We start from the raw sequence: 56,322 nt of genomic DNA, 5'->3' as shown, positions 1-56,322 counted from the left end.
TTGAATCGCTTGGCCAGCCAGTTCGTGCCGAAGATCAGAACGATGCCCACCACGGATTTGAACAGGCCCACCGCGGTTGAGTAGCTGTAGGCGCCCTGGGTGATGCCCACGAAGTAGACGTAGGTATCGAAAACGTCGGCCACGTCGCGGTTCAGGGCGTTGGTCATCAGGTAGATCTGCTCGAACCCGGTGTTGAGCATCTGCCCGATGGCCAGGATCAGCATCACGATGATGGTGGACCGGATCCCGGGGAGGGTGATGTGCCAGACCCGCCGGAACCGGCCGGCGCCGTCGATAATCGCCGCCTCGTACTGGTCCTGGTCCACCGTGGCCAGTGCCGCGAGGAAGATGATGGTGCCCCAGCCGGTGTTCTTCCAGATTTCCTGCAGCACGATCAGTGGCCGGAACCAGGCGGGGTCGGACAGAAAGTCGATGTGGGTTCCCATCACGCCGTTCAGGAATTGGAACAGCGGGCCGATGTCCAGGGCGAACATCAGGAAGCTCAGCGACGCCACGATGGTCCAGGACAAGAAGTGCGGGATGTACACGAGCGTCTGGACGGTGCGCTTGAGGACGGACAAGCGGACCTCGTTGAGCAGCAGCGCCAGGATGATGGTCAGCGGAAAGGCGATGCCCAGGTTCAGGAATGCAAGGATCAGGGTGTTGCCCAGCAGCCGGGGGAAGTCCGGGTTGGAGAAGAAGTCCTGGAAGTTCTGGAAACCCACCCAGGGGCTGCCGTTCACTCCGAGGAACGGGACGTAGTCCTTGAACGCAATGGTGACGCCGTACATCGGGGCGTAGCGGAACACCGCGAAGTACACCACACCCGGCAACAGCAGCAGGTACAGCCACTTGTAGTGCGCGAAGTGGACGGAGAACTTGCCCCGGTTCCGGGGAGCAGGCGCGCCCCTGCGAACCTGCTCCCCGGCACGGGCCTCAATGACAGGGGCTGCCATTTATTTGTTGTCCTGCCACAGCTTGTTGATCTCTTCCTTGACCTTTTCGCCGCCGCTGGTGTTCCAGAGCCGGATGGCGTCCTTGAGGCCCTGCTCGTCGATCTGGCCCGCGAGGTACTTGATCCGGGCGTCGGCCACGATGTTGTCCAGTTGCGCACCCTTGGCAACGTAGGTTTCGGACACGTAGGGGGCGGCGGGGTTGTAGACGGCACTCTTGAGGTCTTCGGCCATCACCGTGGTGCGCTTATCGAAGACCTGCTGCTCGTACTCCGTGGGCTGCTTGACCGGGTAGAAGTTGTTTCCGGCCACGTTCATGCCCAGCTGTGCGTAGCTCTTGATGTCGGTGCTGACCGCCTTGCCTTCCGCGGTTTCGGGCTTGATGGTGGCGGCCTTGCCGTCCTGCACCGTGAAGTTGACGTTTTCGATGCCGTTGTTCAGCAGGACTGCGACGTCCTTGCCGTTCATGGTGTCCAGGAATTGCAGCACCTTGTCCAGCTCAGCTTCGGTGCGGACGCTGGACTTGGGGATGGCCAGGAAGCCGGAGTAGCCGTCGGTGGGGTGGGCGTGCAGTTCGCCGTCAGGCCCCTCGAGGTTGCCCACGAAGCCCACCTTGTTCTGGAAGTTGTTCGGGTCCGCCTGCTTGAACAGGTTGATCAGGACGCTCACGCGGGAATCGACGTCGACAATGATGCCGCCTTTGCCATTGAGGAACGGCTCGTTCCACTTGGTGGGGTCGAACGTGGCGAAGTCCGGGTTGATCAGTTTCTCGTCCACCATCTTCTTGACGAAGCGGTTGGCTTCCAGGAACTCGTCCGTTTCGAAGCTTGGGACGAGCTTTCCGTCCTTCTCGGTCCACCGGTTCCCCGTGCCGTACCACTCCTCGATGAGGTCGTAGGGGCTGTTGGTGCCCAGGGCCCCCCACTTGGGAATGGTGATGCCCCAGGTGTCGTTCTGGCCGTTGCCGTCCGGGTCCTGCTCGGTGAAGGCCTTGGCCACCTTGTAGAGGTCCTCCGTGGTCTTGGGCGGCTGAAGGCCCAGCTTGTCGAGCCAGTCCTGCCGGAACATCACGGCAGCACGCATCGGAGAGCGGCCGCGGAACACCCCGTACACCTTGCCGTTGACGCTGGCGTTCTGCTGGATGTCCGGGAACGTGGTCTTGAGGTTGGGGTACTTGTCCAGCTTGCCGGTCAGGTCCCAGAAGGCACCGGCCCTGGCGTTCTTGACGAAGCCGGGGCTCTTGCCCTGGATGACCATGATCTGCGGGATGTCCGACCCCGCCAGGGTGATATTGGTCTTGTCCTCGTAGGAGGCGTTCGGTGCCCAGGTGATGTTGACGTCCTTGCCGGTGAGCTCCTCCAGCTTCTTCTGGACGGCGCCGTCGGCGCTGGGCGGCTGCGCCTCCAGGAAGGGCGCCATGATGGACACGGAGGTAAGCTCCGCGGCCGGCGCTTCCCCACTGCTGCAGGCCGTGAGGGACAGGGCTGCAGCGGTGACGACGGCGGCGGCCAGGGTGAGGTTCCTGCGGGTCATGGTTGTTCCTTTTCCACTTCGTTGGGGTTCAGAAGGGCCCCAGGCCCTCCTTTTTGATACGTTTCACACACATTGGGGCAGCATCGTCCCCACGCAGGGCGGGTCGGGCTGCGATGGTCAGGCGGCAGAGGCCCCGCGCAGCACGGGTTGCCGGTCCAGCACTTCAGGATCCAGCCCCGCGGCCGCAGCGACGGATTCGTCATTTGCCGTGAAGAAGCGGTCGCAAAGCCAGCCCGTGAGGAAGAGCCAGGCGCCAACACTGAAGAACGGGATGAGCCCCGGGAGAACGCTGCTGGCATACAACACTGCGCCGGAAACAAACAGCAGGATAACGGTCCCCGCGAGGTGGCGCACGGCAAAGCGCGGGGACATCAGCAGGTACCGGGCCAGCGGCAGCTCGTACCGGGCGTACATGGGAAACAGGTAGCAGGCGGCCCCGGCCAGGAAGATCGCCGATACAAAGATCCCCGCCGCCAGCAGCTGCGGCAACACGCCCGCACCGGCCGAAAAGTAATTCCAGTTCAGGACAAGCACCGCGGCCACCGCCAACACCGGCAGGGCCAGGATGTTGGCCCTGCCGAAGTTCCGGAAGTACGCGGCGGCGAAACTCCGCAGCAGGGGCGCGGCCTCTCCGGAGGCGCGTTTCCGCACCAGGATCTGCGCCGCGGCCGTGGCGGGTCCTGCACCCAGGACACCCACGCCCAGGAGGGTGAAGGCGATCCACAGCAGGTTCAGGCAGGCAATCCAGGCCAGGGTGTCAAAGAACGAATAGGCGCGGGCGCTCAAGGTTCCGGACAGCATGCACGGCTCCCTTCTCTTCTCCATCGTTGCAGAGGCGAAGCGGAAAGCGGTCCGCATCACGCTGGTAATCGGTTTCTCGAAAATCTAGCGCCAAGCCGACAGTGGGTCAAGGCATTTTTTGAATCGTTACACTTCTGGACTTCGCCGCGCTTCATGCCGCACACTGAATGATGGAAAGCGTTTGCCGCCGCCTTTGCGGCGGCGCATCCGCGAGGCCGCCGGCGCCTGCCGGACAGACTGGAGGACCATGGGAACCGCAACTGAAGCTACCAGCGCAGCGGGCGCTTCGAGCAGCACCGCATCGCGGGTGGCACTCGTGGGGGTGCACGGCTTCGGCGCCCACCACCTGCGGAACCTTGAGCGCCTCCAGGCTGCCGCCGCCGTCGAACTCGTGGCGGTGGCCGACCCCACCCCACCGGCGCCCGGCTCGCTGCCGCCGTCGTCAGCCGTTTTCCCGGGCCTTGCCGAACTGCTCGCCGGGACGGACCAGCTGGATCTGGTCATCGTGGCCACGCCCATCCAGTCCCACGCGCCGCTGGCGCTGGCGGCACTTGCCGCGGACGCCGACCTCTACCTGGAAAAGCCTCCCGTGGCGTCCCTGGCCGACTTCCGCCGCCTGTGCGATGCCGCCGCGGCCTCAGGCCGGAGCGTGCAGATCGGCTTCCAAAGCCTGGGCTCGCATGCGCTTAGGGCCATCGAGGACCTCCTCGCGGCCGGCACCATCGGAACGCTGCAGGGCATTTCCGCCACCGGCCGGTGGGTTCGGGACAAGGCCTACTACAAGCGGTCCCGCTGGGCCGGGAAGCGCAGCATCGACGGCGTGGACGTGGTGGACGGTGTTGCCACCAACCCGCTGGCGCACGCCGTGGCCACGGCTTTGCGCATCGCGGGCGCGCGCACCACGGCGGACCTGGCGTCCGTGGAGACGGAACTGTACCGGGCCAACGACATCGAATCGGACGATACATCAGTGATCCGCATCCGGACCGCCGCCGGCCTGCCCATCACCTGCGCCCTGACCGTCTGCGCCGCTGAGTCGGTGGAGCCGTACATCACCCTGCAGGGCTCCACCGGGACCGCTGTCTTCCACTACACGGAGGACCGGCTCAGCGTCGAGACGCCGTCAGGCCGCTCCGAGCAGGCGTACGGCCGCGACGACCTCACCGAAAACCTGCTCGCGCACCGGAACGGCGGTGAGCCGCTCATCAGCCCGCTCGTGGACAGCGGCGCTTTCATGCTGGTGCTCGAAGCCATTCGCACGGCGCCGCCACCCACGCCCATCGATCCCGCCGCCATCCGGTGGGAAGGCGAAGGCGGGACCGCGCACGCCGTCGTCATCGACATCGAAGCGGCCCTGGAGCGTGCGGGCCGGGAGCACGCCACCTTCAGCGAGCTGGGACTGTCCTGGGCCGTGGCTGGGCCGGAAGCCTTCGAATTGCCCGCTTCCTGAGGGGTGCGGGCCGGCCGGCCCTCACGCCTGCCTGGCTGCTTCCTGCCGGCGCCGGCCATGCCACCACAGCAGCACCCCGATGACGGCCGCGGAGAGCATGCCCAGGCTCCCCGTCACCACCAGGCCGGTCCGCACGCCGAACTGCTCCGTGAGCCAGCCCGCCAGCAGCCCGCCAAACGCATGGCCGCCCAGCAGGAGCGGCAGGTACAGCGCCATGACCCTGCCGCGGATAGCCGGACCGGCCTCCAACTGCACCACGGTGGCCGCGCTGGTCAGGAACAGAAGCGTCATAATTCCCACTACTGCCAGCATGGCCACGAACAGCACCAGGGTGGGCATGACGGCGGCCACCAGCTGGGACAGTCCAAAGAGACCTGCGGCCGCCACGATGCCCTTGCGGCCCATCCTGCCCAGCCGCGCCGCCAGGAGCGCTCCGGCCAGCGCGCCCAGGGCGCTGACCGTGTTGAACAGGCCGAAGCCTTCCACCCCGTTGTGCCACACGCGCTCCGCGAAGGCGGCGAGAACCACCGGACCGTTCATGCCAAAGGCCCCGAGGAGTCCGGCCAGGAGGATGAGCAGCAGCAGGCGGGGTCTTTCCCTGACGTACCGGAAGCCGGCCAGTACCTGCCCGCGCCCCCGCTCCGCAGGCGTGCTTGGATGGAGTTCGCGGGCCCGGATGGCACCGATCAGCCCCAGGACGAGAATGCCGATCACCGCGTTGGCGGCAAAAGCTGCCGGCGGGCCGGCATGCGCAATCAGGACACCTCCCAGCGCCGGACCGGCCATGGCCCCCAGCTGGGACAAGGCATTGTTGAGTCCGATGGCGGGACGGAGGGCGGCGTCGCCCACCACTTCATTCACGAAGACCTGCCGGGTGGGCTGGTCAACGGCAGCGGTGACGCCCAGCGCGACGCAGCTGGCGTAGACCACCGCCACGGTAATGGTGCCGCTGGCAGCCCAGGCCGCCAGGCCCACGCCCAGCAGCACAATGACGGACTGGCACACCATCATGATCCGGCGCTTGGGAAACACGTCCACCACCAGCCCGGCGAGCGGGCCCACGACGAGCATGGGAAGGAACTGCAGGGCCACGGCCACTCCCACGGCAGCGGGGCTTCCGGACAGCTGCAGCACCAGCCAGTCCTGTGCCAGCCGCTGCATCCATACACCCAGGCTGCCTGCCAGCTGCAGGCCGAGGAAAAGCCGGTAGTTGTGCTGGGTCAGCGGGTGGTACCACCGGGGCGGGGTTTCGGTAGGGCGGAGGGACAGGCCGGAGCGCGCGGGGTCGGCAGGCACGGTCAGCCTTGGCGGCTGGAGCGTATTTTGACTGCGGCGGCAGCGAGGAGCAGGGTTCCCGGCACCACGACAAACAACGCTGCGAGCATCCAAACGAACACCACCGCGCAGAACAGGGCGGCGGCCAGCAGCAGGGAGCCGGTCCAGTCGCGCAGGGAGACGGACTTGCCGGCATCCAGGGCGGCCCGCCAGGTGTCCTTGCCTCCGCTCCCGGAGCCGGTGGCGTCGGACCAGGCGGCCGCGGTGCGCAGCAGCAGGATGGCGCCGGCCGCGGCGAGGATGAGGGTGGCGGGCAGCACAACCTGGCTGCCGGGAAGTTGCCCAACCCATGCGAGCAGAAGGTTAAGGACAATCACGACGCCGGCTGCCGCCGTCGTGATTCCGAGTTTCCAGCTGCCCGGCAGGGCAGCCTTGAAGAGGTTCCACAGGCCCCGGACGGAGTCGTCCCGGCCGGCGAGGTGCCGCTCCAGGTGGGCGGTTCCGGCCGCGTAGGCGGCGGGAATGGTGACGAGCGGGATGGACAGCACCAGCACCAGCACCCCCGCCAGGAGGGTTTCGGAGAACAGGGCGAACCGGTTCACCGGGATGGGCTCGTGGCCGGGGGTGGGTGTGGTGCTGTCCATGACGCTCATTTTCATTTTTCCCTAGCCCTTGAGTCCCTGGGTGGAGACGCCTTCGACGATGTAGCGCTGGAAAATCAGGAAGAAGAGCAGCACGGGGAGCAGGGCCAGGACGGACATGGCGATCATCGCGCCGTAGTCCGAGGACTGGGTCTGGTCCACGAAGAGGCGCAGGGCCAGCGGCAGCGGGTACTTGTCCGGGGTGTTCAGGTACAGCAGCGGGCCCAGGAAGTCGTTCCAGCTCCAGATGAAGGAGAAGATCGAGGTGGAGATCAGTGCCGGCTTCATCAGCGGCAGCATGATCGAGCCGAAGATCCGGGCATGCCCGGCGCCGTCGATCCTTGCCGCCTCGTCCAGTTCCGCCGGCAGGCCACGCATGAACTGGACCATGAGGAACACGAAGAACGCGTCGGCCGCCAGGAACTTGCCGATCAGCAGCGGCACGTACGTGTCCACCAGGCCCAGCTGCTGGAACACGATGTACTGCGGAATGATCACCACGTGGAAGGGCAGCAGCAAGGTGGCGATCATCATGCCGAAGAACAGGCTGCGGCCGGGGAAGTTGATCCGGGCGAACGCGTAGGCCGACACACTCGCGGACAGGATGGTTCCGACGACGGCGCCGAGGGCCAGGATCAGCGAGTTGGTGAAGAACTGCAGGGTGGACACCCCGCCGATCCCTTCCATCGCCGTGACGAAATTGTCGAAGCTGAAGTTGTTGGACCACAGCGACGTGTTCTGCCCGCCGATTTCCGCGTTCGGTTTGAAGGACGAGGCGATCATCCACAGGCCCGGATACAGCACGATGGCGGTAAGGACCAGGGCCGCGGCGTGGAAGATGATGCTCTTGGCCCGCTTCGCGCCGGCGGACTCCGATTTGGGGTTATAGTCGGGGGCTTTGGCGCCCGCGGAATGGGTGGGGGTTGCCATCGTTGTCATCGTGAATCACCGCTGTAGTGGACCCAGGACTTGGACGTGCGGAAGAAGATCAGCGTGATGATGCCGACCACGATGACCAGCAGCCATGCCATGGCCGAGGCGTAGCCCATCCGGAAATCGCTGAAACCCCGCAGGTACAGGTAGAGGGTGTAGAAGAGGGTGGATCCGGCCGGGCCGCCTTCACCGTTGGAAATGATGTAGGCCGACGCAAAGATCTGGAACGCGTGGATGGTCTCCATCAGCAGGTTGAAGAAGATGACCGGGGAAAGCATGGGCCAGGTGATGTTGAAGAACTTCCGCACCGGCCCGGCGCCGTCCATGGACGCCGCCTCGTACAGTTCGTTCGGGATCTGCTTGAGCCCGGCCAGGAAGATCACCATCGGGGCGCCGAACTGCCACACGGTCAGCAGGATGAACATCGGCATGGTCATCGCGGGGTTGCCCACCCAGCCGCCGAGGTTGATCCCGAAGAAGGACAGGCCCTGGTCCACGGGGCCTGAATCGCCGAACATCGCCTTCCATACGATCGCGATCGACACGGACGCGCCAATCAGGGACGGGGCGTAGAACGCGGACCGGTAGAAGCCTTGGCCGCGGCGCTTGCTGTTCAGCAGCATCGCCACCGCCAATGCGGCGGCCAGTTTCAGCGGGGTTCCGAAGACCACATAGCCAAGGGTCACGCCCACGGACTGCAGGAAGCGTTCGTCCTGGAAGAGGGTGGTGTAGTTGTCCAGGCCGATCCACTTGGGCGGTTCGAACAGGTTGTAGTTGGTGAATGACAGGTACAGCGAGGAAATCATCGGCCCTACGGTGAGGGCGATAAATCCCAGCAGCCAGGGCAGCAGGAAGGTGTAGCCGGCACGGGCGTCCGCCCCGTTGCGCTTCGACCTGCGAAGCTGTGCGGGGGCGGGCGCCGTGGAGCGCCTGCTCAGGGTTGGGCTTTGAGTCACGAGTTCATTCCGTCAGTCGAGCCTGGATCGGGCATTGATGCTTGCTCAGGCGTTCTGCTTGATGAGGTCTTCGGCTTCCTTGAACCAGGCATCGGTTGCACCGTCGACGGTGAGCTTGCCGTAGTTCAGGTCCGAGGCGATGCGCTTGAAGGAGGCTTCCAGCGTGCCGAAGCCGACGATCGGCGGCTCGGGGGCGTCCTTGAGGTACTTCTCGATGGACTTCTCGTAATCGACCACGGCCTTGTCCGTGCCATCGAAAGTGGTGCCGTCACGCTGGGTCTTCGAGGCGGGAACGCCGCGGGAGGTCTTGAAGATCTGGCCCACCTCGGGGTCGTTGACCATGAAGTCGATGAACCGGGCGGCAGCGTCCTTGAACTTGGTCTTGGCGCTGGCCACCATGAGCATGGAGGGCTTGAGGAACAGTCCCAGGTTGTCCTGGTTGTCGGACGGGACAGGGACGAGCTTGAGCTCCTTGGCGCCACTGTCCCCCAGGTAGCCGGCCATGAAGTTGTCCCAGGTGACCTCTGTTGCGGTGGCGTTGGAGCCGAACGGGGACTTGGGGGCCAACTGGGTGACGCGGTCCTCGGGGATGATGGCGCCCGTGCCGCGCAGGCTTGCGGTGAGGTTCCACCACTTCTTCAGGTCGTCCTTGCTGAAGCCCAGCTTGCCCTCCGGGGTGAAGGCCTGGATGTTGTTCTGCCGGAGCCAGATGTTGAACATCCACCAGACGCCGGTGTAGTCGGTGCCGCCATAGAGGGCACCGTTGCTCTTGCTGCCCACCTGGCTCAGGAAGTCGTTGAATTCCTTGTAGGACCAGCTGCCGTCGGGCTCGGCAATGCCCAGCGAGGCCAGCTTAGCGGGGTCGTAGTAGACGGCGAAGGCGTTGGTGCTGGTGGGGATGCCGTAGGTCTTGCCCTTGATCTGGCCGGACGGCAGGAGTGACTTCTCGAACGCCTCAGTGTTGATCTTGACGGTGCTCAGGTCCAGCAGCTGGTTGCGCTGGCCGTAGTCGCGCAGGTAGGACAGGTCCCACTGCATGACGTCGGGCAGGCCGCCGCCGGCAGCCTCGGTGGCGCGCTTCTGCCAGTAGCCGGCGAAGTCGGTGAAGTTGCCGTTGACCTTGATGTCCGGGTTCTTCGATTCGAAGAGTGCGATGGCCTTGCGGGTGCGCTCGGCGCGGTCGTCGTTGCCCCACCAGGTGTAGTTGATGGTCACGGGCTTCTCGGCGGTTCCGGTCTGCCCGGAAGAGCTGGACCCGTTCCCGCATGCCGCCAAGGCTGCGGCGGATGCGGTGCCGACGGCCACGGTTGTGAGGAAATGCCTTCTGTTGATCACGGGAGCCTCCTTGCTCGATGTGTGCTGGCCCGGTCCGCCCACCAGGGGAGGTAGTGAGCTGGCTAACACGGCTTCTGAAACGATACAATAGCTGCTGTGCGAGGGTTGGGCAAGCGTTTTCCAAAGGTCTGACATCAGCTACCTTCCGTTCGCGAGCAGACAAAGGAGTCCCATGACCATGCAGGAAACCACGAGTGCACCGAACGTCTGGAGCAACGTCCAGGGCATCGCTTTCGGCGGCGACTACAACCCCGAGCAGTGGCCGGCCAGTGTCCGGCTGGAGGACCTGGAACTGATGCAGGAAGCGGGCGTTAACTTCCTTAGCGTCGGCATCTTCTCGTGGGCCCTGCTGGAACCGGCCGAGGGAAAGTACGACTTCGGCTGGCTGGACGACGTCATGGACAACCTCGCGGGGATCGGAGTGAAAGTGGCCCTGGCCACCGCCACCGCCGCTCCCCCGGCGTGGCTGGTCCGGAGACACCCGGAAATCCTTCCGGTGGCGGCTGACGGAACCGTGCTGGGGCCGGGCTCGCGGCGGCACTACACGCCGTCGTCGGCCGTTTACCGCCGCTATGCCGCGGGGATCACCCGCACCATCGCTGAACGGTACAAGGACCATCCCGCCCTGGCGCTCTGGCATGTGGACAATGAACTTGGCTGCCACGTCTCCGAGTTCTACGGTGAAGAGGACGCCGCCGCCTTCCGCGCCTGGCTGGAGCGCCGGTACGGGACCATCCAGGCCCTCAACGCGTCCTGGGGCACGGCGTTCTGGTCCCAGAACTACGGCTCCTTCGATGAGATCCTGCCGCCCGCCGCCGCGCCCTCCACGCTGAATCCGGGACAGCAGCTGGACTTCCAGCGGTTCAACTCCTGGGCGCTGATGGACTACTACCGCGAGCTGGTGGCGGTGCTGCGTGAAGTCACACCCGACATTCCGTGCACCACCAACCTGATGGCCTCCAGCGCCACCAAGTCGATGGACTACTTCGACTGGGCCAAGGACCTGGACGTGATCGCCAACGACCATTACCTGGTGGCGGCGGACCCCGAGCGGCACATCGAACTCGCGTTCAGCGCGGACCTTACCCGCGGCATTGCGGGCGGTGACCCGTGGATCCTCATGGAACACTCGACGTCGGCCGTCAACTGGCAACCGCGCAACCAGCCCAAGATGCCCGGGGAGATGCTCCGGAATTCCCTGGCGCACGTGGCCCGGGGCGCGGACGCTGTGATGTTCTTCCAGTGGCGCCAGAGCTTCGCGGGCTCCGAAAAGTTCCACTCCGCCATGGTCCCGCACGCGGGGCGCGACAGCCGGGTGTGGCGCGAAGTGGTGGAGCTGGGGGACGCGTTGAAGCGGCTGGCGCCGGTGCGCGGTTCGCGCGTGGAATCGCGCGTTGCCATTGTCTTTGACTACGAGGCCTGGTGGGCGAGTGAAATAGATTCGAAGCCCAGCATCGATGTCCGGTACCTGGACCTGCTGCGGGCCTTCCACCGCGCCCTGGTCCTGCGCGGCATCTCCGTGGACATCGTGCATCCGTCCGCGTCCCTTGAGGGGTACCACCTGGTGCTGGTGTGCACGCTCTACGCCGTCTCCGATGACGATGCTGCCAACATCGCCGCCGCTGCCGCCGCGGGCGCCACGGTCCTGGTGAGCTATTTCAGTGGGATCGTGGACATGCAGGACCAGGTGCGGCTGGGAGGATATCCCGGTGCTTTCCGTGAGCTCCTCGGGGTGCGCGTGGAGGAGTTCCATCCCCTGCTGGCCGGATCCCGGCTGAAGCTGAGCGACGGCACCGTTTCGTCCATCTGGAGCGAGGATGTCCATCTGGCCGGCGCGGAGGCGGTGCAGACCTTCACCGAATACCCGTTGGAGGGGGTTCCGTCCCTCACACGCCGGGCTGTGGGGTCCGGGGCCGCCTGGTACCTGGCTACGTTCCCGGACGCGGACGGGATCGAGTCCCTTTTGGACAGGTTGCTCGCTGAATCCGGGGCCTCCCCCGTTGCCGTCGCCGATCCCGGCGTGGAGTTGGTTCGGAGGCGTTCGGCCGACGGGCAGGGTTTCCTGTTCGCCATCAACCACACGCGGGCGGAAGCCTCGGTTCATGCGTCCGGCTCGGAACTGTTAACGGGCGGCGCATTTTCCGGCACAGTTCCGGCAGGTGGTGTCGCGGTCATCGCGGAGGGCTAGAGTCCCGGGCAGAAGTCCGACGACGGCGCCTGCCTTGGGTGCCGCCGTCGCGTCCCTGCACAGCGGCTTCGGGGGGTGCTTTTACCGTTTTCCACATAGGGCTTTTGGGTGGCTGTGGTTGTCAGACCGTGGTGGAAGACTTTGGTTATGGAAGCGGTTTTGGGAACGGTGGCAGTGCAGCAGGCGGTGCAATGCGCCGAACTGTGCGCTGCTGGTGCCACTCCAATCCCACCCGCCGCCCCTTGCATTAGGGATGTCCTGAAGCTGCTGGCTCGTGTTCCGCTTGCTGCTGATGGTCCGGGTTTGATCGACCATGTGCGCGGGCTGGAGGACCTGAAGTGCCTGGCGGGTGCCCGGCAGGCTGAGGCCGCTGTTGCTTTTGACCTGTGGCAGCGCAGGGAGCAGGCCGCTGCCGGGGTGCCAGTCGATGAGCTGGGTGCAGGGGTCGCGGCGCAGATCGCGCTCGCGCGGCGGGAGTCCCCGGCCCGCGGTTCCCGGCTGCTGGGCCTGGCTAAAACCCTCACCGGGATGCCGCACACGTTCGCCGCTTTCCGGGCCGGCCGGTTGAATGAGTGGCGGGCAACGCTGGTCGTGAAGGAAACCATCTGCCTGTCGGCCGGGGACCGGGCCGCGGTTGATGAGGAGCTCGCCGCCGACACCGGCCCCCTCGACGGCGCCGGTGATAAAGCGGTTGTGGCCGCGGTGCGTGCGGCTGCCTACCGGCGGGACCCTGCCTCTGTGGCGAAGCGTGCGGCCCGGGCTGTGGGCGAGCGGTGCGTGAGCCTGCGCCCGGCCCCGGACACCATGACTTACCTCACCGCGCTGCTCCCTGTCGCCCAGGGCGTCGCCACCTACGCCGCCCTGGCCCGGGACGCGGACACCGCCCGGTCGGCAGGGGACGACCGGTCCCGGGGGCAGGTCATGGCGGACACCCTGGTCGAACGCGTCACCGGCACCCCCGGCGGCATCATCGGGGTCGAGATCCAGCTCGTCATGACCGACCGCACCCTCCTCCAGGGCGATGCCGAACCCGCACGCCTCCCCGGCTACGGCACCATCCCCGCAGCAACCGCCCGCGACCTCGCCCTCACCCGCAAGAACAGCACAGACGACGCCCTCACAAGTGGTACCACCGGGAGTGACACCGGCAACCCGGAAACCGGCACTCAAGACCTGGATCTCTTTCTCCGCAGGCTCTACACCGCCCCCGGCACCGGGGAACTTGTCGCCATGGACTCCAAAGCCCGGCTCTTCCCGGCAGGGCTCAAACGCTTCCTCCAGATTCGGGACGACACCTGCCGCACCCCCTACTGCGACGCCCCCATCCGGCACCACGACCACATCGCCTCCTGGCAAGCAGGCGGCCCCACTGTTGCATCCAACGGCCAGGGCCTCTGCGAAGCCTGCAACCACACCAAGGAAACCCCAGGCTGGACCGCCAAACCAGAACCAGGCCCGCGGCACACAGTCAAAACCACCACCCCCACCGGACACACCTACCGATCAACCGCACCACCGCTGCCAGGAACTGCACTTACCGGACCAGATCAGCATCGTTACGCCGCCTGCCGATCCACAGCTGAACAAGCCCTGCTTCCCAACGCCGTCCATGTTTTAGGGAGGGTAATACCGCCCCGCATTCATGGGCGGAAGCGTGGCACCGCCCTCAAGACCGGCATTCCGTAAGGGTCCCAAGTGATCAACATCCAAGCCGGCAATTAAACAGCTCCACCCCGGCGGGAACCATGGTTCCTGCCGGGGTGGAGCTGCCATCCGCCGTCGGACGGCGGGAAGGCTAACCGCGCGAAGACTAGCTGGCGATGGCTGACTTCATCTCATCGGTGGCCTTCTTGCCTGCGTCCTCGGGGGACAGCCGCTCGAACAGGACTTCAGAGGTGTACCGTTTGATGATTTCCTGGATGGCACCTGCACCCTTCGGCGGCGGCGCCGGGGCCTCGCCGAGTTCGTCCTTGATCTGGTCGATGAAGGAGACCACCTTGACGTCCGCCGGGGTCAGCTTGGGCTGGATTGCCGTCCGCACCTCGGAGTTCGGGTAGACGCCGCGGTCGGCCAGGAGGGCCTCGCCGGCCTTGACGTTGTTGGTGAGGAAGTTGATGAACTTCGCCGTCTCCTGGGGGTGCTTGGTGCGCGAGGAGGCGGACCAGAACTGGGATGCCTTGTACCAGAGCCCTGCATCGGCAGCGGAGCCGGTCTTGGTGGGGAAGCGCAGGATCTTCAGGTCGCCGCCGGACGCCTTCTCCAGCGCCGGAGCCTGGTTGGACCACCAGAAGGCCATTCCGTTCTTGCCGGTCGCCAGCCCGCTCTGGTCAAGGGGAGCGGCCTCGGCTTCGACCACCTCGGAGGCGGAAGGCACGGCTTTGTCCTGGCTCAGCTTCTTCAGGAATGCCCACCACTCGGCAATATCGCCCGGCTCGAAGCCCAGCTTGCCATCGGACGTGTAGAGGGACTTTCCGTTCTGCCGGAGCCACACGCCCAGGGAAGCTTCGTCCGTCCCATAAGCCGCCGCGCCATAGGTGCCCTTGGGCGACTTCGCCGTGATCTCCGCGGCGATGCGCCCGAAGTCCTCCCAGGTCCATTTCGAGTCATCCGGGAGCGGGACACCGGCGGCCTGGAAGACGGCCGGGTTGGCCAGGATGGTGGCGGCGTTGATACCGGCCGGGATTCCCGTCAGCCCCTTCTCGCCCTTGCCCGCGTTGAGGGCCGCCTCGTCGAGTTTGGAGGTGTCGATGTCGTACTTGGACAGGTCCAGGAGGGCGCCGCGGCTGGAATACTCCGTGATGTACTTTTCGTCCATCTGGATGACGTCCGGGGCGTCGTTGGCAGCCACCTGGGTGGCAAGCTTGTCCCAGTAGCCGCTCCAGTCGCCGAATTCCGGCTTGATCTTGATCTTCGGGTTTTCGGCCTCGAACTGCTTGATCGCCTCCTGGGTCAGCTGGGCGCGCTTGTCGCCACCCCACCAGGAGAAGCGCAGCTCAACGGTGCCATCGGCATTCTGTGGCGAGGCTCCCCCGCCGCAGGCGCTGAGGGCCATGACGGCCGCGACGGCGGCGGCGACTGCGCCTGCTTTACGGGTGCGGCGGGAGGGGCCCGGTGAAGGTCTGCCTGCCGGCTGCTTTGCTGCAGACGCAGGGCGTGGAAAAAGCGGCACTGTGTACTCCGATCTTCGTTGATCTTGGGGATTGGGGGGTGGAGTTCGGTGAGGGCTCCGAGTGAATGGAAAGCGCTTTCTGCAACTAAGAATACAAGCGTCATACTTGTAATACAAGATGTTTCGGCGCGGGAATGCCCCTACAAAACCGCCGAGCGGCCCGCCACCAGGGCGGGCCGCTCGGTCAGGGTTCGCGGGGGTCAATCTGCTATTTGATGCCGGTGGTGGCGATGCCCTTGATGAGGAACCGCTGGCCGAAGAGGAAAACCAGGAACACGGGCAGCAGGGACACGATGGACATGGCGAACAGCGAACCCCAGCTCGTCGCGGATTGGGAGTCCACGAAGGCCCGCAACGCCACCGGAACCGTGAACATGTCCGGGTCCGTGAGGTAGATCAAGGCTCCGAAGAAGTCGTTCCAGGTCCAGATGAACGTGAAGATGGTGGTGGTGGCCAGGGCCGGCACCATGAGGGGCAGGATGACGCGCAGGAAGATGCGCGGGTGGCCGGCGCCGTCGATCCTTGCAGCCTCGTCCAGCTCGCGGGGAATGCCCCGGATGAACTGCACCATCAGGAACACGAAGAACGCGTCCGTGGCGAGCAGCTTGGGGACCAGCAGCGGCCAGAAGGTGTTTACCCAGCCGATCTGGGAAAACAGGATGTACTGCGGAACGATGACCACATGGAACGGCAGCATGATGGTCAGCAGCATGATGCCGAAGAACAGCTTCTTTCCCGTGAACTGCAGCCGGGCAAACGCATAGGCGGCCATGGAGCACGAGACCAGGTTTCCCAGGATCGACCCGATCACCACGATCGCGGAGTTGAGCATGTAGTGGCCGAACGGATGCGTCAGGGCGGACCAGCCGGAGGTGTAGTTGCCCATTTCCAGGCTGTTGAGCCACAGGCCCGGCTCCCGGAAGATCAACTCGTTGGGGCGCAGCGAGGACACCACCATCCACAGCAGCGGGTAGATCATCAGGCCGCCGGCCAGGATGAGGATGCCGTGCTTCATCAGCGATTTGCCGCGTTGGGCCCGGCTGAAGGCCAGGGTTCCACGGGACTCGCGGACCCTGGGTTTGTGGTTCGTAGGCTTGCCGGTGCCTGCGGACTTCCTGTCCGGGGCGGGCAGCGTCTCCAGCTTAGTCGTCATAGAAAACCCAATACTTAGAAGCGATGAAGTTGATGGCGGTGAACACGCCGATGATGAGCAGCAGCACCCACGCCATGGCCGAGGCATAGCCCATGTCGAACTGGCCGAAGCCCTTTTGGTAGAGGTAGAGAGTGAAGAACATGGTGGAGTCGGACGGACCGCCGTTGCCCCCGGAGACGATGAACGCCTGCGTGAATGACTGGAACGAGCCGATGATCTGCAGCACCAGGTTGAAGAAGATGATGGGGCTCAGCATGGGCAGCGTGATCCGCCAGAACTGCTGGAGCGTGGTGGCGCCGTCAACCCTGGCGGCCTCGTAGTACATGTTCGGGATCTGGCGCAGCCCGGCCAGGAAGATGATCATCGGCGCGCCGAACGTCCAGACGTGCAGCAGGATGATCGAGCCGAGCGCCGTGCTGGGGTCCGAAATCCAGCCGGGGCCCTGAATGCCGAACATTGCCAGGACCTGGTTGACCAGGCCGGTGGTGCCGAAGATCTGCTTCCACAGGATGGCAACGGCCACCGAGCCGCCCAGCAGGGACGGCAGGTAGAACACGGAGCGGTAGAACGGGAGGCCGCGCAGCCCCTTGTCCAGGACGAGTGCGATCAACAGCGCCACAGCCAGCTGCAGCGGAACACCGACAAACACATAGGTGAAGGTGACCCGCAGCGAGTTGTGCAATCGGGCGTCGCTGAGCATCCGGATAAAGTTATCCAGCCCGGTCCATTCAGGCGGCTGAAGCAGATTGTAATCAGTGAAGGAAAGGTAGAGGGACATCAGCATCGGGCCGATGGTGATGGCCACCAGGCCTACCAGCCACGGCAGCAGGAAGATGTAGGCGGCCTTGTTGTCGCGGCTGTTCGCCTTCTTCTCCGCGGCAGTAACCTTGCCCTTCCGCCGGCTCAAAGAGGAAAGTTCGCTGATGGCGCTCACGCGGACTGCTCCGTCACGTGCGCCACGCCCGCGGCCGGCGTTGCTGCCGGCCGGGGCGTCCTGGGAATGTGTTGTGCGGCCATGTGGTCTCCTTTGGTCATCGTGGCCTGCAAATTGCGGCCACCGCCGGGGCGATGGGGTGAGTCATCACCCGGCGCCGGCTCCTCCGCCACTAAGCGGTTGCGGGAGCTTTCGATTGCCACCGGGGATGGTCTTCAAAAAGCGGCTCCGTACCAAAGTAAACGGTTTCTTGACTCCTGTATAGCCCTTTGCTAATTTTTCAGAAAGCGTTTTCTGCTCCGCGCTTACCTGCGCCAGGCAAAGCATAATGAGGGGCAGGACAATGAAGTTTGGTCTCAGTAAATCGGCCAAGGTCACAGCCGGCCCGCGCGGCGCTGACACTGGCCCTCCGAAACCAACCAAACCCCGCGCAACCGCTTCGTACGGATGTGGAGCGCCGGAGCCGGACGAAAGGAGGCAGCCAGGTGGATGAGGCAACGCGGCCCAGTGCCATCGCCGGCTACGAGGACTGGCCGGCCTATGTGCGGAGCCACCCGCGACACACTGCTCCCGCTCCCCGGGCGCAGGAACTCGCGGATGCCCTGGGAGTTCCGGCGGCATCCGGACTGCCGGAGGTCACCGTCCACTGGGAAGAAACGTACGACGGCGCCACCACCTCCGAGCTGAGCTGGCAGTTGGGCTTCGGGCCCCGGACTACTGGCTGGCTGGTCCGTCCGGCCGGAAGTTCCGGCAGCCTGCCGGGAGTGCTTGCCCTGCACTGCCATGGCGGCAACAAGTTCGGCGGCGCCGACCGGCTGGTGGAACTGCCGGCGAACCACCCGTCAGCTGCCGCCGCACGCGCCGGGCTTTATGACGGCCGGGCCTTGGCCACCGACATCGCACGCCGTGGCTTCGCCGTACTTGCCCACGATTCGTTCGCCTGGGGGAGCCGCAAATTCGACCTCTCCATTCCCCCGTGGCGCACGGCCTCCGCACTGGAGGCGCGGCGTGCGCTGTGGCGGCAGGACGGCGTCGTACCGTCCGAAGCGGATGACTACAACGCCGCCGCGGGCTTCCACGAGGACACTGTTGCCAAGACCGCCGGGCTGCTCGGCACCAGCCTGGCGGGCATGGTGGCGTATGACGACCTCGCTGCCCTGGACATCCTGGCAGCGATGCCCGGCGTGGACAGCTCCCGGCTGGGCTGCATCGGTTTCTCTGGCGGCGGCGGCCGCTCACTCGTACTGGCCGCCCTCGATTCCCGGGTCCGTGCGTCGGTGGTGGCCTGCATGATGACCACCTTCGAGTCTCTGCTGCCCGCATACCTTGACGCCCACTCCTGGCTGCTGCAAACTCCCGGGCTGTGGAAGCTCGGCGACTGGCCTGAGCTCACCACCCGCGCAGCCACGTCCACATTCCTGGTGCAGTATGCCCTGGCGGACCAGCTCTTCCCGGAGGACGGCATGCGCCGGGCCCACGGGATGCTGGAGTCCCTGCATGCAGGCACCGCCCGCTACACGGGCAGCTTCTGGTCCGGCGGCCACGTCTTCACGTCCGCCATGCAGGATGAAGCCCTCGACTTCCTGGCCGCAACGCTGGAACCTTCAGCCACAGACCCCGACCAACACCTCCTAGGAACCCCGTGACCGCTCAGCACCCCGCCCCCGAACCCGGCAAGCTGCCGGGCGCCGGCACCCTTTCCACAGACGTTCCCAGAATTGCGCTTGTTGGCGTCCACGGGTTCGGCGAACGGCACCTCGCCAACCTGGCCCGGCTGCAGGAGGCGGGGAGGCTGGAACTGGTGGCCGTCGCCGACCCCACCCCTCCAGGGTCCGGCACCCTCACCGAATCGGTGGCAGTGTTCCCCGACCTTGCCGCCCTGCTGGCCGCACAGCCGGACATCGGTGTCGCCATCCTCGCCACCCCCATCCAGACGCACGCGCCACTGGCTGTTGCGGCTTTGTCGGCGGGCTTGGACGTCTATGTGGAGAAGCCGCCCGTGGCGTCCCTGTCACAATTCGAGGACGTGATGGCGGCGGCCCGGAATGCAGGCCGGCTGGTCCAGGTGGGCTTCCAGAGCCTGGGGTCGGCTGCCCTGCCGGCCATCGCGGAACTGGTGGCAGGCGGAGGAATCGGCGACGTCCTGGGCCTCAGCGCCACCGGCCAGTGGGTGCGGAGCAAGGCGTACTTCAAACGCTCACGCTGGGCCGGCCAGCGAAGCCTGGACGGCGTGGACGTGGTGGATGGCGTGGCCACCAACGCGCTGGCCCATGCCGTGGCCACAGCCCTGCACGTTGCAGGAGCCCGCACGCTGGCCGACGTCGCGTCCGTGGAAACGGACCTTTACCGGGCGCACGACACCGAAAGCGACGACACCTCCGTGCTGCGGATCCGTACCGCGCAGGGAACCACGCTGCTGTGCGCCCTCACGCTCTGCGGCCCCGAACAGCTGGACCCTTCCGTCACGGTGCACGGCACCCTCGGCGAAATCACCCTCTACTACACGCGGGACGAGGTGGTCATCACCACCTCCGACGGCGAGCGCCGCGAAACGTTCAGCCGCACCGACCTGCTGGAGAACCTATTGGATGCCAGGTCCACCGGGGCGCCGCTGCTCTGCGCCCTGGAGGATACCGGTGCGTTCACCGCCGTCCTGGAAGCCATCCGCACCGCACCTGCACCGGCGCCGATCGACGCTGCGCACGTCAGCTGGGAAGGCGAGGGCGACAACGCCCATCCAGTGGTGCACGGCATCAGTGCCCTGATGGACCGCGCCGTTAAGGCGCAGGCAACCTTTGCCGAACTCGGCGTGCCCTGGGCACGGCAGCTTCCGCCGGCCCGAACCCTCACCCTTGACGGCCGTCCCGTGGCCGGGTACCAGGACGGCAGCCACATACGGGCCGTCTCCTCGCCGCGTCCCTACCTGCATCCGGTCCGGACGCTGAACGGCACGGTGGTGACGGACCACCAGCCGCTGGACCACGTGTGGCATCTTGGCGCCGGGGTGGCGCTGCAGGACGTGGACGGGGTGAACTTCTGGGGCGGCCGCACCTACACCCGCGACGCCGGACAGTACATCTGGCGGCCCGACCACGGCAGCATCGCCGTCACCGCTACCGCTGTTGAGGAAACCGCGGCCCGGTCCGGCGCCGCCGCAGGAAAGCTGCAGCAGAGCCTGAGCTGGAACGGCCCGGACGGCGCCCCGGTCCTGCTGGAGGAACGCACCTGGGCGTGGTCCGGCGTCGCGCCTTCCATCTGGCGCCTGTCCCTGGACTTCGCGCTCTCCCCCGCCGGTGACAAGCCGGTCAGCCTGGGCAGCCCCGGGTCCAACGGCCGCTTTGAGGGCGGCTACGGGGGCTTCTTCTGGCGGCTGCCCGAATGCGCGGACGCCACTGTGTGGACACCCGCCGGCAGCGGCGAGTCGAAGGCCCACGGGAGCACCACGCGCTGGCTCGCCTGGTCAGGAAAATTCGGCGGGTCCGGAACGTTCGACGGCGGACCGGCCACCCTGGTCTTCGTGGCACCGGAGGGCTCGACGGACCCCTGGTTCGTCCGCGTCGACGGCTACCCGGGCGTCGGGCAGTCGCTGGCGTGGGACGCGCCCGCCATCGCAGAACCCGGCAGTCCGGTGCGGCGGCAGATCACCGTTTTCGTGGCCGACGGCATCCTGGCCACCACCGACATCGAAGCTTTGATCAACCAGCAGGGGGACCCGTCATGACGCAAACTACAGCCGCACCCGATCGACAGGTCCAGGCGCGCCGGGCGCCGGCCTCCCCGGCTGACCGGGCCGTCAAGCGCCAGCGCGTCCTGGACATCCTGGACGCGGCGGGCCGGGACTCGGTGCTCCTCACCACGCACACCGCGCTGACGTGGTACCTGGACGGCAGCCGGGTGCACATCAGCGTGGCCGGCGACCCGATCGCCGCGCTGCTGGTGGACCGCGACGGGGACCACCTGGTGACGTTCAACAACGAGGCAGGCCGGATCGCGGCCGAGGAGCTCCCGCCCGGCGTCAACCTGCGCACCGTCCCCTGGTATGGAAACCTGCACCAGGCCGCGGCCGCCGCCGGGAGCAGTTCCCGGCCGCCACTCGCGGAGGCGGACGTCACCGTCGAACTCCGGGCCGCCCGCCAGCAGCTGCTCCCGGCCGAAAGCGCCCGGTATGCCCGGCTCGGCGCGGAGGTTGCGGTGATGATGACGGATGTCCTCTCCACCGCCCGGCCCGACACAACGGAATTCGAGGTGGCCTCGGCGCTGGCATCCCGGGTGGTGGCCGCAGGCGCGGAGCCGCTGGTCCTCCTCTGCAACGGCAGCTCCCGGAGCGGATTCCGGCACCCGTTGGCTACCCACTCCCCCCTGGGCCGCCGGGCCATGGCCGTGGTCTGCGCCCGGCGCGACGGGCTGGTAGCCAACATCACCCGCTGGGTGAGGTTCGACGCCGGCACGGCCGAAGAGCTCGACGCCGAAGCACGCATCGCTGCGGTGGAAGCGGACATCTTTGACGCCACGGTCCCGGGCGCCCGGCTGGACGGGATCTTCGCGGAGATCAAGGCAGCCTACCTGCGGCATGGGTTCGGCGCGGACCAGTGGGAACAGCACCACCAGGGCGGGCCCGCCGGTTATGCAGGCCGTGATCCCCGGGTCACGTCGGCCGTCACGGACCTGGTGGTGCCGGGCCAGACCTTCACGTGGAACCCGTCGGGTCCCGGCGTCAAGATCGAGGACACGGTGCAGCTCACCGACTCGGGGCTGCGGGTGCTGACGGTGGATCCTCGCTGGCCCACCACCGCCGTGAACGGGCTGCAGCGTCCGGTGACACTGCAACTGTAGGACGTTCCCGAAGATGCCGGAAAACCCCGGGACCGAAGCGGTCCCGGGGTTTTCTTTGCGTGCGGTGGCTGTCGGCTAGGGAAGCTGCAGTTCCCCGTCCACGCGGCGCGGGATGCCCAAGGGGTTGCTTTCGTGCAAGGCCGGGTGCAGCACCGTTTCCGGCGCGTCCTGGTAGGCGACGGGACGCTGGAAGCGCCGGACTGCCGTCGCGCCCACCGAGGTGAACAGCGACGTGGTGGCCGGGTACGGGCCGCCGTGCTGCTGGGCCCAGTTCACAGCCACGCCGGTAGGCCAGCCCTCGAACAGGACGCGTCCGGCGAGTCCGGAGAGCTGCTCCACCAGATCCCCGATGCCTTCGCCGGGCTGGGCGTGCAGGGTGGCGGTCAGGCTGCCCGGCACGCTGGCCAGGACCTCGGACAGTTCGGCCTGGTCCTGGTATTCGATCAGCATCGTGGTGGGTCCGAAGCACTCCTCGAGCAGCTGTTCCGGCTGCTCCAGCACCCTGGCCGCGGTGGTGGAAAACACCACCGGCGCCGCCCCGTTGGCCGCCGCGTCCTGGTCGACGCTGCCGCTGACCACGTCCACGCCCTCCACCGAGGCGAAGCTGCGAAGCCCGTCCGGATACGCTTCCGCGATCCGGCTGGTCAGCATGCCCAGGGCCGGCTTGTCCTTGCTGGCCTGCGCCACCTGGGCGGCGAAGTCCGTCCCGGCCGGAATAAAAACGAGCCCGGGCTTCGTGCAGAACTGTCCGGCGCCCAGGGTGAAGGATCCGGCGAGGCCGGCCGCGAGTTCCCCGGAGCGTTCCTGCAGAGCCGCGGCCGTGATGACCACGGGGTTCAGGCTGCCGAGCTCCCCGTAGAAGGGGATGGGCTCAGGCCGCGAGGTGGCGAGGTCGAACAGGGCACGGCCGCCCGGGATGGAGCCGGTGAAGCCGACGGCTTTGATGGCAGGGTCCTGGACCAGGGCTGTGCCCACCTCGCGGCCGTGCACCAGGGCGAACAGGCCGTCCGGTGCGCCCGCGCCACGGAGGGCCTCCGCCACGATCTCCGCGGTCCGTTCGGAGAGCCGCAGGTGGCCGGAGTGGGCCTTGACGATCACGGAGCAGCCAACGGCCAGGGCGGAAGCGGTGTCGCCGCCGGCCACCGAGAACGCGAACGGGAAATTCGACGCCGAGAAGACAGCCACGGGACCGATGGGCTTGAGGATTCGGCGCAGGTCCGGCCTGGGCGGGGTGGCGGCGGGATCAGCGTGGTCGATGATGGCTTCCAGGTAGGAGCCCTCGGTGATGACCCTCGCAAACAGGCGAAGCTGGCCGGTGGTGCGTGCCACCTCGCCCGTCAGGCGGGTGATGCCCAGGCTGGTTTCGGCATCCGCGATCTCCACCAGTTCGGTGGCGTTGGCGTCCAGGGCGTCCGCCACGGCATGGAGCCAGCCGGCGCGCTCGGCGTCGGACGCAGCCGCGGAAACGCGGGCGGCCTCCGTTGCGGCGGCCGTGAGCCCGGACAGGGAAAGCGTTGCAGTTGTCACGTCAGATACCTGTTCTGTGGATGTACGTACGTTGTTACAGCCCGTCCCGGAAGCGGAAGCCCAGTCCGGGTTGGTCCGCAAGGGTCAGCCTGCTGTTGCTGAACCGCACCGGCGACGGCCCGTCCAGGATGCCCAGCTGTTCGAAGGACGCCTCCTCGACGTCCTCCACCATGGTGGGCTCCGCCAGGGTCAGTGCCAGCTGGCCTGACAGTTCCGGCAGCAGGTGCGGCATCACCCTGATGCTGTGGGTCCGCGCCAGCTCCACGATCCGCCGGAACGGGGTGATCCCCCCTACCCGGATGATGTTTGGCTGGATGATGTCCACCGCCTCCGCCTCAATGAAATCGCGGAACCGGTAGATGGTGTGCAGGTTTTCGCCAAGGGCGATGGGTACCGGCGAGTGCTTGCGCAGGCGGCGGTAGGCCCAGAGGTCGTCCGCCCTGATGGGTTCCTCCAGCCACTCCAGCCCGAATTCGGACAGCACGTCCAGCGCCCGGAAGGTGGTGGCCAGGTCCCAGCGCTGGTTGGCGTCGATCATGAGCCTGCGGTGCGGACCCAGGACGGAACGGACGGCCGCCACCCGTTCGGCGTCCTCGCGCAGGTCTGGCTTGCCCACTTTGATTTTCACCGCCTGGTGGCCGGCGGCAACCCACCGCTCGGCCTGCGCCACGAGCTCTTCCAGCGTGTAGTGCAGGTTCACCCCGGATCCATAGACCTCGGCGGATTCCTGCCGCTGGCCCAGCATGCCGGTGACCGAGGTTCCGGCCCGGCGCGCCTGCAGGTCCCACAGGGCAAGGTCGACGCCGGCCATCGCGATGGTAGTGAGCCCGCCGCCGCCTGCCTCATGGAGCCGTTTCCACAACGCGTCCCACACCGTTTCCGGGTTCACGGGCAGGCCCGTGATGAACGGCGCGATGTCGTAGTCAAGCAACGCCTTGACGGCCTGGGGGCCAATGGTGGGCGTCCAGGAGAAACCGTGCCCGGCACCGCCGTCGTCCGTGTGGATTCCGGTGGCGATGACGTGGTTCTCGGGCGCCTCCGCACCCCAGTGCCGGCGCAGCGGAACGGTGATGAGGCGGGTGGAGAGCCCGGTGATGCGGGGTGCGGTGCGGACCGCTTCGGCGGCCGGGGCGCCCATCAGCGGCCGGCCAGCTCGTAGCCCTTTGCGAGGATGGCCTTGAGCTGGACCAGCTGCTCCTCGGTAGGGTCCATCAGGGGTGGGCGCACGGAGCCGACGGGAAGGCCGGCCAGGCGGAGTCCGGCTTTGATCAGCGAAACACCGAAGCCGGGGGTCTGGTCGCGGAGCCGCACCAGGGGCGCGTAGAAGCCTTCCAGGAGGGCGTTGCGGCGGTCCTCGTCACCGGAAACGTAGGCGTCGTAGTATGCCTTGGCGATTTCCGGGGCCATGGCGAAGGCCGCGGACGAGTACAGCGGGATCCCCAGTCCGCGGTAGGCGCCCTGCGTCAGCTCCGCGGTGAGCAGGCCGTTGAAGAAGGCAAAGTCGCTGCGGCCTGTGGCGCGGACGGCGGTTACGATCTCCTGCGCCAGGCCCACGTCGCCCAGGCCGTCCTTGAAACCGATGACTTTGGGGTTGGCGGCGAGTTTGGTCATGGACGCAGCGGTGAACTTTGCGTTGCCACGGTGGTACACGATGACCGGCAGGCTGCTGGCGTCGGCCACGGCTTCGATGTAGGCCACCAGCCCGTCCGTCGGGCCCGTGACCAGGTACGGCGGCAGCACCAGGAGGGCATCCGCACCGGCTTCCTCGGCCGCGCGGGCGGCGGCGAGGGCGTGGCCCAGGGGTCCGCCCGCACCGGCCACTACGGGAACCTTGCCGGCCACGACTTCGACGGCGGCGGCCACCACGGTGCGGACCTCGTCGATGCTCAGAGCGTGGAATTCTCCGGTGCCGCAGGCGGGGAACACGCCGCCTGGGCCGAAGGGCAGGCGGGAGCTGATGTGTTCCTTGAGCAGGTCCACGTCAATGGCGCCTTGGGCCGTGAACGGGGTGACGGGAAAGAAGAGTACGCCGTCGAATTTCATGATGTCTCCTTGGCTCCGCCGCCGGCAGTGACCAGCGTGGAGGCCTCGTCGTTGAGGGTGGGTTTGAGTTCGGTGCGCCACGTGCGCTTGGGTTGCCAGCCGAGCAGTTCCTGGGCTTTGGCGATGGAGAATGCGGGGCTAGTGCCGGTGAGGCCGGCGCTGAGTGCTTCGCTTCCGGGCAGGAATTTCGGCATCAGTTCCGCAAGGGGTGCAGTGGCAAGTGCGTCCGCCGCCCCGACGAAGAACGTCTCGCCGTTGGGAATGGACTCCATCTTCCGCAGCAGCAGGTCCAGGAAGTCCGCCACGTCCCGCGCGTCCACGTAGTTGAACAGCGCAGGGGCGGACAGTGCGGGATCGGCGAGGCGCTCGGCGAGGGTGTGGCCCTGCTGGGTGGGCGCGCCTTCCCATTCCTCCGGCGAGATGATGAAGCAGGGCCTGAAGGCTGCGTAGCGGATCTTCTCCCCCTGCGCCGCGGCGAACATCTGAACCGTCTGCTCAGCGATGAGCTTGGACAGGGCGTAGGCGTTCCAGGGCTTCGGCGGCGTCCGCTCGTCCAGCGGGAACGACGGCGGCAGCCAGCCCGCCGGGGACCCGTAGCCGAGGACGGTGGGGCTGCTGGCGGTGATGATCTTCGGGACCCCGAGCTCCGTCGCCGCGCTGATGACGGCGAAGGCGAGCCGCGTGTTGGTGCCGAAAATGACGTCCTCGGGCGCACTGAACGGCACGGCGATCGCTGCAAGGTGGATGACGGCGTCGGGCTTTGCTGCGCCCAACAGCCGCAGCGCCTCCCCGGGCGCCAGGAGGTCCGCTGTCTCCTGCACGACGCCTGCCGGCAGCAGTTCCGCGGGCACGGCGTCGCGGTCAACGGAGACCACCTCGTGGCCCGCCTGGGCCAGCCCTGCCACAACGCTCCTGCCCAGCCGGCCGGAGCCGCCGGTAACGAATATCCTGCTCATGGTTCGTCCTTACTTGCCGCGGCGGAGGTCGGCGCCGAGGCCCAGGTCCCCAATGCGCACGGGGAGGGAGGTTTCGAGCGACTGGTTGCCGGCAATACCCACGGAGACGGACCTCAGCCCGTCCAGGTAGCCGGAGGGCCGGCCCAGCGGATCCTCGCCCGGTCCGTTGAAGAGGTCCGAGAGCAGGAGCTCGTCGCCGCCGCCGTGGCCGCCTTCGCCGTTGACGATGGGCACCTCGTAGGCAGCCTCCCAGTGGCGCTGGACCACCAGGCGCTCACCGTTGCGGCGCACGGCGTCCTCTTCCTCGACCGGGGTGGCACTCGGGTCCACCACAGTCTTCCTGTCGGTGCTGTGCAGGACGGCGGCGCGTTCCACCACTTCCAGCTCGGCGCGTCCTTCGGTGCCGTTGACCGCCACCCGGTACCCCTCCCAGGGGCTGTGGGCGTTCAGGGAGTAGCTCAGGCGCGGACCGCCCTGGTACTCCACCACGAGCGCCAGGTTGTCCTCGATGGTGATGCCGCCGGTGAACACGTCCTGGTCGCGGCGGTAGCCGTCGTAGTGCTCGTTGTCGAGGAAGAGGGCCTTGAGCCGTTCGTCCTCCCTCAGGTCCAGCGCGAACGGATCCTTTCCCGCGTTGGGGGCATCGGCGTCGGGCGTTCCGCGTTCAGGCCGGGGACCAAGCCCGCGCTCGGCAGCGTTCTTGTCGCCGTAGAACTTCAGGCCGCCGGACGCGAAAACCCGTTCCGGGACGTCGTCGATCCACCAGTTGACCAGGTCGAAGTGGTGGGACGCCTTGTGGATCAGCAGCCCGCCGGAGTTCTTCTTCTCGCGGTGCCAGCGGCGGAAGTAGTCCGCGCCATGGACCGTGTCCAGGACCCAGCTGAAGTCGATGGAGGTGACCTTGCCAATCACGCCGCTTTGGATGATTTCCTTGAGCGCGCTGTTGCGGGGTGAGTAGCGGTAGTTGAAGGTGACCACCACGTTGCGGCCGGTCTCGTGCACGGCCTGGGTGATGCGGCGGCAGCCCTCGGCGTTGATGGTGAGGGGCTTTTCGACGACGACGTCGGCGCCCGCACGGAGCCCTTCGACGATGTAGTCGGCGTGGGTGTAGTCAGGCGTGGTGACGATGACCCGGTGGATGTTGTTGGCCTGGATGAAGGCGGGGAGGTCTGCGGGGTCGAACGACGCGACGGGCCCGGGGGCGCCGAGTTCCTGGATGAGCTTTTGGTAGAACTCAACGCGCCCCGGGTTGACGTCGGAGAAGGCCACCAGTTCCGCCGTGTCCGCGTGCTTGCCAAGAATGGCACGGATATACATCTCGGAACGGCCGCCGGTGCCGATCAGGGCAATGCGCGCCTTGCCGGCTGCCGCGCCGGGGTGGGAAGCGGCTCGGGCCGGCGTCGTCTCGGCTGTGTTGACCATGGGGTCCCTTTCGAAGGCTCGTTTACCCGGCCGGGGAACGGCCGCTGGTGTTGGGCGGCGGCACCTTGCTGCACCGCACCAGAAAGCGTTTTCTCAGTTCGCTAATAGCAGTTGTACCAACCGCGGAGCCGATCCGTCAACCGTTCTCCGCGCTGGAGGAAAGCGTTTTCTAACGCGGGACGGCCTCCGGCCTGGGTGATGCCCGGGAACGGGGGCGGAAAACCGGGGAAAAGCGTAGAAATCGCTTTCCCATCCCGGTATATGCTGTGTTCCAAAGCGCTCAACGAAGGGTTCCCCATGGTCAGGAAGTCGGCAAGCGGCCGGATCGGCATCGCTGATGTCGCAATTAAGGCCGGGGTCTCGCATGCCACGGTCTCCCGGGTCATGAACGGCAACTTCACGGTGGACCCCGAGATCGCCGCCCGCGTCCGCGCAGCAGCCGCGGAGCTGAAGTACCAGCCCAACCCGGTGGGACGCAGCCTGGCCCTGGGCAAGACGGACACCATCGGCATCGTGGTGCCGGACCTCGCCAACCCCACATTCCAGGCCATCCTCCGCGGCCTGAGCCGCGCGGCAGCCCAGGACGGTTACCGCGTCCTCATCGCCGACTCTTTCGAGGTTTCCAGCGAGGAGACCATCCTGGCAGGCGAGGCGCGGCGCCGCTGCGACGGGCTGGTGCTGTGCGCCCCCCGCATGAGCGATGCGGAGCTGGAAGAGATCGCGCCGTCACTGCATCCGCTGGTGCTGATCAACCGCACCACCTCCGCCCCCGGTGTTCCCAGCCTGGTGGTGGACTACGGGCAGGGCGTGCAGGACATCGCCGGGCACCTGGTGGAACTGGGCCACACCCGCCTGGCCTTCCTGGCCGGCCCGCCGCGCAGCGCCTCCAACGGAATGCGGCTCAAGGGCCTGGAGACCTTCAAGGCCGCGCACCTGGAGGTGGAAGTCACCATGCTTGAGGGCGGCTCCGATTTCGACACCGGGCACGAAGCGGTGGACGCCGTGCTGGCGAGCGGCGCCACCGGCATCCTGGCCTTCAACGACCTCGTGGCCATGGGGCTGATGAGCGGCCTGCACGAGCGCGGCCTGGACGTGCCGGGCGATATCTCGGTGACAGGCTTCGATGACATCCCGTTTGCCAAATACACGACGCCGGCGCTCACCACTGCTGCCGTCCCCATCACCGAACTGGGCGAGCAGGCGTGGCACCAGCTCCGGGCGCTGATCCGCAAGGAAGGGAACGAGGCCCCGGGCAGCAGCTACCAGCCGCGGCTGGAAGTGCGCGCCAGCACCGGCCCCGCCAAGGCCCCGCGGAGCACGGTCCACGGCTAGAGGCCCGCGGCCAGCCCGGCCTCTTTGTAGTACCCCTCAATATGGGCGGCCACCAGCGTGGCCGCCCGGCCGCCGTCGCCCTCCCTGATTGCCGCCAGGATCTCCCGGTGCTCCGTCCGCAACCGGGAGGCCGTAGCATCCCAGTCCGGCAGCCCCGAGGTCAGCTCGGCCGCATAGCCCTGGATGGATTCACGGAGTGAGCCCATCATGGCACTGACCACGGCGTTGCCCGCCGCATTCGCGAGGGCCAGGTGGAAACGGACGTCGAGCGCCAGGAAGCCGCTGATATCCAGGCCCTCGGAGGCGTCCATGGCATGCAGCAGGTCGGCCGCCTCGTCGAGCTCGGGCGCGTCAGGCCGCGCCTTGGCTGCGGCCCACGACTCCAACAGGACCCGCGTCTCCACGATGTCCGCCACCGGCAGGTGCTGCGTGGCAACGTGCAGGCGCAGGGCCGAGCCGAGCGCCGCCGTCGGATCCGATATGACCACGGTCCCCGCCTCCGGACCGGACCCCACGCCCGCGCGCACCACACCCATCGCCTCCAGGATCCGGATGGCCTCCCGCACGGAAGTCCGTGACACCTTGAGGTGCTCAGCCAGGCTGCGTTCGGCCGGCAGCCGGCCCCCCAGGGCCAGCCGGCCGGCGGAGAGCTCATTCTCGATCCAGGACAGGACAAGCTGGTGCGTACGCATGGATAAATAGTAGTTGATGTGGTTGGACCACATGACCTAGAGTGTGGTTAGACCATAGGAGGACACGTGACCCACACCATCCAGCCCAGCAATCCCGAGACGACCCCGGCCCCGGACACCACCGACGTTCCCGCGGCCGCCGCACCCGCCGCGGCTCCGGCGTCGTCCGCCGTTGTGCCGGCAGCACTGAAGCGCCGCATCCCCAAGTACTCGGACCTCGCCCCGCTGATGCAGTTCAAGAAGCCGGAGTTCAGCAAGGAAGCCCGGCTCAAGCGTGCCAGCACGGTGTGGGAACTGCGGGACATCGCCAAGCGCCGCACGCCGCAGGCACCGTTCGACTACACCGACGGCGCTGCGGAAGGGGAAATCACCCTCCGCCGCGCCCGCCAGGCCTTCCTGGACATCGAGTTCCGCCCCGGCATTCTGCGCAACGTCTCCTCGATAGACCTCAGCACCGAAATCCTGGGCAAGCCGTCCCGGCTTCCGGTGGGCATCGCCCCCACCGGCTTCACCCGGATGATGCAGTCCGAAGGCGAGTACGCCGGTTCGCAGGCAGCCGAAGCGGCAGGCATCCCCTACACCCTCTCCACCATGGGTACGGCCTCCATCGAGGACGTGGCAGCAGCCGCCCCGAACGGCCGCAACTGGTTCCAGCTGTACCTGTGGACGGACCGCGACCGGTCGCTGGAGTTGATCGAGCGCGCCGCCAAGGCCGGCAACGACACCCTCATGGTCACCGTGGACACGGCCGTGGCAGGGGCCCGGCTCCGCGACGTGCGCAACGGCATGACCATCCCGCCCGCGCTGACCCTGAAGACCGTCCTGGACGCCTCCTACCGGCCCGCCTGGTGGTTCAACTTCCTTACCCACGAACCGCTGACCTTCGCCTCGCTGTCCCGCTACACCGGCACGGTGGCCGACCTGATCAACTCGATGTTCGACCCCACCCTGACGTTCGAGGACCTGGACTGGCTGCGCGAAACCTGGAAGGGGAAGCTGGTGGTCAAGGGCATCCAGACCGTGGAGGACGCCCGCCGGGTGGTGGACCACGGCGCGGACGGCGTTGTCCTGTCCAACCACGGCGGGCGCCAGCTGGACCGTGCCCCGATTCCGTTCCACCTGCTCCCCGAGGTCAGGCAGGCCTTCGAAGCGGACAACACCGATGCCGCGATCATGCTGGACACCGGCATCATGAGCGGCGCGGACATGATCGCCGCCCTGGCACTGGGCGCCGACTTCACCCTGATCGGCCGCGCCTACCTGTACGGCCTCATGGCCGGCGGCCGCGCCGGGGTGGACCGCACGCTCCAGATCCTCGAAAAGGACATGGCCCGCACCATGGCCCTGCTGGGCGTCAGCAAGGTTTCCGAACTGACCCCGGACCACGTGCGGCTGCTGGGTAAGTAGGCCGCTGCTGCCCGCGGCCGGGACCTACTTCTTGCGCCCGAATTTGGGCAGGGTGGGAAGGTTGGCCAGCAGGTCGGCTGCCTTGGTGGCCGCCCGGCCCACGGTGCGGCCGATCTGCTGGGGAACGCTGTCGTCGCTGAGCGGGGTGCCGGTTCCGCCCGGGATGACGACGGCGGGACTCAGCTCAGCCCCTTCGCGCACCAGGACGGGCGTGGGGACTTCCTCTTTGCTCGCCTGTGCCGGCGCCGGTTCCGCCGGTGCCGCTTGCACGGCCCGGCCTGCAGGCGGCAGTGAAGCGGCGGCAGCGGCGACGCCTTCCTTCAGGTGGGCCGACACTGCCTGGTCCGTGGCGGCCTGCGCGGCGGCGGCTTTGGCACCAGTGCCGACGTCGAACGTTTCCAGCCAGCTCGCGATGCCCTCAAGGGGCCCTCGGTTGAGGGCGTAGTACCGTTTCTGCCCCTGGGCGCGCATGCTCACCAGCTGCGCTTCCCGCAGGACCTTCAGGTGCTTGGAAATGGTGGGCTGGCTCGCCGCCAGTTCCTCCACCAGTTCGCCCACGGCCTTGTCTCCGGAACGGAGGGACACCAGGATGTCACGCCGGGTCGATTCCGCAATGACGGCAAATACGTCGTCTGTCACCATGCCTCCCACCCTAGCGACATATACGCCGAAAGGCATCAACTATTTCGCCCGGACCGGAAGCGTTGCCGGGATTCTCCCGCGGTGCTACAACAGTGTGACCGTTGCCGCGGACTGAGCGGACATTGGCCCCTGTGAGGTGAAGGGTGGGTGATGATGGATTTCCTCCGGCAGCAGCTGTTCAACATCATCGCGTTTGTGTTTCTCGGCCTTTTTGTGGCGGTGTGGGGGACCGTTCTGCTGCGCGTTGGGTTCTGGGTGCCTGACGGCCGGACCGCTGCCCCGCCCCTTAACGGAGCCCTGGTTACGGCTGCCGGCGTGCTGGCCACATCATTGAGTTCACTGACGGCCTCGGCCTTGGGTTTCACCATTGCCGAGGTGCGCCGCGGCGGTGGTGAAACCCAGGGCCGTGGGGATACTGCCCCCGCAGGCGAACGTGGGCCCGGCAGCGCCGCCATGGTCAGTCCTTCAGACGTCGTGGCCAGCCTGTCGGGGCGGATCGTTGCAGCCATCGTGGTGTACCTCGCGGTGGGCCTGCTGGTCCTGCTTCTGTGGCTCGTCAAGGGGACTGCCTCCACCGACCTGATCGGTGCGTTCGCCCTGTCACTGTTGGGCTGGCTTATTGGCGCGGCAGGCGTGGTGTTCCAGACGGAGAAGCCGTCAGGCTGACCGGCAGGGCCCAGGAGTCCGCGCCTTTAGTCGAACCAGGGGTCGAGGCCGTGCAGCGGGAAAACTGCCTTGCGGGTGGCCATCACAGAGCGGTCCACGGCGTCGTTGGGGTCGAAGCCGACTTCCCAGGACCGCCACCACAGTTCCACGTCGTCCCCCATCAGCACTGGCGCAGCGGTGCCGAATTTCTCCTCGACATAGTCGCGCCAGTCCTGCGGCACAGGGGTCCGCAGCGGAACGGGCCGTCCGGCGGCGATGGCCACCAGGTGGCTCCAGGCCCGGGGCACCACGTCCAGGACGTTGTACCCGCCCCCGCCGGTGGCGATCCAGCGCCCGCCGCAGTACCGTTCCGCCAAATTTCCGACGGCGGTGGCGGCCTCGCGCTGGCCGTCCACGCTCAGGTTGAGGTGCGTGAGGGGGTCGGTGCGGTGCGAATCGCAGCCGTGCTGGCTGACGATCACCCCGGGGTGGAAGGCCCCCACCAGCTGCGGCACCACGGCGTAAAAGGCCCGCAGCCAGCCGGCATCGGCCGTTCCCGCCGGCAGGGCCACGTTCACGGCGGTGCCCTCCGCTCCGGTGCCGCCGAGCTCATTGGCGAACCCGGTTCCGGGAAACAGGGTCAGCCCGGTTTCGTGGAGTGACACGGTGAGGACGCGCGGATCGTCCCAGAAGATGTTTTGCGTTCCGTCCCCGTGGTGGGCGTCAACATCGATATACGCCACTTTGTCCACTCCGCCGTCGAGCAGTGCCTGCACGGCGAGGGCGGCGTCGTTGTAGATGCAGAACCCGCTGGCCCGGTCGCGGGAGGCGTGGTGCATGCCGCCGCCGAAGTTCACAGCATGCACGGCAGTACCCTGCAGCACGTGCTCGGCTGCCAGCAGGGAGCCTCCGGCCAGTCGTGCCGCGGCCTCGTGCATCCCGGCAAATGCGGGATCGTCCTCGGTTCCCAGCCCGCGGGATTCGTCCGGTTGGGAGGGGTCCGCGCTGACCTTGCGGACCGCCGCCACATAGTCAGGTGCGTGGACGGACTGCAGCTCGGCGTCGGATGCCACATCCGGCGCCGCCACGTTGACGTGGTCAAGGTCGAGGATCCCCAGGCTGCGCGCCAGCCGCGCAGTCAGGTCCATCCGTTCCGGTGCCATGGGGTGGCCCGGGCCGAAGTTGTACGCGGTCATGGCGGGGCTCCACGCCACCATCGTTGGCGGCGCGGGCTTGCTGAGACCGGGCAGGTATGTCATCAATCACAGGCTACCCGAGCGTGAGCCGCTGCCCGCCCGGCCATTACGCCGGCATTAGTGGTTTACTACTGGGGGAAGAAGTTTCGACCGAGGAAAAGCCACACATGACGCAGAGCCAGTCGAGGCCCCGTACCCCGGCCAGCTGGCACCCCCCGGGGCAGGAGCGGGAGGGCGGCCTCCGGATCTTCACCCGGTTGCGCGACTTCATCGACGACATCGCCAACGCAACCCCTGCCAGGCTTGCCCTGACGGCGTTCGCCGCCGTGTGCGTAGTGTTCACCTTCCTGCTGTCCCTGCCGGTTTCGTCCGCCAACGGAACGGCCACCCCCATCCACCAGGCCTTGTTCACCGCCGTCTCGGCCGTCTGTGTCACCGGGCTTACGGTGGTCTCGACCGCGGTGCACTGGTCCTTCTTCGGCCAGCTGGTGATCCTCGTGGGCATCTTCATCGGCGGCCTCGGCACGCTGACCCTCGCCTCGCTGCTTGCGCTGATGGTGAGCAAGCGGCTCGGCGTGCGGGGCAAGATCATTGCCGCGGAGTCCATGAACACCGCCGGCCGCCTCGGCGAGGTGGGCACCCTGCTGCGGATCGTCATCACCACGTCGGTGGCCATCGAAGGCATCCTGGCGCTGGTGCTGGTGCCGCGGTTCCTCACCCTGGGCGAGCCGTTCTGGCAGTCCGTGTGGCACGGCATCTTCTACGCCATCTCCTCGTTCAACAACGCCGGCTTCACCCCGCATTCGGACGGCATCGTCCCCTACGAGACGGACCTTTGGATCCTTCTCCCACTGATGGTGGGCGTGTTCATGGGCAGCCTGGGGTTCCCGGTGGTGATGGTGCTGCAGCAGAACGGCCTGAACTGGAAGAAGTGGAACCTGCACACCAAGCTCACCATCCAGGTTTCCCTCATCCTCCTGGTGTCCGGGGCGGTCCTGTGGGCGCTGACGGAATGGGAGAACACCCGGACCATCGGCTCCATGAGCCTCGGTGACAAGGTCACGCACGCGTTCTTCGCCTCCGTCATGATGCGGTCGGGCGGCTTCAACCTGGTGGACCAGAACCAGATGGAGTCCACCACCATGCTGCTGACCGACGCCCTGATGTTTGCCGGCGGCGGATCCGCCTCGACAGCCGGCGGCATCAAGGTGACCACCATCGCCGTCATGTTCCTGGCCATCATTGCCGAGGCCCGCGGCGATGCCGACGTCAAGGTCTACGGCAGGACCATCCCGCAGGGCAGCATGCGGGTGGCCATTTCCGTGATCGTCGCCGGTGCCACCCTGGTGTCGGTGTGCGCGTTCCTGCTGCTCCACATCAGCGGCCAGCCCCTGGACCGGGTGCTGTTCGAAACCATCTCCGCGTTTGCCACCGTGGGCCTCAGCACCAACCTCAGCGCGGAAATAGCGCCCGAAGGGGTCTATGTGCTCACGGCATTGATGTTCGCGGGCCGCGTGGGTACCGTAACCCTCGCCGCAGCCCTCGCCCTGCGCCAGCGCAGCCAGTTGTACCACTACCCCGAAGAAAGGCCGATCATTGGCTAGTTCCACCGACGCCCCCCGGCGCCCCGCCCACAACGCCCCGGTGCTGGTGATCGGCCTGGGCCGCTTTGGGTCATCCACCGCCGAACAACTGGTCAAGCAGGGCCGGGAAGTGCTCGCCATCGAGCGCGACCGGAGCCTGGTCCAGAAGTGGGCGCCCCTCCTGACCCACGTCGTGGAGGCGGACGCCACCAACATCGACGCACTGCGCCAGCTGGGGGCACAGGAGTTCAGTTCCGCCGTCGTGGGTGTGGGCACCTCCATCGAGTCCTCGGTGCTGATCACGGTCAACCTGGTGGACCTGGGCATCGAACACCTCTGGGTCAAGGCCATCACCCCGTCCCACGGCAAGATCCTCACGCGCATCGGCGCCAACCACGTCATCTACCCGGAGGCCGACGCCGGCGTCCGGGCCGCGCACCTGGTGTCCGGGCGCATGCTGGACTTCATCGAGTTCGACGACGACTTCGCCATCGTGAAGATGTACCCGCCGCGCGAAACGGTGGGGTTCACGCTGGACGAGTCAAAGGTCCGGTCCAAATACGGTGTGACCATCGTGGGCGTGAAGTCCCCGGGTGAGGACTTCACCTACGCCCGGCCGGAGACCAAGGTGTCCTCGCGGGACATGCTGATCGTCTCCGGCCACGTGGACCTGCTGGAGCGGTTCGCAGCCCGGCCCTGACGCTTAGCCCAGCTGCTTGGTGATCTCCGCCGCCCGGTCGGCCGCTGCGCGGGCGCCGGCGGCGATGATCGCGGGGATGCCCTGCTCGTCGAACGTGGCGATGGCCCGTTCGGTGGTGCCGTTGGGGCTGGTGACCGCCTTGCGCAGCGCTGAGGGATCCGCGCCCGGCTCGGCAAGCATCAGGCCTGCCCCGGCCACGGTTTCGCGGGCCAGCAGCAGGGACAGTTCGCGGTCCAGTCCCAGTTCCTCCCCCGCAGCGGCCATCGCCTCGGCCAGGTAGAAGGCGTAGGCGGGGCCCGACCCGCTGATGGCGGACAGGGCGTCCACCTGTTCCTCCGGGACCTCAACGACTGTTCCGGCGCCCTGCAGGATGTCCTTGACCTTCCGGAGCTGGTCCGCGGAGCAGTGGGTCCCGGGAGACACCGACACGACGCCGCGGCCCAGCTTTGCGGGGGTGTTCGGCATGGTGCGGATGACGGGCTGCCCGGCCGGGAGCGCGGCTTCGAGCTGGGCGATGGACACGGCGGCAGCCACGCTGACCACCACAGTCCCGGGTGCGAGTACGGGGCTGATTTCGCGTGCCAGGTCGGCAATGCCAACGGGCTTGACGCCAAGAATGACGACGGCGGCCCCCTTGGTGGCCTGCCTGTTGTTGTCCGGCTCTTCCTCGCCGGCGATCGCGGTGATGCCGTGGTAGCGCTCGGCCAGTTCGGCGGCCCTCTCAGCACGGCGGACAGTGGCCACGACGTCACCGGGGTCGGTACCCGCCTCCAGCAGGCCGCCAAGGATGGCTTCGTTCATGGACCCACAGCCAAGGAATGCGATTCGGTTGCTCATGCCTCCATCATTGCAGTTCGCAACCATTCACAGGCAACTCCCATGTTCACTGCAGGAAGCGCACAAGTTGGCTTCTTACTGTAGGTATTACCTCATTGAGGGTGCGAGTGATGCGGCAGGCATGGGGATGCCTGCCAGGGCACCGGTGGCACGGCAACAGGTTTTCCCCCATTTTCCTGTTACCGGCCCCGGTGCTTCCGCGTTTAACGGGTCTGGATGGTGAACGCAGCCGCTCTAGACGGCGGCTTCCACCGTCTTGGATGGCGCCACGTGCGGCGCCGGTTCGAGCGGGCCGTCAAACACCAGCTGGTCCAGGCGTCGCAGGATCAGGCCTTCGCGCAGCGCCCACGGGCAGATGCGCAGCTTCTTGAACTTGAACATTTCCAAGGCAGCCTCGGCAACCATAGCGCCGGCGAGCAGCTGGTGGGCCCGCGCTTCCGACACGCCAGGCAGGTGCAGGCGGTCCTCGGAACTCATGGCGGAGATCCGCTGGGTCCAGATGCCCAGGTCCGAAGCGTGCAGTTCGCGTTTCACGTAGGGACCTTCGGCGCTGGGAGCGGCACCTGCGATCCTGGCCAGGGAACGGAACGTCTTGGACGTCCCCGCCACCACGTTGGCCCGGCCAAGGCCGTCGAATTCCCGGACCGCGGGCTTGAGCGTGGCCCGGATGTAGCGCCGGAGTTCCTTGACGCTCTTGGCCGACGGCGGATCCTCCGCCAGCCAGTCGCGGGTGAGGCGGCTGGCGCCCAACGGTACAGAGGTGGCCACTTCGGGAAGCTCGTCCTGGCCGAAAGCCATTTCGAAGGAGCCGCCGCCGATGTCCAGGTTGAGGATGGGGCCGGCGCCCCAGCCGTGCCAGCGCCGGACCGCGAAGAAAGTCATCGACGCCTCCTCGCTGCCGGTCAGTTCCTGGAGGGTCACGGTGGTTTCGTGCTTCACGCGGGCCAGGACGGCCGGTCCGTTGGTGGCCTCGCGGATGGCCGAGGTACAGAAGGCCAGCAGGTCCTCTGCCTTGTGCCGGGCGGCAAACTCCCAGGCTTCCAGGACGAACTCGGCCAGTTCATGCTGGCCTTGATCGCTGATGCTCCCGTCGGGTTCGAGGTACTGCACCAGGGACAGGGGCCGCTTGTGTGACGCGAACGGAACCGGTTGGGCACCGGGGTGCGCATCCACCAGGAGCAGGTGGACAGTGTTGGACCCTATGTCGAGGACGCCTAGCCGCATGGAGCCATTATTCCTCGTCGGCGCGCTTGAAGTCGCGCCTGATGTTGGCCACGCCCTCCGGATTGATTTCGAAACCGTACGCGGCTCCTGGATTGATCACCAGGCCCAGTTCATCGCCGATGTTGGCGATGATGGCCGCGCCCTGGGTGCCCAGCACATTCGGGGCAGCCTCCAGGTACGGCTGGTCCACCCGGCTGGGGTGTGAGAAGACCGCCAGGACGGGGTCGCCGTCGGCGTTGGCCAGAACCAGGGGCTCCACCTGGGAATCCTCGGTCTCCACCGTGTCCGGGCTGATGATGTAGACCTCGCTGTTCAGGAAGGACAGGATGACGTCCACCGGGTTCGCGTCGGGCTGCCCGCCGGTGGCGAGCTTCTCCTCAAGGTCGTTGAGCGGATTGGTGTCGTCGATTCCCTGCTGTTCAGTCATACACCTACTCGATCACGTTGGGCTCTCCACCGCAATCCGGCCAAATGCTGGGACGCAGGGCTACTTCTTGGCCGTTGCCTTCTTCTTGGCCGGCGCCTTGCGTGCGGCCGTGCGCTTGACCGGGCCCTTTGCGCGCTTCTCGGCCAGCAGTTCCACCGCCTGTTCGCGCGTCAGTTCCTCGAGGGAGGTGGCCCGGGGAACGGTGATGTTGGTGATGCCGTCGGTGATGTAGGGCCCGAACCGGCCTTCCTTCACCACGATGTTCTTTTCGGAGACGGGATCCGGGCCGAACTCCGCCAGCGGCGGCACTGCAGCCCGGGCTCCGCGCTGCTTGGGCTGGGAGTAGATCTCCAGGGCCTGGTCCAGGGTGATGGTGAAGATCTCTTCCTCGGAGCCGATGGACCGGGAGTCGGTCCCCTTCTTCAGGTACGGGCCGAACCTGCCGTTCTGCACCGTGATGAGGTTGCCTTCGGCGTCCTCCCCCAGGGCGCGCGGCAGGCTCATCAGCTGCAGCGCCTCGTCCAGGGTCACCGACTCCACGGTCATGGACTTGAAGAGCGACCCGGTGCGCGGCTTGGCCTTGACCGGCTTCTTCGGCGGCTTGGGCTTGCCGTTCTTGTAGTACTCCACCGGCTGGGCGGCGATCTGTTCCTCGGTCATCTCGGGGATGACCTCGGTGACATAGGCGCCGTAGCGGCCGTTCTTTGCCACCACCGTGTGCCCGGTGTGCGGGTCGGTACCGAGGACGCGTTCCTCCGGGGCCGCCGTCTCCATCAGTTCGATGGCCTTGGCCGCGGTCAGCTCGTCCGGCGCCAGGTCCTCGGGCACGTTGGCGCGCGCCGATTCGACGATCTCGCCCGTCTTCGGGTCCACCACGGCGGCGGAGCTCTCCAGGTACGGGCCGAACTTGCCCACCCGCAGGGTGATCTCGTCGGTGATCGGAATGGAGTTGATTTCCCGGGCATCGATCTCGCCCAGGTTGTTCACGATGCTCAGCAGGCCGGGATCGGAATCCTCGCCGAAGTAGAAGTGCCGCAGCCAGGACGCGCCGGCTTCCTGGCCGTTGGCGATCTTGTCCAGGTCGCCTTCCATGTCGGCGGTGAACTCGTAGTCGACGTAGTCGCTGAAGTGCTGCTCCAGCAGCCGGATCACGGAGAAGGCAATCCAGCTGGGCACCAGCGCCGACCCCTGTTTCCGCACATAGCCGCGGTCCTGGATGGTGGAAATGGTGGAGGCGTACGTGGACGGGCGGCCGATGCCGCGCTTCTCCAGCTCCGCGGTCAGGGACGCTTCCGTGTACCGCGGCGGCGGCGAGGTCTCATGTCCCACTGCCACGATGTCGGCGGCGGTCAGGGAGTCGTCCTTGGCCACGTTCGGCAGCCGGCGTGCTTCGTCCGAGTCGTCGTCGCCCCGGGTTTCGTCCTTGCCTTCCTCGTAGGCGGCGAGGAAGCCGGGGAACGTGATCACGGTGCCGGAGGCGGAGAACTCGGCGTCACGCCCGTCGGTGGACACGGCACCCAGGCGGATGGTCGCCGTCGAACCCTTGGCATCGCCCATCTGGGAGGCGACGGTGCGCTTCCAGATGAGTTCGTAGAGCCTGAACTCGTCGCCGGAGAGCTGGGAGGCCACCTGGGCAGGAGTGCGGAAGGAGTCACCGGCGGGCCGGATGGCCTCGTGCGCTTCCTGGGCGTTGGCTGCCTTGTTGGAGTAGACCCGCGGTGACTGCGGGACGTATTCGGGGCCGTACAGCTCCGAGGCCTGCCGCCGCGCGGCCGTGATGGCTTCGTCGCTCAGCGCCGAGGAGTCGGTACGCATATAGGTGATGTAGCCGTTTTCATACAGGCGCTGGGCGATCTGCATGGTGCTCTTGGACGAGAAACGGAGTTTCCGTCCGGCCTCCTGCTGCAGCGTGGAGGTGGTGAACGGGGCGGCCGGCCGGCGGGTGTAGGGCTTGGTGTCAACGGAACGGACACGGAACTCGGCGTCCTGCAGCCCGGCTGCCAGGGATGTGGCCAGCTCCTCGTTGAGGTGGGCTACGTTCTTCGAGGTGAGGACACCGTCGTCGTTGAAGTCACGGCCGGTGGCCACCTTGGCCCCGTCGACGGCGGCGAGCTTCGCCTTGAAGGAGCCCGAGTCCGCGCCGAACTGGCCGGTAAGGTCCCAGTAGGAGGCGGCCTTGAAGGCCATCCTTTCGCGTTCGCGGTCCACCACCATGCGGGTGACCACGGACTGCACGCGGCCGGCGGACAGGCCGCGTGCCACCTTGCGCCACAGCACCGGCGAAATCTCGTAGCCGTAGAGGCGGTCCAGGATGCGCCGGGTTTCCTGGGCATCCACCAGGGCGGAGTCGACGTCGCGCAGGTTGCCCATGGCGCGCTGGATGGCTTCCTTGGTGATTTCGCCGAACGTCATCCGGTACACCGGGACCTTGGGCTTGAGCACTTCCAGCAGGTGCCACGCGATGGCTTCGCCCTCGCGGTCCCCATCTGTTGCGAGGTAGAGTTCGTCGGCGTCCTTGAGCGCAGCTTTGAGCTCGGTCACCTTCTTCTTCTTGTCCGGGGACACCACGTAGTACGGCTTGAAGTCGTGGTCAACGTCGACGGCGAACTTGCCGATCGAGGTCTTCTTCAGCTCGGCGGGGAGCTCGGACGGCTGCGGCAGGTCGCGGATGTGACCGATGGAGGCCTCTACGATGAAGCCCTCGCCCAGGTACTTGGCGATGGTCTTGCTCTTGGCCGGAGACTCCACAATCACGAGTTTCTTGCCGGTTTTGGCCTTGCTTGGCACGGTGCTCCTACAGAAAAAGATTGCTCGGGCAGATGCGCCCATGTTCGCCTAGTTCACCATATTTTGCAGAATTCTGCGCATCCATGTGGAAAAGAGGGGGGTTGCCGGGGAGGCTTCCCCGGCCTCATTCCACGGCCGGAACCAGGAAGCCGTCGCGCACCAGATTAGCCACATCGGTGAGGAGGGCACGCCGGAAGGAACCGTCGTCGAACCCGTCCCCGCCGCCGGCTGCACCGCCCAGCAGCGCTTCCAGCGCGCCGGCGATCTGCCCGGCCGAAAGATCGCCGTCGCACGCCGAAACGAACCCGGCAAGTTCGGTGCTCAGCAGGTTGGTGCGGCGCAGCCCGGCGCCCTGCCGGAGCAGGATCACGCCCGGGTGCTCGGCGCCCGGCCGCTGGTGGCGTTCCTCGGTGACGTCGTCCGCCACGAGCAGGTGCGCATCCTCAAGGCTGTGCGCTGCCAGCCAGTCATGGCGTTCGACGGCGGCGCCCAGGTGGGGGCCAATGGGCTGCTCAATGGGGTACGTGATTTCCTCGAACCGGCTCAGCGCCGACTGCACGGACGCCTGTCCCCCGGGCACGGGCCGGCGCAGCCAGACCATGCCGAAGCCGATCCCTTCCACGTTCCGCGACTCGAAATCGGCGAGGTAGGCGGCGTAGGCATCCCGGTAATGCTGCCGGTCCCGGGACTCGGAGGCGTCCTGCAGCCATGTTTCGGCATATTGTTCGGGACTGACCTGTTCGCGTTGGATGAACCAGGCGTCCACGCCCGGCCGCACCCATGACCTCGGCCGGTCCTGCCATTCAGCGCCGGTGGGAACCTCCCAGTTGCCGAGCATCTGTGCGGTGCCGCCCGGGGCCAGGATACCGGGCAGGTCGGCCACCAGGGCGGAGACAATCCCGTCGCCCGGCAGGCCGCCGTCGCGGTAGATGAACAGGTCCGCGGCGTCCTCGCCGGCGCTGCGCGGGGTGATGACGAACGGCGGGTTGGAGACCACCAGCCCGAATTCCTCCCCGGCTACCGGCTCCAGCAGCGAGCCCAGGCGCAGGCTCACCCGCTCTTCGAGCCGCTCCGGGTCCACGGAGAGGGCGTCGGCGTTGAGCAGGATGTTGAAGCGGGCGTAGGCGAGGGCGCGTTCGGAGATGTCAGTGGCGGTCACATGCTCGCAGTGGTGCAGGAGGTGGAACGCCTGGATGCCGCAGCCGGTGCCGAGGTCCAGCGCGCGGACGGTGTGGCGGCGGACGGTGGTCTGCACCAGGGTGGTGGAGGCCTGTCCGATGCCCAGCACGTGGTCGTGCCGCAGGACGCCTGCCTGCTGGTGGGCCGCGAGGTCGCTGGCCACCCAGAGTTCGGCACCGCCGCTGCCGTCCTCGTTCTTGTCCCAGCCGTAGGGCCGCAGGTCCGCCTTGGCTGTGAGCAGGGATGTGCCGGGTACGGGCTGCACCAGCCCCAGCGCCAGGAGTCCGTCCGCGCGGAGCCCCGGCAGGGCGTCGTCGAGCGTTTCACGTTCCTGGGGCTCGGCGAGGAGCCAGAGGCGGACGACGGCGGCGAGCGCCGCTGCGCCCCTGTCCGCCAGGACAGCCCGCTCGGCAGCGAGCATCGCGGGGATGACCTGGTCCCGGTTCAGTGCCGCGGAGGCCGTGGGGCCCAGGAGCCGGGCGACGCCGTCGAGCGTGTAGTCCAGCCGGCGCAGGTCCGCGGCCAGGGCGGCGAGCAGTCCGGGTGCATCGCTGCGGGGGGCGTCGGGGATGTTGCCGGCGGTGAACTCGTAAGGGGATCTAGGCACCGCTCAAGTTTAGTCCGGCCGGTGTGCGGGGGTACGGTGGAGCCATGCCTTCCCGCCTTTCCCTCTTTTCGCGCGCCCGCCGGGCCTCCGGAACGGTGCGGCGGTCGACGCTGCCGGCAGCCGTGTCCGCCGGGGTACTGGGCCTTGCGGCCGTCTTCGGGCTGGCTGGGTGCTCGTCCACGTCTTCGGTGGAGAACGCGGACGTTCCGAAGTGGCGGGCCACGGCGCTGCCCGAGGCGCCGGGCGTTGTGCTCCAGGATTCGGGAAAGATCCTCAACCGGGACCGCACCGTGCAGCAGGCGGCCACGGTTCCTGCGGGCAGGTATACGCTCACGCTGGTGTGCGACGGCAGCGGCAAGGCCTTCTTTGATGTGACGCTGGACGGCAAGGCGGTGGCGGAAGCCGGGGCGGCCTGCAACGGCAGCCGGGAAACCACCAGGATTTCCCTGCCTACGGCCGGGCGGGTGGAAATCAGCGGCGCCAGCGTCGATGCCCCGCTGGTCTACGCGTACCAACTGGCACCGGCGCAATAACCGCCCGGCCGGCTCTGGCCCGCCGCCTCCCAGGGGCCTAAAGTCGGACTATGCCCAGTGTGCGGAGGTTCTCCGCGCCCCGTCCTGCCAGGACGCCGGGGGCGCCCCCGGCAGTGAGGCCGGCGCCCGCCGTCGCGCTTGCGCTTGGGATGGTGCTGGGGGCGGGAGCGCTGGCTGGCTGCGAATACACGTACGACGACGGACGGGCCGGCAACGTGCGGGGCACCGCCACCGCGGCCCCCGAGGCACCCTTCACCCGGGACCCGCTGCAGCAGGATCCGGTCAGCGAAGCCGGGCTGGGTGAGTGGGTGTCCCGGACATTCCCGGACGTCCCCCAGGAAGTGGTCCATGCCGACGCCGGGCTGCTGGCCTCCGGCGAAGTCAGGACCCTGTCCTCACCGGTCCTGCACACCGGAACCTACATGCTTGCCCTCGCGTGCCGCAGCCAGCGGCGGGTCACCTTCACCGTCCGTACCGAGACGCTCACCCTGGTGGACCTGGGGCTGCGGTGTGGCGTCAACCGTGAGAACGTCATCTATCTCTCCACGGACAGCGCCCTGTCTGTGAGGCTGGAGGCACACAGCGCGGCCAATTTCGCTTTCCGCCTGCGCCGGCTTTGAGCCTCCTGCTGCCTCAGGCCGCTGCGCAGCCCCCGGGACAGCGGAGCGTCTCGGGGCTGGAGGCGCATCCGGCGCAGTACAGTGTCAGGGTCCGGCAGCTGGGATTGGAGCAGTTCTCGAACTTACTGGTCGGCGCTGAGCAGCGGGCGCACTGGCCGATGGTCTTGGCCTGGTCGCTGAACTCGAGGTGCATGCGCTTGTCGAAGACGTAGAGCGAGCCCTCCCAGAGCCCCTGGTCCTTGAAGGCCTCGCCGTAGCGGACGATGCCGCCGTCCAGCTGGTAGACCTCCTTGAAGCCGCGGTTCACCATCAGGCTGGAGAGGACCTCGCACCTGATGCCGCCCGTGCAATAGGTCACCACCGGCTTGTCCTTGAGGTCGTCGTATTTGCCGGATTCAAGCTCCTTGATGAAGTCGTGGGTCGTGGCGACGTCGGGGACCACTGCGTCCTTGAAACGCCCGATCTGCGCTTCGAAGGCGTTCCGGCCGTCGAAGAAGACAACGTCCCCGCCCTCCTGCTTCTTGGCCTCCACCAGCTCGTGCAGTTCCTCCGGCTTGAGGTGCTTGCCGCCGCCAACCACGCCGTTCCCGTCCACTTTGAGCTCTCCGGGGGCACCGAAGGAGACGATCTCGTCCCGTACCTTGACGCTGAGCCTCGGGAAGTCTTCCGCGCCGCCGTCGGACCATTTCACGTCGATGCCCCGGAAGCCGGGGTACTCGCGAGTGGTCTTGACATACTGCTTAACTGCCCCGATTTCGCCGCCGACCGTGGCGTTGATGCCGTCCTTGGAAATGAGGATGCGGCCCGTCAGGCCCAGTTTCTCGCAGAGGGCACGCTGCCAGAGCCGCACCGCGTCAGGGTCTGCGATGGGGGTAAAGCCGTAAAAGAGCACAATCCGGTTCAAAGCCACGTATTTAAGGGTACCGGCTGGTACAAAAGTGGCTGGCGGCGGGAACGCGGATCATGCCCGCAGGGCAGCCCACACCCGGTGCGTATCACGATTGCATAAGCTCTTTCCTGCCCCCTGTTGCTGGCGATCGCGCTGGCATAGTCTCAAGCCATGAGCCCGGAAACCATTGTTGAAGACATCACTGGCCTGCTTGAAGTCTGGGTTGCCGGCTGGGCGGGCTGCCGAGGATACCGGACCTCCACCGAGGGCCGCTTTCCCACTGCGTTCCGGGCGGATACGAGCGGTGAGTGGGAAGTTTTCGCGTCCGAACCCACGGATGCCGAGTTCGCATTCCTGGCTGCCAGAACGGCCCAGTCCCCCGCGCGGGTGCTGACAATCCTGACCAACAATCCCGCCCGGTACACGGCGCTGGCGGCCCAGCACGGGCTTAACGTGACCTCCGATACGCAGACGATGATGATCGTCGACATGGAGACCCAGGACGCCGAGGATCCGTGGCTTTCCGACGACGACCTCCGCCTGCACACGTACGAGGAGGACGGCGTCCACTACGCCGAGGTCCGCTCCGGGGACACCATCGCCGCCAGCGGCCGGGTGTTCGTGGTTGGCGACACCGCGGTGTTCGACAAGATCATCACGCAGCCTGCCTTCCAGCGCAGGGGCCTGGGCAGTTTCATCATGCGGGCGCTGGCCGCCCAGGCCTTCGGGCACGACGTGCAGACCGGGCTGCTGTTGGCGTCCGCCGACGGCCAGAAGCTGTACTCGCATCTTGGGTGGAGCACCATCGCCCGGGTCCTGATGCTCTCGGCATCGCATGAGGGAGCGGACCTCTCGCTGAGCTGAATTCCGCCGGATGCGCTGCCTTTCCCGGCGAACCGTGCCTGCGCGGCTGGTGCCGGATGAAACAATGGTGGGGTGAATCCCCATGACTCCCTGCTTCCCCTGCTGGGCCGTGGCCCGGACCCGGAACAGCTGCGTCATGTCCGGACCATTCCCGCCCGTGCCGCCATCCACGAACCCTGGCCGAAGTGGGTGCACCCGGACCTGGTGAAGGCCTACGGGTCGCTCGGCATCCGGGAGCCTTTCAGGCACCAGGTGGAAGCTGCCGATATCGCCCACTCCGGGGAGCACGTGGTGATCTCAACGGGTACCGCTTCCGGCAAATCACTGGCCTACCAATTGCCCGCGCTGGACGCCATCCACCGCTCCGAGCTGCGGGTCCTTGCAGATCCGGGAAAGATCCACGGCGACGGCGCGGTGACGCTCTACCTCTCCCCCACCAAGGCGCTGGCCGCCGACCAGTTGAACGCCATCCGCGCCCTGAAGCTGCCCACGGTCCGGGCGGAAACGTACGACGGCGACACCGATCCCGCCTCGCGCCGGTGGATCCGGGACCACGCCAACTTCATCCTGGCCAACCCCGACATGCTGCATTTTGGCATCCTCCCCAACCACGCCTGGTGGGCCGGGTTTTTCCGCCGGCTGCGTTACGTCATCGTGGACGAGGCCCATAGCTACCGCGGCGTGTTCGGGTCGCACGTTGCGAACCTTCTGCGGCGGCTGCGCCGCATCTGTGCCTATTACGGCGCGGGAACCTCATTTCCCGAGCCGGTGTTCATCGCAGCGTCGGCAACAGCCTCAGAGCCTGATGCCTCGTTCTCCCGCCTCATCGGCGCCCCGGTCCAGGCCGTGTCCGGCGACTGTTCCCCGCACGGAGCCACCACCGTGGCCTTCTGGGAGCCGGCACTGACTGACATCAAGGGCGAGAACGGCGCCAGGGAACGGCGGACGGCGGTAGCGGAAACCTCAGACCTGCTGGCCAGCCTGGTCTCCGCGCAGGTCCGCACCATCGCCTTCATCAAGTCCCGGCGCGGCGCCGAAACCATCTCCGCCATCACCAAGCGGCTGCTCGATGAAGTGGATCCCAGCCTGCCGCAGCGGGTGGCGGCCTACCGCTCCGGGTACCTGCCGGAGGAACGGCGCGAGGTTGAGAAGTCCCTGCGTTCAGGCCGGCTCCTGGGGGTTTCCAGTACCTCAGCACTGGAACTGGGAATCGACATCTCCGGCCTCGACGCAGTCCTGGTGGCCGGGTGGCCGGGAACCCGGGCATCCCTGTTCCAGCAGATCGGCAGGGCAGGGCGGGCCGGGCAGGACGCGATCGCCGCGTTCGTGGCCAGCGACGACCCGCTGGACACATTTCTCGTGAACCACCCCGAGGCCATTTTCGACGTGTCGGTTGAGGCGACGGTCTTCGATCCCTCCAATCCCTACGTGCTGGGTCCCCACTTGTGCGCGGCGGCAGCAGAACTGCCGCTGGGTCCGGCTGAGCTCGACCTCTTCGGCAGCACCGCGGAAATGCTCCTGGACCGGCTGGTGGCGCAGGGCTATCTCCGGCGGCGGCCCGCGGGCTGGTTCTGGACCCATTCCCAGAGCGCCGCGGGCATGGTCAGCCTGCGGGGCGACGGCGGGGGCCCGGTGAGCATCGTCGATGCCGAGACCGGTTCCCTCCTGGGAACCATGGACTCGCCGCAGACGCACTACCAGGCCCACACCGGGGCCGTCTATGTCCACCAGGGCGACACCTACGTGGTGGAGGACCTGAACGAAGACGACCACTGCGTCATGGTGCGCCGGGCGAATCCCGACTACTACACCACAGCACGGGACGTGACCCAGATCGAGGTGCTGGATACGCAGCGGAGCATGCAGTGGGGGGACGTGACAGTCCACTTCGGTGACGTGAAGGTGACCACCCAGGTTGTCTCCTTCCAGCGCAAGGCCCTGATTTCCAACGAGGTGCTCGGCGAGGAACCGCTGGAGCTGGGAGCACGCGACCTGTTCACCAAAGCCGTGTGGTTCGTCGTGGACAACAGGCCGCTGACAGCGGCGGGACTCATCGAGGCCCAGTTCCCGGGCGCACTGCACGCGGCCGAACATGCCGCGATCGGGCTCCTGCCGCTGGTGGCTTCCAGTGACCGGTGGGACATCGGCGGAGTGTCCACGGCACTGCACGCCGACACCGGGGTGCCCACCATTTTCGTGTATGACGGGCACCCCGGCGGCGCGGGGTTCGCCGAGCGGGGCTTCGACAAGGCCAAGGTCTGGCTGACGGCCACCCGGGATGCAATCAAGGCCTGCGAATGCGATTCCGGCTGCCCGTCCTGTGTCCAGTCACCCAAGTGCGGCAACAAGAACAACCCGTTGGACAAGGCCGCGGCTGTGACCCTGCTGGACGTCCTGCTCAAGGACGCCGCCGAAGCTCCCGGCCTGCCGGTGGGGGCCCAGAGGTGAAGGGATCTCTTTCCACCCCAGGTCTGATGCGCCTAGGTCGGCGGCCCGGCGCGCGCCTGCCCGGTTGCCGGCCCCAGCACTGACCTTTCCTCCAGCTCCGTCCGGACTTCAAGGGTTTGGCCGCTGCCCTCGGCGCAGCTGAGCAATGCCGCCGCGTGCCGGGCTGCCACCTCGGCGGCGACGGCGCACGGCTTCCCCTGGGTAACACCCCTCAGCGCATCCGCTCCCGCCAGCGCGGCGAGGTCTGCTGCCGCAGCGGCACGGCTTGCCAGCACGGCCGACTGGGCCAGCAGCAGAACGACGGCCATGGCCGCCATGACCACGAGTGCAAGACCGGCGGCCAGGATGGTCCCGGAGCCCCGCTCCCGAACGTTCTGCTCCTGCGGATTCCCGGTCCCACCGCTGCCCCCACAGTCCTTGGCCTTCCGGGGCCCCGGGTTCCGCCGGACCCCCGTCAAGAGCCGCCTCCGGCCGCTGACCCGCCGGCGGTACCGCTCCCTGCCGTTTCGCTCCCTGCCGTTTCGCTGCGTGCCGATGCCCGGGCTGTCAGGGTCCAGGGGATGGCGGAGCCGAGGGGACCGGGAACACGGTCCGAGACAGTGATACTCAGCCACTCGCCGTCGGCGGCCACCGAGGCGGAGGCGGACCCGCCGGCAAGTGTCCTGACTGTTCCTTCCACGGCTGCCGGACTGTCACCCCGGGCCAACGCCCTTGCCCCGGCCCGGGCGCCCTCTTCGATCCGCAGTTGCGTCATGCCTGCGGCGGCTGCCGCGAGCAGCATGGCCAGCAGGGCCACGACCGCAGGCAGGGCCACGGCAAACTCGGCCGTTACCGTCCCGCGGCAGTCCGGCCCTCCAGCCGTTGGCCCGCTTGCACCTGCAGCACTCGCGTTCACGCCGCAGCCGGCCGGGCGGGAACCTGGCCACCGCAGCCCTGCCGGCACGCGGATCACGGCAACGCCAGGGCGGTACGGATCAGGTTCAGCAGGAATCCGCGCACCTCGTCACTGCGGAGGATGAACACGAGCAGTCCGGCGAAGCCCACGGCAGCCAGGGTGGCGATGGCGTAGACAGAAACTATTTGAAGTTACTTGCTCTTGAGAGTAGGCTCCACTGCATCCGCTGGGGATGCGGAAAACACAAATAGGGGGAAGGTCTCATCATGAACACAACTGTCGAAATGCCTGCCGGATTCACGCCCAACTACTTCGTCAATGAGTTCAGCAAGGCTCCAGAGCCTGAACTGGTTGACTACTCGGCGCCGGCCATCGAGCGGCCGGGATACAAGATCCTCACTAGCTGGACAGTCGAGGGAGGACTTCGCCTGTGGATCGATCACAACCAAGATGAGGCGTTCAGCGTGCCCGAAATTCGTGACTTGATCGCCACACTGACCGGGGCCCTGAAAGATATGGGGGAAGTGGTCGAGGCTCGGAGTAAATAGCCTCTAGCGTCGGCACAGATAGAACTCATAGAATCCGGCCATGGGGATACTTATCGGACTCATCGTCCTGGTCATTGTGTTTTTCATTGCGATGTATGGCGTAGGCGGCTGGATCGCCATCGCCACCGTTGCTGGGGACAGCAAGGGGCACAAGAAAGCCGAAGAGAACGCGCCGGCGATACTCGATGAGGCGTTCGTTGGTGACAATGTGGTGTTCAAGATCCACCCGCGGTCACCCAAGTATGAGACGGTCGTACTGGGGGCCAAGGCAAGGGGCTACCGTCTTATGAACGAGACTCAGACTTCATCCAGTGGGTCATCGAAGACATTGATATTTGAGAAAACGGAATGACTTAATTTCGCACAGTTGTACTAAAAACAGAGCCCCCGCCGGAATGTACCTGCGGGGGCTCTGTCGTCAGTTGCTACGGCAGGAGTGAGCCAAGCTTTCGGGCTACAGCGTGCGCGGTGCCTGTGGGGTCGTCAACCTGGTTGATCGTGGTGTTGTAGTTGACTTCGCGTGGCGCGGTGCCTGCAGGGTTCATAGAGGCAACCTGTCGGGCTGGTGGAGCGGCCGGCGCGTACTGGAACCCGGCCTTTAGCGGCTGCGTGTCTCCGCCGTTCAACCGGTCCAGGTTCTCGTAGCCGATAGCCTTGGCTGCCGACGCCTTCAATACGTACTCATCCTTGGACAGCATGTAAGGGTTAGAGTCCGATGTGGTTGTGCCGATGCCGTAGACGCGGCCACCGGTCGCAAGGCCGGGCCGGCCAGTACCGGAAGCGTCACCGTTCAGATCCGATGCCCTAGAGCGCCGGTCTACACTGTCGAAATACTCGGTCGTGTAGATGCCGATAGTCACCCGCTTGCCGTCCAACTGGTCAGCCTTACCCTTGATGCCGTCAAGAGTGGTTGAGGCGTGGTCAGCGATCCACGCATCAATGTTGACGTTCTTCGGAATACCAAGCGCCTTCCGCGCCATCGTATCGGCCGCGTCACCAGTGATGTCGAACTGCCCAGCAGCGGCGATCAGATCCTTATAAGACTGGCTCAGCGAACCCTGTAGCTGGTCCTGTGCGGCCTTGGAACCGTCCGTCGCGAGAGTCTGCTTAGCCGTGGCCTCAGCGGATGTGATGGCGGCGTTAGCCAGGTCGTTGAACGCGGACTGGTTAGCGCGGCCCTTTGGGGTGTTGATGTCCAATGACTTGCCGTTAGCGTTGATCGACTCGGTGATCTTGTCGATTGCCGCCTGGTACGCGATAGATGCATCCGACGCTGACAAGGACAACAGCCCGGCGTTGAACAGCGACTTCCCGAAGGCGTCAATGTCCACCACGGCGCCGGACGCTGACAGGCCAACGTTTTCCAGTTCCTTGGCCATCGCTTCCGTGACGGGCTTTGCCTCACCGGCTTTGCTCGTGTACGTGCCTACCGAACCGGCTGCAAGCTCCATTGACGCGGGAACCTTGCCCATGGCGTAGTCCAGCAGGTCCTGGCCTTCAAGCGTTACCCCTGCCTGGTTGGCGAGCCCCTGCAGGGCGTCCTTGTAGCCAGGCAGCATGTCCAGGGCTTCCTTCGCGCCCTTGCCGTTCTTCTCAAACTCCCTAGTCAGTGCCTGGAACGACTTAGCCGCAGTCTCGGCGGCGCCGTTCTTCGTCAGGTTCCCCATCTCGTCGCCAAGGCCCTTGAGCTTGTCGCGGACCTGCCCGAGGTCGTTCTTCGCAGACCCGGGGATCCACGAGAACAGCCCGTCGAGCGTGTCCTGGAGCCCGGCTGGTATGTGAGGGTTGACTACTTCCTTCACAGCGCCGGCAAGGTCGCGGATGTCCGGGCCCTCGTCTGCGAACGTGCTCCACTTCGAAAACAGGGAGTCAAGGCCGGTGTTTGCGCTGGCAGCGTCGGATGCCTTGGCTACCTTCAGGATTGCCTGCCCGTAGTCCTCTGCTGAGGTGATTTCATTCTTGGTGAAGAGAGCTCCAGCGGCCTGCATAGCAACCATGGCGGCGGCAGCAAGCCCGGCGGCCTTGGCCACCTTTCCAATGCCGTCAGCCGCCTTCGAGCCCTTGGGCGCCAACTGGTCCATGGAATCCTTGAAGTCAGCAATCTTGGGAAGGACAGTCAGGAGCCCGCCACCAAGCAGGCCCACGCCTCCGACAATGCCTGCGATACCAACGCCCGCATTCAGTATTGGGGTAGGGATCTTCCCGATGGCGTCCACCATGTCCTCTGCGCCCTGTACAAGGCCCCGTAGAGCCTCCGCAGCGCCGGAACCGCTCTTGATGAGGACAGAGTCAAAAGAGCCACCGAGACGCTCGATATCGCCTGCCAGGTTATCGGTCTTGATGGACGCCGTAACCGCCGCGTAGCCCTGATCGTTGACCTTGTCAGTCCAGTCCTTGATGCCAGTTGCGCCCTGTTCGTACAGCACGTTGGCCGCACGCACAGCATCGGAGCCGAAGATGATACCCATGGCAGCGTTACGCGCCTCCGGCGTCAGATCCTTCATGGACGTCTTGAGGTTGTCAGCGAACGATGCAAGGCCCTTGAAATTGCCCTGGGAGTCATAAGCCGAAATGCCAAGCTCGGCCATCTTCTCTGCTGCCTCTTTCGACTGCGGGGTGAGCCTCTGGAGCATGGTCTTCATGGAAGTACCCGCGTCCGAACCGATAAGGCCAGCGGAAGCGAACGCAGCGAGGCCGCCCGTGGTTTCCTCGATGCTGAGCCCTGTAGAGGCTGCCACAAGCCCTGTTTGATTCAGTGCGGCGCCGAGGTCGTGCACGGAGCCTTGTGCCTTGCCAGCGCCAGCCGCCAAGAGGTCCGCGAGGTGCGGGACCTTATCGCCAGACAGTTTGAACTGAGTAAGGGCCGAGCTTGCGATTTCGGCGGCCTCGCCCACGTCCAGGGAACCTGCGGCGGCAAGAGAAAGGGCGCCGGTTAACCCGCCGCCCAGAATGTCTTTAGTTGATACGCCCGCTTTGGCTAGTTCATCGATGCCTTGCGCTGCTTCCTTCGCGGAGAACGCTGTATCAGCGCCCGCGTTCACTGCCGCCTCTCTCAGTAAGTCCATGTTGGCGGCGGACTCGTGAGTTGATGCCCGGACGGCGCTCATGGCCGAGTCGAACTCGGAATAAGCCTGCACCGCGAGTCCTACGCCCGCCAGCAGGGCACCGCCCATAACCATGGACGCCTTACCAACCCGGTCCAGGTGCTGCTCGTTCTCCTTCGCAAAGGATGCCGTGCGGCTGGCAAAGTCCTCAGCGGACTTCTGCGCCGTCTTCATGTTGGAGACGAAATTCGTCACCTTCGCCTCAAGGGCGATTGAGATACTTCTATCTGCCACGGTTCACCGCTCTTTCTGTTTCATGAAACTGCTCTTTCGTTGCTTGATCGGAAATTTTTGAACCCTCCGCACCATTTAGCGACCTCACCGGCGGTCTGGGGGTTTGCCGGTGGTGCAAGGGTGCCCCCCAGTGGCCCGTCGCTCGAAAACCTGGGGAAGCGTACAGAACAAAATCACCCTCCCCGGCGGGTTTTTTCTGGGGTGACGTTGCTGGGGGTGGTGCCCCAGCAGTGGTGCAGGGTGCGCGGTTGCCGTCGCTTGTGCTTGTTGTTGTGGCTCCTACGCACCCTGCCTTGCTTGGCGCTGGTGCAGTGTTCTGACTGCCCATCACTTCCGTTCTCAGCTCACCCTTGCTCGGTATGCTGCGGTGGTGTTGACGCCTGCTCATGGGTTGCTACTGCTTGCGGATGGGTGCGATGTCGGAGACGCGGCGCCCGTCCGGGAGTGTGGCTTCTACGTCCATCAGTACCGGGTTGCCGTTGCGGTCTTTGGCGGTGGGGTGCTGCCAGATTCCAACGGGCATCCGGTCGGTATCGAGCGTGCCGTCCGGGTTGCGTGGGAGGTAAGGGTAATCGCCGTTGGGTCCGGGGTCGAGGGCGTCAGTTGCCATGGTTGGACTCCAGCCAAGCGGTTGCCTCTTCGTAGCTGGTGGGTAGTTCGGTGGTGTGGGTCCATGCGAGTTCTTCGCCCAGTTCGGAAACTGGGGAGTTCTGATCCAGGAACTCAGCGAAGGTGGGCTGGATCCATGAGAGGTCCGGGAGGATTCGGCCTGTGTAACCGGAGATGTTCGCGGCGCCTTGTGCGTGGCTGCGGAGTCGTGCGCGTGCGTGGCGGGTGGCGAGGTAGAGGCTGTATGACTCGAACGCCTTGCTGAGGTCCATGGTCTTGGCCGCGTCGATGGCGGTGTCTGAGTGCTGCTTGCCTTCGGCTTCGAGCTGCTGGTCCAGTTCGATGTGCCGGCTGATGACTTGCTTTGCCCATGCCTGCTGCGCTTCGGCCAGTACCGCGGCTTGGCGTTCCTGTTCCGCTATCTGGGCCTGTTCGCGGCGTGCGAGTTCGGCGGCGAGTTCTTCGGTGCTGAGTTCGGTGGTGGTCATGGGTTACCTTCCCTTTCGTTCTGCGGCGTTTTTGGCTTCTTCGAGGTAGCCGATTTCCATCCGTGCGAAGGCCTGAGAGGCTTCGGGGAGGCTTGTCAGGTGCTTGTAGCGTTCCTGTGCGGCGGGGGTCCAGGTGTCGGCTAGGCGGCCTGTTTCCTGGGCTGTTGCGAGTTCGGCTGCGCGGTCTGGGGTGGTGTCGTACATCAGTTGTTCTCCCTGTCTTTGGTGATGCGTCGGGCGTTTCTTGGTTCGAGGATCTGGATTGTTGCTAACCCTTTGGAGACAAGGCGGGCGGCCATCGTTTCCGGGCTGGATGTGATGTCTTGTGGCTTCATGGCGTGCTGCCGCTTCTGCCATCCGATGTCGTGGCGCTGCTTGCCCATGGCTTCCCTACTTCCCGTGCGCGGCGATGGCGTCCGCGATTTCGTTGGCGAGCCGGAGAGCTTCGGGTAAGGGCATGACTGCCCGGATTCCGCGGCCATGTTTCAGTACGACGCCTGGTTCCGTGGTGCCGCCGGGCTTGCCTATGGCCGCCGGGGTCGCGGTGAAGTTAGCGGCGTCCTGAAGGTTCCGCGTGTAGTGCTGCGGGCCGGTGGTGAACATTCGGTACGTCCTTTCGGGCTATTTGTCTGCTTCGAGTTCGCGGATCTTCTGCTTGGCTTGGGCTAGTTCGGTGAGGACGCAGGCGGTCACGCCGATCCAGTGGCCTATTTCTTCGTCCAGGCCGGTGTCGGCTGGTGCTTGGTTGTCGCGGAGGAACTGGAGGACTTCCGGGGTCACTGCGTTGACGATGCGGGGATCTGAAAGAAACTCTTCGGTCATGGCTTGGGCTCCGTAGCTGCCGGCGTAATGGGCTGGCCCCAGGGGATCCCTGGAGGGATGGGGTTGGGTGCGCCCGGGGCGGCTGGTGGAGGGGCCTGGAAGGTCAGCGGGGCCTCTGGGGCGGGAGCAGGCGTTTCGGGGCTCTGAGCGGTCATTCTGGGGCTCCTACTTGAGGTAGATGGCAGTCGCGGCAATGGATGCCTGATTTGCTGGGGCTGCTGCCCATGTGCCGGCGCCGGCGCGTGTGGCGACTCCTACCGTGACGGTGTCGCCGCCGGTGAGGCCGGTCAGGGTGGGCTGGAAGGGGCTGGCGAGGCTGGCACCTATGCCGGCTGGTGCTGAGGTGTAGAGCTCGCCGCCGTTCACGCTCTGGACTGTCGCGGAGCAGTAGAGGTAATCGGCTGTGGTGCCTGAGTTTGTACCCATCGCAACGGCGTTGCTGATGATGATTGCTCGAGTGAAGCCGGCCGGGACTGTGAGGGTTACGGATGCCCGGACTGTGGCGGTGGTGTCGATGGCGTAGTTTGTGATGCCGGCGGATGCTGTGGCGGTTTCAACGGGGCTAGCCAGTGCATCGTTTGAGACGCTCCCGGGGGGAAGATCCAGGCTGCCCGTGATGGTCATGGGGCCGTTTACTGTTTGGTATCCCTCCACGACGATGCCGCCCTTCCGGGGGCTGATGCCCATGGTGCCGAAGGGGTTGGCTGCGGCGAGTTCCCTGATTGCCCGTTTGAGGTCGGTTATTTCACGGCCGATCCAGTCGTCTCCCCGGAGATTTCCTGGCATTCCTGGCTGTGGCATTGTTCTATTTCTCCTGGTTCCTGTGGGGCTCGTATGCGGCCCTGAGAGTCGATAATTGGGCTTCGGCTAGTAGTGCCCGGTTCATCCATGCGCGGCCGTCTACTGGG

The 56,322-nt window shown here is 66.4% G+C and carries 52 protein-coding genes and 1 pseudogene (1 of these 53 cut by a window edge); 17 read left to right on the top strand and 36 right to left on the bottom strand.

The features are described from left to right. From K4G53_RS12875 to K4G53_RS12865, 3 genes are all read right to left on the bottom strand, one after another. On the bottom strand, positions 1-956 hold the 5' portion of the coding sequence (locus tag K4G53_RS12875) for a sugar ABC transporter permease (protein WP_221386098.1). Its footprint begins 19 nt before the window's first position; only the first 956 of its 975 coding nucleotides appear in the window; it begins with the start codon at positions 954-956; the stop codon falls past the left edge of the window. Continuing rightward, positions 957-2,486 (bottom strand): extracellular solute-binding protein, encoded by a 1,530-nt coding sequence (locus tag K4G53_RS12870; RefSeq protein ID WP_221386097.1) that lies wholly within the window; start codon positions 2,484-2,486, stop codon positions 957-959. Positions 2,487-2,603: 117 nt separating this feature from the next. Beyond that, the gene (locus K4G53_RS12865) at positions 2,604-3,287 is read right to left on the bottom strand and encodes a YesL family protein (protein WP_221386096.1); all 684 of its coding nucleotides are present in this window, start codon (positions 3,285-3,287) and stop codon (positions 2,604-2,606) included. A gap of 247 nt (positions 3,288-3,534) precedes the next feature. On the opposite strand from K4G53_RS12865, the gene K4G53_RS12860 reads away from it, so the two are divergent. After that, on the top strand, positions 3,535-4,737 hold the full coding sequence (locus K4G53_RS12860) for a Gfo/Idh/MocA family protein (protein ID WP_221386095.1): 1,203 nt from the start codon (positions 3,535-3,537) through the stop codon (positions 4,735-4,737). A 21-nt stretch (positions 4,738-4,758) separates the two neighbouring features. Here the strand turns inward: K4G53_RS12860 and K4G53_RS12855 are convergent, their stop codons facing one another. The 5 genes from K4G53_RS12855 to K4G53_RS12835 form a co-directional block, all read right to left on the bottom strand. Further along, positions 4,759-5,961, bottom strand: coding sequence for an MFS transporter (locus K4G53_RS12855; RefSeq protein ID WP_260323667.1), 1,203 nt, complete (start codon positions 5,959-5,961; stop codon positions 4,759-4,761). A gap of 74 nt (positions 5,962-6,035) precedes the next feature. Beyond that, complete coding sequence (locus tag K4G53_RS12850; RefSeq protein WP_221386093.1) at positions 6,036-6,665, bottom strand: Poxvirus protein I5; 630 nt, start codon at positions 6,663-6,665, stop codon at positions 6,036-6,038. Positions 6,666-6,677: 12 nt separating this feature from the next. Next, on the bottom strand, positions 6,678-7,592 hold the full coding sequence (locus K4G53_RS12845; protein ID WP_221386092.1) for a carbohydrate ABC transporter permease: 915 nt from the start codon (positions 7,590-7,592) through the stop codon (positions 6,678-6,680). Next, positions 7,589-8,542, bottom strand: a complete 954-nt coding sequence (locus K4G53_RS12840; protein ID WP_221386091.1) for a carbohydrate ABC transporter permease — start codon at positions 8,540-8,542, stop codon at positions 7,589-7,591. Before K4G53_RS12840 ends, K4G53_RS12845 begins: the two co-directional genes overlap by 4 nt. A 45-nt stretch (positions 8,543-8,587) precedes the next feature. Further along, positions 8,588-9,877: an ABC transporter substrate-binding protein gene (locus tag K4G53_RS12835; RefSeq protein ID WP_221386090.1), complete on the bottom strand. Its 1,290-nt coding sequence runs from the start codon at positions 9,875-9,877 to the stop codon at positions 8,588-8,590. Positions 9,878-10,049: 172 nt separating this feature from the next. Between K4G53_RS12835 and K4G53_RS12830 the strand changes: the two genes are divergently transcribed. Then, on the top strand, positions 10,050-12,065 hold the full coding sequence (locus K4G53_RS12830) for a beta-galactosidase (RefSeq protein WP_221386089.1): 2,016 nt from the start codon (positions 10,050-10,052) through the stop codon (positions 12,063-12,065). A 147-nt stretch (positions 12,066-12,212) separates the two neighbouring features. Next, complete coding sequence (locus K4G53_RS12825; RefSeq protein ID WP_221386088.1) at positions 12,213-13,751, top strand: HNH endonuclease signature motif containing protein; 1,539 nt, start codon at positions 12,213-12,215, stop codon at positions 13,749-13,751. 124 nt (positions 13,752-13,875) lie between these two features. Here K4G53_RS12825 and K4G53_RS12820 read toward each other — a convergent pair whose 3' ends face one another. The 3 genes from K4G53_RS12820 to K4G53_RS12810 all read right to left on the bottom strand — a co-directional run bounded on the left by K4G53_RS12820 (position 13,876) and on the right by K4G53_RS12810 (position 17,321). Continuing rightward, a complete protein-coding gene (locus tag K4G53_RS12820; protein WP_221386087.1) occupies positions 13,876-15,234 on the bottom strand; it encodes an ABC transporter substrate-binding protein in 1,359 nt (452 codons plus the stop codon). A gap of 208 nt (positions 15,235-15,442) precedes the next feature. After that, on the bottom strand, positions 15,443-16,387 hold the full coding sequence (locus K4G53_RS12815; protein WP_221386086.1) for a carbohydrate ABC transporter permease: 945 nt from the start codon (positions 16,385-16,387) through the stop codon (positions 15,443-15,445). After that, the gene (locus tag K4G53_RS12810) at positions 16,377-17,321 is read right to left on the bottom strand and encodes a carbohydrate ABC transporter permease (protein ID WP_221386085.1); all 945 of its coding nucleotides are present in this window, start codon (positions 17,319-17,321) and stop codon (positions 16,377-16,379) included. The genes K4G53_RS12815 and K4G53_RS12810 overlap by 11 nt, the downstream gene beginning before the upstream one ends. A gap of 485 nt (positions 17,322-17,806) precedes the next feature. On the opposite strand from K4G53_RS12810, the gene K4G53_RS12805 reads away from it, so the two are divergent. Genes K4G53_RS12805 through K4G53_RS12795 form a run of 3 tightly spaced genes read left to right on the top strand, consistent with a single transcriptional unit; the run spans position 17,807 to position 22,154 of the window. After that, positions 17,807-18,967, top strand: a complete 1,161-nt coding sequence (locus tag K4G53_RS12805; RefSeq protein ID WP_221386084.1) for an acetylxylan esterase — start codon at positions 17,807-17,809, stop codon at positions 18,965-18,967. Next, positions 18,964-21,042, top strand: a complete 2,079-nt coding sequence (locus K4G53_RS12800; RefSeq protein ID WP_374226166.1) for a DUF6807 family protein — start codon at positions 18,964-18,966, stop codon at positions 21,040-21,042. The genes K4G53_RS12805 and K4G53_RS12800 overlap by 4 nt, the downstream gene beginning before the upstream one ends. Continuing rightward, entirely contained in the window at positions 21,039-22,154 is a 1,116-nt protein-coding gene (locus tag K4G53_RS12795; RefSeq protein WP_221386083.1) for a Xaa-Pro peptidase family protein, read from the top strand. Before K4G53_RS12800 ends, K4G53_RS12795 begins: the two co-directional genes overlap by 4 nt. A gap of 75 nt (positions 22,155-22,229) precedes the next feature. Here the strand turns inward: K4G53_RS12795 and K4G53_RS12790 are convergent, their stop codons facing one another. Genes K4G53_RS12790 through K4G53_RS12770 form a run of 5 tightly spaced genes read right to left on the bottom strand, consistent with a single transcriptional unit; the run spans position 22,230 to position 28,102 of the window. After that, positions 22,230-23,681, bottom strand: a complete 1,452-nt coding sequence (locus K4G53_RS12790; RefSeq protein ID WP_221386082.1) for an aldehyde dehydrogenase (NADP(+)) — start codon at positions 23,679-23,681, stop codon at positions 22,230-22,232. A gap of 34 nt (positions 23,682-23,715) precedes the next feature. After that, positions 23,716-24,819, bottom strand: coding sequence for a mandelate racemase/muconate lactonizing enzyme family protein (locus K4G53_RS12785; RefSeq protein WP_221386081.1), 1,104 nt, complete (start codon positions 24,817-24,819; stop codon positions 23,716-23,718). After that, complete coding sequence (locus tag K4G53_RS12780; protein WP_221386080.1) at positions 24,819-25,724, bottom strand: 5-dehydro-4-deoxyglucarate dehydratase; 906 nt, start codon at positions 25,722-25,724, stop codon at positions 24,819-24,821. Before K4G53_RS12780 ends, K4G53_RS12785 begins: the two co-directional genes overlap by 1 nt. Beyond that, positions 25,721-26,680 (bottom strand): NAD(P)-dependent oxidoreductase, encoded by a 960-nt coding sequence (locus tag K4G53_RS12775; protein ID WP_221386079.1) that lies wholly within the window; start codon positions 26,678-26,680, stop codon positions 25,721-25,723. Before K4G53_RS12775 ends, K4G53_RS12780 begins: the two co-directional genes overlap by 4 nt. A 9-nt stretch (positions 26,681-26,689) precedes the next feature. Next, complete coding sequence (locus K4G53_RS12770) at positions 26,690-28,102, bottom strand: Gfo/Idh/MocA family protein (protein WP_221386078.1); 1,413 nt, start codon at positions 28,100-28,102, stop codon at positions 26,690-26,692. A gap of 297 nt (positions 28,103-28,399) precedes the next feature. On the opposite strand from K4G53_RS12770, the gene K4G53_RS12765 reads away from it, so the two are divergent. Further along, the gene (locus K4G53_RS12765) at positions 28,400-29,434 is read left to right on the top strand and encodes a LacI family DNA-binding transcriptional regulator (protein WP_221386077.1); all 1,035 of its coding nucleotides are present in this window, start codon (positions 28,400-28,402) and stop codon (positions 29,432-29,434) included. On the opposite strand, the gene K4G53_RS12760 is transcribed toward K4G53_RS12765, so the two are convergent. Then, positions 29,431-30,126: a FadR/GntR family transcriptional regulator gene (locus tag K4G53_RS12760; protein WP_221386076.1), complete on the bottom strand. Its 696-nt coding sequence runs from the start codon at positions 30,124-30,126 to the stop codon at positions 29,431-29,433. The genes K4G53_RS12765 and K4G53_RS12760 overlap by 4 nt on opposite strands. Positions 30,127-30,192: 66 nt before the next feature. Here K4G53_RS12760 and K4G53_RS12755 point away from each other — a divergent pair, with 66 nt between their 5' ends. Then, on the top strand, positions 30,193-31,533 hold the full coding sequence (locus tag K4G53_RS12755; protein WP_308287877.1) for an alpha-hydroxy acid oxidase: 1,341 nt from the start codon (positions 30,193-30,195) through the stop codon (positions 31,531-31,533). A 24-nt stretch (positions 31,534-31,557) separates the two neighbouring features. On the opposite strand, the gene K4G53_RS12750 is transcribed toward K4G53_RS12755, so the two are convergent. Then, positions 31,558-32,175: a helix-turn-helix transcriptional regulator gene (locus K4G53_RS12750; protein ID WP_221386075.1), complete on the bottom strand. Its 618-nt coding sequence runs from the start codon at positions 32,173-32,175 to the stop codon at positions 31,558-31,560. A 150-nt stretch (positions 32,176-32,325) separates the two neighbouring features. Between K4G53_RS12750 and K4G53_RS12745 the strand changes: the two genes are divergently transcribed. Continuing rightward, positions 32,326-32,841 carry a hypothetical protein gene (locus tag K4G53_RS12745; RefSeq protein WP_260323588.1) on the top strand — a complete coding sequence of 172 codons (516 nt, stop codon included), beginning with the start codon at positions 32,326-32,328 and terminating at the stop codon, positions 32,839-32,841. A 26-nt stretch (positions 32,842-32,867) separates the two neighbouring features. Here the strand turns inward: K4G53_RS12745 and K4G53_RS12740 are convergent, their stop codons facing one another. Continuing rightward, on the bottom strand, positions 32,868-34,079 hold the full coding sequence (locus K4G53_RS12740; RefSeq protein WP_221386074.1) for an acetoin utilization protein AcuC: 1,212 nt from the start codon (positions 34,077-34,079) through the stop codon (positions 32,868-32,870). A 104-nt stretch (positions 34,080-34,183) separates the two neighbouring features. Here K4G53_RS12740 and K4G53_RS12735 point away from each other — a divergent pair, with 104 nt between their 5' ends. After that, entirely contained in the window at positions 34,184-35,620 is a 1,437-nt protein-coding gene (locus K4G53_RS12735) for a TrkH family potassium uptake protein (protein WP_221386073.1), read from the top strand. 40 nt (positions 35,621-35,660) lie between these two features. Continuing rightward, positions 35,661-36,299, top strand: a complete 639-nt coding sequence (locus K4G53_RS12730; protein WP_171059109.1) for a TrkA family potassium uptake protein — start codon at positions 35,661-35,663, stop codon at positions 36,297-36,299. Positions 36,300-36,302: 3 nt separating this feature from the next. On the opposite strand, the gene proC is transcribed toward K4G53_RS12730, so the two are convergent. The 5 genes from proC to K4G53_RS12705 all read right to left on the bottom strand — a co-directional run bounded on the left by proC (position 36,303) and on the right by K4G53_RS12705 (position 43,360). Beyond that, on the bottom strand, positions 36,303-37,136 hold the full coding sequence (gene proC / locus K4G53_RS12725) for a pyrroline-5-carboxylate reductase (protein ID WP_221386072.1): 834 nt from the start codon (positions 37,134-37,136) through the stop codon (positions 36,303-36,305). A gap of 234 nt (positions 37,137-37,370) precedes the next feature. Then, on the bottom strand, positions 37,371-38,360 hold the full coding sequence (locus tag K4G53_RS12720) for a Ppx/GppA phosphatase family protein (RefSeq protein WP_221386071.1): 990 nt from the start codon (positions 38,358-38,360) through the stop codon (positions 37,371-37,373). Positions 38,361-38,367: 7 nt separating this feature from the next. Next, a complete protein-coding gene (locus K4G53_RS12715; protein ID WP_221386070.1) occupies positions 38,368-38,787 on the bottom strand; it encodes an SseB family protein in 420 nt (139 codons plus the stop codon). Positions 38,788-38,847: 60 nt separating this feature from the next. Next, positions 38,848-41,574, bottom strand: a complete 2,727-nt coding sequence (gene topA / locus K4G53_RS12710) for a type I DNA topoisomerase (RefSeq protein ID WP_221386069.1) — start codon at positions 41,572-41,574, stop codon at positions 38,848-38,850. Positions 41,575-41,698: 124 nt separating this feature from the next. After that, positions 41,699-43,360 (bottom strand): methyltransferase, encoded by a 1,662-nt coding sequence (locus K4G53_RS12705; protein ID WP_221386068.1) that lies wholly within the window; start codon positions 43,358-43,360, stop codon positions 41,699-41,701. 44 nt (positions 43,361-43,404) lie between these two features. Here K4G53_RS12705 and K4G53_RS12700 point away from each other — a divergent pair, with 44 nt between their 5' ends. Beyond that, complete coding sequence (locus K4G53_RS12700) at positions 43,405-43,893, top strand: hypothetical protein (protein ID WP_221386067.1); 489 nt, start codon at positions 43,405-43,407, stop codon at positions 43,891-43,893. Between the two features lie 50 nt (positions 43,894-43,943). Then, positions 43,944-44,513 carry a hypothetical protein gene (locus tag K4G53_RS12695; protein ID WP_260323586.1) on the top strand — a complete coding sequence of 190 codons (570 nt, stop codon included), beginning with the start codon at positions 43,944-43,946 and terminating at the stop codon, positions 44,511-44,513. Positions 44,514-44,526: 13 nt separating this feature from the next. Here the strand turns inward: K4G53_RS12695 and K4G53_RS12690 are convergent, their stop codons facing one another. Continuing rightward, positions 44,527-45,423: a rhodanese-related sulfurtransferase gene (locus K4G53_RS12690; RefSeq protein ID WP_221386066.1), complete on the bottom strand. Its 897-nt coding sequence runs from the start codon at positions 45,421-45,423 to the stop codon at positions 44,527-44,529. A 150-nt stretch (positions 45,424-45,573) separates the two neighbouring features. On the opposite strand from K4G53_RS12690, the gene K4G53_RS12685 reads away from it, so the two are divergent. Next, a complete protein-coding gene (locus K4G53_RS12685; RefSeq protein ID WP_221386065.1) occupies positions 45,574-46,266 on the top strand; it encodes a GNAT family N-acetyltransferase in 693 nt (230 codons plus the stop codon). A 72-nt stretch (positions 46,267-46,338) separates the two neighbouring features. Next, a complete protein-coding gene (locus tag K4G53_RS12680) occupies positions 46,339-48,714 on the top strand; it encodes a DEAD/DEAH box helicase (protein ID WP_221386064.1) in 2,376 nt (791 codons plus the stop codon). Positions 48,715-48,746: 32 nt separating this feature from the next. Here the strand turns inward: K4G53_RS12680 and K4G53_RS12675 are convergent, their stop codons facing one another. The 3 genes and pseudogenes from K4G53_RS12675 to K4G53_RS12665 all read right to left on the bottom strand — a co-directional run. Further along, the gene (locus K4G53_RS12675; RefSeq protein WP_221386063.1) at positions 48,747-49,172 is read right to left on the bottom strand and encodes an Rv3654c family TadE-like protein; all 426 of its coding nucleotides are present in this window, start codon (positions 49,170-49,172) and stop codon (positions 48,747-48,749) included. After that, positions 49,169-49,528 (bottom strand): TadE family type IV pilus minor pilin, encoded by a 360-nt coding sequence (locus K4G53_RS12670; protein ID WP_308287876.1) that lies wholly within the window; start codon positions 49,526-49,528, stop codon positions 49,169-49,171. The genes K4G53_RS12675 and K4G53_RS12670 overlap by 4 nt, the downstream gene beginning before the upstream one ends. Positions 49,529-49,662: 134 nt before the next feature. Further along, positions 49,663-49,782, bottom strand: a pseudogene (locus K4G53_RS12665) (DUF4244 domain-containing protein); the annotation flags it as partial. A 93-nt stretch (positions 49,783-49,875) separates the two neighbouring features. Here K4G53_RS12665 and K4G53_RS12660 point away from each other — a divergent pair. Beyond that, on the top strand, positions 49,876-50,157 hold the full coding sequence (locus K4G53_RS12660; protein WP_221386061.1) for a hypothetical protein: 282 nt from the start codon (positions 49,876-49,878) through the stop codon (positions 50,155-50,157). A gap of 40 nt (positions 50,158-50,197) precedes the next feature. Next, positions 50,198-50,509 (top strand): hypothetical protein, encoded by a 312-nt coding sequence (locus K4G53_RS12655; RefSeq protein ID WP_221386060.1) that lies wholly within the window; start codon positions 50,198-50,200, stop codon positions 50,507-50,509. Between the two features lie 73 nt (positions 50,510-50,582). Here the strand turns inward: K4G53_RS12655 and K4G53_RS12650 are convergent, their stop codons facing one another. The 8 genes from K4G53_RS12650 to K4G53_RS12615 form a co-directional block, all read right to left on the bottom strand. Next, positions 50,583-53,330, bottom strand: a complete 2,748-nt coding sequence (locus K4G53_RS12650; RefSeq protein WP_221386059.1) for a phage tail tape measure protein — start codon at positions 53,328-53,330, stop codon at positions 50,583-50,585. 559 nt (positions 53,331-53,889) lie between these two features. Further along, on the bottom strand, positions 53,890-54,105 hold the full coding sequence (locus K4G53_RS12645; protein WP_221386058.1) for a hypothetical protein: 216 nt from the start codon (positions 54,103-54,105) through the stop codon (positions 53,890-53,892). Beyond that, positions 54,095-54,592: a hypothetical protein gene (locus K4G53_RS12640; protein WP_221386057.1), complete on the bottom strand. Its 498-nt coding sequence runs from the start codon at positions 54,590-54,592 to the stop codon at positions 54,095-54,097. The genes K4G53_RS12645 and K4G53_RS12640 overlap by 11 nt, the downstream gene beginning before the upstream one ends. A 3-nt stretch (positions 54,593-54,595) precedes the next feature. Further along, positions 54,596-54,796, bottom strand: coding sequence for a hypothetical protein (locus K4G53_RS12635; protein ID WP_221386056.1), 201 nt, complete (start codon positions 54,794-54,796; stop codon positions 54,596-54,598). After that, positions 54,796-54,975, bottom strand: coding sequence for a hypothetical protein (locus K4G53_RS12630; protein ID WP_221386055.1), 180 nt, complete (start codon positions 54,973-54,975; stop codon positions 54,796-54,798). Before K4G53_RS12630 ends, K4G53_RS12635 begins: the two co-directional genes overlap by 1 nt. Before the next feature lie 7 nt (positions 54,976-54,982). Further along, positions 54,983-55,195, bottom strand: a complete 213-nt coding sequence (locus K4G53_RS12625; RefSeq protein WP_221386054.1) for a hypothetical protein — start codon at positions 55,193-55,195, stop codon at positions 54,983-54,985. A gap of 18 nt (positions 55,196-55,213) precedes the next feature. Then, positions 55,214-55,414 carry a hypothetical protein gene (locus tag K4G53_RS12620; protein WP_221386053.1) on the bottom strand — a complete coding sequence of 67 codons (201 nt, stop codon included), beginning with the start codon at positions 55,412-55,414 and terminating at the stop codon, positions 55,214-55,216. Between the two features lie 165 nt (positions 55,415-55,579). Beyond that, entirely contained in the window at positions 55,580-56,200 is a 621-nt protein-coding gene (locus K4G53_RS12615) for a hypothetical protein (protein ID WP_221386052.1), read from the bottom strand. Positions 56,201-56,322: the final 122 nt, after the last annotated feature.

This window comes from Arthrobacter sp. MAHUQ-56 (assembly GCF_019710585.1).
In the GTDB taxonomy this organism is placed as follows: Bacteria; Actinomycetota; Actinomycetes; order Actinomycetales; family Micrococcaceae; genus Arthrobacter.
The sequence above is the reverse complement of the archived record's forward strand: the minus strand, read 5'-3'. Positions and strand labels throughout refer to the sequence as shown.

What these genes read in the sequence shown, in the direction of transcription:
- K4G53_RS12830 (WP_221386089.1), top strand. Translation starts at nt 10,050, where the DNA reads ATGACCATGCAGGAAACCACGAGTGCACCGAACGTCTGGAGCAACGTC.
- K4G53_RS12635 (WP_221386056.1), bottom strand. Translation starts at nt 54,796, where the DNA reads ATGTACGACACCACCCCAGACCGCGCAGCCGAACTCGCAACAGCCCAG.
- K4G53_RS12815 (WP_221386086.1), bottom strand. Translation starts at nt 16,387, where the DNA reads ATGACGACTAAGCTGGAGACGCTGCCCGCCCCGGACAGGAAGTCCGCA.
- K4G53_RS12795 (WP_221386083.1), top strand. Translation starts at nt 21,039, where the DNA reads ATGACGCAAACTACAGCCGCACCCGATCGACAGGTCCAGGCGCGCCGG.
- K4G53_RS12750 (WP_221386075.1), bottom strand. Translation starts at nt 32,175, where the DNA reads ATGGTGACAGACGACGTATTTGCCGTCATTGCGGAATCGACCCGGCGT.
- K4G53_RS12655 (WP_221386060.1), top strand. Translation starts at nt 50,198, where the DNA reads ATGGGGATACTTATCGGACTCATCGTCCTGGTCATTGTGTTTTTCATT.
- K4G53_RS12785 (WP_221386081.1), bottom strand. Translation starts at nt 24,819, where the DNA reads ATGGGCGCCCCGGCCGCCGAAGCGGTCCGCACCGCACCCCGCATCACC.
- K4G53_RS12740 (WP_221386074.1), bottom strand. Translation starts at nt 34,079, where the DNA reads ATGACATACCTGCCCGGTCTCAGCAAGCCCGCGCCGCCAACGATGGTG.
- K4G53_RS12695 (WP_260323586.1), top strand. Translation starts at nt 43,944, where the DNA reads ATGCCCAGTGTGCGGAGGTTCTCCGCGCCCCGTCCTGCCAGGACGCCG.
- K4G53_RS12780 (WP_221386080.1), bottom strand. Translation starts at nt 25,724, where the DNA reads ATGAAATTCGACGGCGTACTCTTCTTTCCCGTCACCCCGTTCACGGCC.
- K4G53_RS12775 (WP_221386079.1), bottom strand. Translation starts at nt 26,680, where the DNA reads ATGAGCAGGATATTCGTTACCGGCGGCTCCGGCCGGCTGGGCAGGAGC.
- K4G53_RS12850 (WP_221386093.1), bottom strand. Translation starts at nt 6,665, where the DNA reads ATGAGCGTCATGGACAGCACCACACCCACCCCCGGCCACGAGCCCATC.
- K4G53_RS12760 (WP_221386076.1), bottom strand. Translation starts at nt 30,126, where the DNA reads ATGCGTACGCACCAGCTTGTCCTGTCCTGGATCGAGAATGAGCTCTCC.
- proC (WP_221386072.1), bottom strand. Translation starts at nt 37,136, where the DNA reads ATGAGCAACCGAATCGCATTCCTTGGCTGTGGGTCCATGAACGAAGCC.
- K4G53_RS12640 (WP_221386057.1), bottom strand. Translation starts at nt 54,592, where the DNA reads ATGACCACCACCGAACTCAGCACCGAAGAACTCGCCGCCGAACTCGCA.
- K4G53_RS12685 (WP_221386065.1), top strand. Translation starts at nt 45,574, where the DNA reads ATGAGCCCGGAAACCATTGTTGAAGACATCACTGGCCTGCTTGAAGTC.
- K4G53_RS12645 (WP_221386058.1), bottom strand. Translation starts at nt 54,105, where the DNA reads ATGGCAACTGACGCCCTCGACCCCGGACCCAACGGCGATTACCCTTAC.
- K4G53_RS12630 (WP_221386055.1), bottom strand. Translation starts at nt 54,975, where the DNA reads ATGGGCAAGCAGCGCCACGACATCGGATGGCAGAAGCGGCAGCACGCC.
- K4G53_RS12615 (WP_221386052.1), bottom strand. Translation starts at nt 56,200, where the DNA reads ATGCCAGGAAATCTCCGGGGAGACGACTGGATCGGCCGTGAAATAACC.
- K4G53_RS12770 (WP_221386078.1), bottom strand. Translation starts at nt 28,102, where the DNA reads ATGGTCAACACAGCCGAGACGACGCCGGCCCGAGCCGCTTCCCACCCC.
- K4G53_RS12765 (WP_221386077.1), top strand. Translation starts at nt 28,400, where the DNA reads ATGGTCAGGAAGTCGGCAAGCGGCCGGATCGGCATCGCTGATGTCGCA.
- K4G53_RS12845 (WP_221386092.1), bottom strand. Translation starts at nt 7,592, where the DNA reads ATGACAACGATGGCAACCCCCACCCATTCCGCGGGCGCCAAAGCCCCC.
- K4G53_RS12620 (WP_221386053.1), bottom strand. Translation starts at nt 55,414, where the DNA reads ATGACCGAAGAGTTTCTTTCAGATCCCCGCATCGTCAACGCAGTGACC.
- K4G53_RS12700 (WP_221386067.1), top strand. Translation starts at nt 43,405, where the DNA reads ATGCCTTCCCGCCTTTCCCTCTTTTCGCGCGCCCGCCGGGCCTCCGGA.
- K4G53_RS12650 (WP_221386059.1), bottom strand. Translation starts at nt 53,330, where the DNA reads ATGGGCGGTGCCCTGCTGGCGGGCGTAGGACTCGCGGTGCAGGCTTAT.
- K4G53_RS12870 (WP_221386097.1), bottom strand. Translation starts at nt 2,486, where the DNA reads ATGACCCGCAGGAACCTCACCCTGGCCGCCGCCGTCGTCACCGCTGCA.
- K4G53_RS12860 (WP_221386095.1), top strand. Translation starts at nt 3,535, where the DNA reads ATGGGAACCGCAACTGAAGCTACCAGCGCAGCGGGCGCTTCGAGCAGC.
- K4G53_RS12735 (WP_221386073.1), top strand. Translation starts at nt 34,184, where the DNA reads ATGACGCAGAGCCAGTCGAGGCCCCGTACCCCGGCCAGCTGGCACCCC.
- K4G53_RS12745 (WP_260323588.1), top strand. Translation starts at nt 32,326, where the DNA reads ATGATGGATTTCCTCCGGCAGCAGCTGTTCAACATCATCGCGTTTGTG.
- K4G53_RS12625 (WP_221386054.1), bottom strand. Translation starts at nt 55,195, where the DNA reads ATGTTCACCACCGGCCCGCAGCACTACACGCGGAACCTTCAGGACGCC.
- K4G53_RS12715 (WP_221386070.1), bottom strand. Translation starts at nt 38,787, where the DNA reads ATGACTGAACAGCAGGGAATCGACGACACCAATCCGCTCAACGACCTT.
- K4G53_RS12825 (WP_221386088.1), top strand. Translation starts at nt 12,213, where the DNA reads ATGGAAGCGGTTTTGGGAACGGTGGCAGTGCAGCAGGCGGTGCAATGC.
- K4G53_RS12720 (WP_221386071.1), bottom strand. Translation starts at nt 38,360, where the DNA reads ATGCGGCTAGGCGTCCTCGACATAGGGTCCAACACTGTCCACCTGCTC.
- K4G53_RS12865 (WP_221386096.1), bottom strand. Translation starts at nt 3,287, where the DNA reads ATGCTGTCCGGAACCTTGAGCGCCCGCGCCTATTCGTTCTTTGACACC.
- K4G53_RS12660 (WP_221386061.1), top strand. Translation starts at nt 49,876, where the DNA reads ATGAACACAACTGTCGAAATGCCTGCCGGATTCACGCCCAACTACTTC.